The 57,671-nt window shown below is 71.8% G+C and carries 28 protein-coding genes and 1 pseudogene (1 of these 29 cut by a window edge); 19 read left to right on the forward strand and 10 right to left on the reverse strand.

Annotated features, from left to right (window positions below; genetic code table 11):
• Nucleotides 1-110: 110 nt before the first annotated feature.
• Nucleotides 111-1,781, forward strand: a complete 1,671-nt coding sequence (gene betA, locus ACWGDB_RS22455; protein WP_453824018.1) for a choline dehydrogenase — start codon at nt 111-113, stop codon at nt 1,779-1,781.
• Nucleotides 1,782-1,856: 75 nt separating this feature from the next.
• On the opposite strand, the gene purU is transcribed toward betA, so the two are convergent.
• Nucleotides 1,857-2,738: a formyltetrahydrofolate deformylase gene (purU, locus tag ACWGDB_RS22460; RefSeq protein ID WP_453824019.1), complete on the reverse strand. Its 882-nt coding sequence runs from the start codon at nt 2,736-2,738 to the stop codon at nt 1,857-1,859.
• A gap of 215 nt (nt 2,739-2,953) precedes the next feature.
• On the opposite strand from purU, the gene ACWGDB_RS22465 reads away from it, so the two are divergent.
• The 5 genes from ACWGDB_RS22465 (at nt 2,954) to ACWGDB_RS22485 (ending at nt 11,168) form a co-directional block, all read left to right on the forward strand.
• Complete coding sequence (locus ACWGDB_RS22465; RefSeq protein WP_453824020.1) at nt 2,954-4,423, forward strand: aldehyde dehydrogenase family protein; 1,470 nt, start codon at nt 2,954-2,956, stop codon at nt 4,421-4,423.
• Nucleotides 4,424-4,443: 20 nt separating this feature from the next.
• On the forward strand, nt 4,444-5,529 hold the full coding sequence (locus ACWGDB_RS22470; protein ID WP_453824021.1) for a quaternary amine ABC transporter ATP-binding protein: 1,086 nt from the start codon (nt 4,444-4,446) through the stop codon (nt 5,527-5,529).
• On the forward strand, nt 5,529-7,532 hold the full coding sequence (locus ACWGDB_RS22475) for an ABC transporter permease (RefSeq protein WP_453824022.1): 2,004 nt from the start codon (nt 5,529-5,531) through the stop codon (nt 7,530-7,532). The genes ACWGDB_RS22470 and ACWGDB_RS22475 overlap by 1 nt, the downstream gene beginning before the upstream one ends.
• 13 nt (nt 7,533-7,545) lie before the next feature.
• Nucleotides 7,546-8,517: an ABC transporter substrate-binding protein gene (locus tag ACWGDB_RS22480; RefSeq protein WP_453824023.1), complete on the forward strand. Its 972-nt coding sequence runs from the start codon at nt 7,546-7,548 to the stop codon at nt 8,515-8,517.
• 212 nt (nt 8,518-8,729) lie between these two features.
• A complete protein-coding gene (locus tag ACWGDB_RS22485; protein WP_453824024.1) occupies nt 8,730-11,168 on the forward strand; it encodes a GcvT family protein in 2,439 nt (812 codons plus the stop codon).
• Nucleotides 11,169-11,174: 6 nt separating this feature from the next.
• On the opposite strand, the gene ACWGDB_RS22490 is transcribed toward ACWGDB_RS22485, so the two are convergent.
• Entirely contained in the window at nt 11,175-11,972 is a 798-nt protein-coding gene (locus tag ACWGDB_RS22490; protein WP_453824025.1) for an IclR family transcriptional regulator, read from the reverse strand.
• A gap of 131 nt (nt 11,973-12,103) precedes the next feature.
• Here ACWGDB_RS22490 and ACWGDB_RS22495 point away from each other — a divergent pair, with 131 nt between their 5' ends.
• Together ACWGDB_RS22495 and ACWGDB_RS22500 are read left to right on the forward strand one after the other, a co-directional pair.
• Nucleotides 12,104-12,523, forward strand: a complete 420-nt coding sequence (locus tag ACWGDB_RS22495) for a YciI family protein (protein ID WP_427843413.1) — start codon at nt 12,104-12,106, stop codon at nt 12,521-12,523.
• 8 nt (nt 12,524-12,531) lie between these two features.
• Nucleotides 12,532-13,674, forward strand: a complete 1,143-nt coding sequence (locus ACWGDB_RS22500) for an RNA polymerase sigma factor (protein ID WP_453824046.1) — start codon at nt 12,532-12,534, stop codon at nt 13,672-13,674.
• A 24-nt stretch (nt 13,675-13,698) separates the two neighbouring features.
• Here ACWGDB_RS22500 and ACWGDB_RS22505 read toward each other — a convergent pair whose 3' ends face one another.
• Nucleotides 13,699-16,938 carry a BTAD domain-containing putative transcriptional regulator gene (locus ACWGDB_RS22505; protein WP_453824026.1) on the reverse strand — a complete coding sequence of 1,080 codons (3,240 nt, stop codon included), beginning with the start codon at nt 16,936-16,938 and terminating at the stop codon, nt 13,699-13,701.
• A 174-nt stretch (nt 16,939-17,112) separates the two neighbouring features.
• On the opposite strand from ACWGDB_RS22505, the gene ACWGDB_RS22510 reads away from it, so the two are divergent.
• From ACWGDB_RS22510 to ACWGDB_RS22525, 4 genes are read left to right on the forward strand one after another with little or no spacing between them, the layout of a single operon-like run.
• A complete protein-coding gene (locus tag ACWGDB_RS22510; RefSeq protein WP_453824027.1) occupies nt 17,113-17,781 on the forward strand; it encodes an NADPH-dependent FMN reductase in 669 nt (222 codons plus the stop codon).
• Nucleotides 17,730-18,503: a thioesterase II family protein gene (locus ACWGDB_RS22515; RefSeq protein WP_453824028.1), complete on the forward strand. Its 774-nt coding sequence runs from the start codon at nt 17,730-17,732 to the stop codon at nt 18,501-18,503. Before ACWGDB_RS22510 ends, ACWGDB_RS22515 begins: the two co-directional genes overlap by 52 nt.
• 33 nt (nt 18,504-18,536) lie before the next feature.
• On the forward strand, nt 18,537-20,921 hold the full coding sequence (locus ACWGDB_RS22520) for a BTAD domain-containing putative transcriptional regulator (RefSeq protein ID WP_453824029.1): 2,385 nt from the start codon (nt 18,537-18,539) through the stop codon (nt 20,919-20,921).
• Between the two features lie 60 nt (nt 20,922-20,981).
• Nucleotides 20,982-21,560: a hypothetical protein gene (locus ACWGDB_RS22525; protein WP_453824030.1), complete on the forward strand. Its 579-nt coding sequence runs from the start codon at nt 20,982-20,984 to the stop codon at nt 21,558-21,560.
• Here ACWGDB_RS22525 and ACWGDB_RS22530 read toward each other — a convergent pair.
• Nucleotides 21,513-23,816 carry a BTAD domain-containing putative transcriptional regulator gene (locus ACWGDB_RS22530; protein ID WP_453824031.1) on the reverse strand — a complete coding sequence of 768 codons (2,304 nt, stop codon included), beginning with the start codon at nt 23,814-23,816 and terminating at the stop codon, nt 21,513-21,515. The two genes, ACWGDB_RS22525 and ACWGDB_RS22530, sit on opposite strands and share 48 nt — an antisense overlap.
• Before the next feature lie 193 nt (nt 23,817-24,009).
• A complete protein-coding gene (locus tag ACWGDB_RS22535) occupies nt 24,010-25,608 on the reverse strand; it encodes an aspartate aminotransferase family protein (RefSeq protein WP_453824032.1) in 1,599 nt (532 codons plus the stop codon).
• 185 nt (nt 25,609-25,793) lie between these two features.
• Here ACWGDB_RS22535 and ACWGDB_RS22540 point away from each other — a divergent pair, with 185 nt between their 5' ends.
• Nucleotides 25,794-26,339 (forward strand): flavin reductase family protein, encoded by a 546-nt coding sequence (locus tag ACWGDB_RS22540; protein ID WP_453824033.1) that lies wholly within the window; start codon nt 25,794-25,796, stop codon nt 26,337-26,339.
• 99 nt (nt 26,340-26,438) lie between these two features.
• Here the strand turns inward: ACWGDB_RS22540 and ACWGDB_RS22545 are convergent, their stop codons facing one another.
• From ACWGDB_RS22545 to ACWGDB_RS22565, 5 genes are all read right to left on the reverse strand, one after another.
• Nucleotides 26,439-27,614, reverse strand: coding sequence for an acyl-CoA dehydrogenase family protein (locus ACWGDB_RS22545; RefSeq protein WP_453824034.1), 1,176 nt, complete (start codon nt 27,612-27,614; stop codon nt 26,439-26,441).
• 86 nt (nt 27,615-27,700) lie between these two features.
• A complete protein-coding gene (locus tag ACWGDB_RS22550) occupies nt 27,701-28,129 on the reverse strand; it encodes a YybH family protein (protein ID WP_453824035.1) in 429 nt (142 codons plus the stop codon).
• A gap of 47 nt (nt 28,130-28,176) precedes the next feature.
• Nucleotides 28,177-29,595 (reverse strand): flavin monoamine oxidase family protein, encoded by a 1,419-nt coding sequence (locus ACWGDB_RS22555; protein ID WP_453824036.1) that lies wholly within the window; start codon nt 29,593-29,595, stop codon nt 28,177-28,179.
• Nucleotides 29,596-29,703: 108 nt separating this feature from the next.
• Nucleotides 29,704-30,084, reverse strand: coding sequence for a YybH family protein (locus ACWGDB_RS22560; RefSeq protein WP_453824037.1), 381 nt, complete (start codon nt 30,082-30,084; stop codon nt 29,704-29,706).
• A gap of 268 nt (nt 30,085-30,352) precedes the next feature.
• The gene (locus ACWGDB_RS22565; RefSeq protein ID WP_453824038.1) at nt 30,353-30,940 is read right to left on the reverse strand and encodes a maleylpyruvate isomerase N-terminal domain-containing protein; all 588 of its coding nucleotides are present in this window, start codon (nt 30,938-30,940) and stop codon (nt 30,353-30,355) included.
• Nucleotides 30,941-31,187: 247 nt separating this feature from the next.
• Between ACWGDB_RS22565 and ACWGDB_RS22570 the strand changes: the two genes are divergently transcribed.
• From ACWGDB_RS22570 to ACWGDB_RS22595, 6 genes and pseudogenes are all read left to right on the forward strand, one after another.
• Nucleotides 31,188-32,363, forward strand: coding sequence for an acyl-CoA dehydrogenase family protein (locus ACWGDB_RS22570; protein ID WP_453824039.1), 1,176 nt, complete (start codon nt 31,188-31,190; stop codon nt 32,361-32,363).
• A gap of 106 nt (nt 32,364-32,469) precedes the next feature.
• Nucleotides 32,470-33,357 (forward strand): NAD(P)-dependent oxidoreductase, encoded by an 888-nt coding sequence (locus tag ACWGDB_RS22575; protein ID WP_453824040.1) that lies wholly within the window; start codon nt 32,470-32,472, stop codon nt 33,355-33,357.
• Between the two features lie 331 nt (nt 33,358-33,688).
• Entirely contained in the window at nt 33,689-35,110 is a 1,422-nt protein-coding gene (locus tag ACWGDB_RS22580) for a flavin monoamine oxidase family protein (protein WP_453824041.1), read from the forward strand.
• Between the two features lie 226 nt (nt 35,111-35,336).
• Nucleotides 35,337-49,232, forward strand: a complete 13,896-nt coding sequence (locus ACWGDB_RS22585; RefSeq protein ID WP_453824042.1) for an SDR family NAD(P)-dependent oxidoreductase — start codon at nt 35,337-35,339, stop codon at nt 49,230-49,232.
• Nucleotides 49,233-49,291: 59 nt separating this feature from the next.
• Nucleotides 49,292-52,627, forward strand: a pseudogene (locus tag ACWGDB_RS22590) (type I polyketide synthase); the annotation flags it as partial.
• Between the two features lie 68 nt (nt 52,628-52,695).
• Nucleotides 52,696-57,671 carry the 5' portion of a thioester reductase domain-containing protein gene (locus tag ACWGDB_RS22595; RefSeq protein ID WP_453824043.1) on the forward strand. The gene runs 1,738 nt beyond the window's last position, so 4,976 of the gene's 6,714 nt are visible here — the first part of the coding sequence; it begins with the start codon at nt 52,696-52,698; its stop codon lies beyond the right edge, outside the window.

Consider the following 57,671-nt stretch of genomic DNA (forward strand, 5'->3'; position numbering starts at 1 on the left):
CAGAGCCGTGATCAGCCCGAGAAAAGTTGCGCGGTTCGCAACCTGGTGCGTATCGCGAACCCACCGCTAGCATGCCTCGCGTATCAACGGCGCGAGCGAGACGAGGCACCATGGCTCCTGTGCACTTCGACTTCCTCATCGTCGGCGGCGGCTCGGCCGGCAGCGCACTGGCGAACCGGCTCTCCGCGGACCCGGCCAACCGGGTGCTGGTGCTGGAGGCGGGCCGCTCCGACTATCCGTGGGACGTCTTCATCCAGATGCCCGCGGCGCTGACCTACCCGATCGGCAACCGGTTCTACGACTGGAAGTACGAGTCCGAGCCCGAGCCCCACATGGGCGGCAGGCGCGTCTATCACGCCCGCGGCAAGGTGCTGGGCGGCTCCAGCAGCATCAACGGCATGATCTTCCAGCGCGGCAACCCCATGGACTACGAGCGCTGGGCGGCCGACCCGGGCATGGAGACCTGGGACTACGCGCACTGTCTGCCGTACTTCCGGCGGATGGAGAACTGTCTCGCGGCCGAACCGGACGACGAGTTCCGCGGCCACGACGGCCCTCTCGTGCTCGAACGCGGCCCGGCCACCAGTCCCCTGTTCGGCGCCTTCCTCAAGGCCACCGAGGAGGCGGGCTACGCCCCCACCGAGGACGTCAACGGATACCGGCAGGAGGGCTTCGCCAAGTTCGACCGCAACGTCCATCGCGGCCGCCGCATGTCCGCCTCGAAGGCGTACCTCAAGCCCGCCATGGACCGGCCGAACCTCACGGTCATGACCCGCACCCTCGTCACCCGGGTCCTGTTCGAGGGCAACCGTGCCGTCGGCGTCGAGTGCCGGCGCGGCCGGGGCCCGCTCAAGCAGGTCCGCGCCAAGGAGGTCATCCTCTGCGGCGGCGCGATCAACTCGCCGCAGCTGCTCCAGCTCTCCGGTGTCGGCAACGCCGAGGAGCTGCGTGCCCTCGGCGTCGACGTCGTCCGCGACCTCCCGGGCGTCGGCGAGAACATGCAGGACCATCTGGAGGTCTACGTCCAGTACGCCTGCAAGGAGCCCGTCTCCATGCAGCCGTACATGGCCAAGTGGCGCGCTCCGTTCATCGGGCTCCAGTGGCTCTTCCGCACGGGCCCGGCCGCCACCAACCACTTCGAGGCAGGCGGCTTCGCCCGCAGCAACGAGGACGTGGACTATCCCAACCTGATGTTCCACTTCCTGCCCGTCGCGGTCCGCTACGACGGCTCCTCGCCCTCCGGCGGCCACGGCTACCAGGTCCATGTGGGCCCGATGTACTCCGATGCCATCGGCTCCGTGAAGATCAAGAGCAAGGACCCGAACGAACACCCGGCGCTGCGCTTCAACTATCTCTCCACCGAGCAGGACCGCCGCGAATGGGTCGAGGCGATCCGCGTGGCCCGCAGAATCCTCGAACAGCCCGCACTCGCGCCCTACAACGACGGGGAGATCTCGCCGGGGCCGGGCGTCGCGACCGACGAGGAGATCCTCGCCTGGGTGGCCGAGGAGGGCGAGACGGCCCTGCATCCCTCCTGCACGTGCAAGATGGGCACCGACGCCATGTCCGTCGTCGACCCGACCAGCATGCGGGTGCACGGCCTGGAGGGCCTGCGCGTGGTGGACGCCTCCGTGATGCCGTACGTCACCAACGGCAACATCTACGCTCCGGTGATGATGATCGCCGAGAAGGCGGCCGACCTCATCCTCGGCAAAGAGCCGCTGGAGCCGTCCGCGGCCGCGTACTACCGCTACCCCGACACCCGGAAGCAGGCGAAGTAGGCGCACGGCTGAAGGGGCGTCGTATACGACGAGTGGGCCGGGGAGCCGGCCCACTCACCCATGTGGCCGAGTGGTTCAGCGGAAGACGACCGTGCGGTTGCCGTCCACCATGACGCGGCTCTCGCTGTGCCACTTCACGGCGTGTGCCAGCACCTGCGCCTCCACGTCCCGTCCCACGGTGACCAGCTCGCCGGGGTCGAGCGAGTGGTCCACCCGCACCACGTCCTGCTCGATGATCTGCCCCTCGTCGAGGTCCGGCGTCACATAGTGGGCGGTCGCGCCGACCAGCTTCACGCCGCGCTGGTACGCCTGGTCGTAGGGGCGTGCGCCCTTGAAGCTGGGCAGGAAGGAGTGGTGGATGTTGATGGCGCGGCCCTCGAGCTGCTTGCAGAGGTCGTCGGAGAGGATCTGCATGTAGCGGGCCAGCACCACCAGGTCGACGTCCAGCTCCCGCACCAGCTCCAGCAGCCGCGCCTCGGCGTCGGGCTTGGTCTCCTTGGTCACCGGGATGTGGTGGAAGGGGACGCCGTACGTCTGCGCGAGCCCCTCGAAGTCCCGGTGGTTGGAGACGATCGCGGGGATCTCGATGTTGAGCGCGCCGGTGCGCCTGCGGAACAGCAGGTCGTTCAGGCAGTGTCCGAACCTGGACACCATGATCAGCGTCCGGACCGGCGTGGCCGCCTCGCTCAGGGCCCAGGAGATGCGGTAGGCCAGGGCGACGGGACCGAACCGGTAACGCAGGCCTTCCAGGGTGGAGTTGGGATCGGAGACGTCGAAGTGGACCCGCATGAAGAAGCGGCCTTCGAGTCGGTCGTCGAACTGCTGACTTTCCAGGATGTTTCCGGAGTTCCTGACGAGAAAGCCGCTCACGGCGTGAACGAGACCGGCACTGTCGGGACAGGAGAGGGTGAGAACGTACTCGCGGCCGGATGGCGATCGGGGGAATTTGGGGGACACGTCGGCCTCCGTCGGTGCGCATTGCACAACATGGTGAGCGATGCGCAACATGGTCGGCTCGGTGCCGCTTCCGGTCAAGGGTGGCCGGGAACGTGATCGCATGGTCAAATCGTCATCGGCCAACCTCTTGACGTGCGTCTGGTCATTCGCAAGGGTGTTCCACCACAAGCAATCGGGTGCACGATGCGCAACGACTTCGTTGAAAGGTTCGGCGCGTGGCAGACCTGTACGTGGATGGCGAATGGCGTGAGCCGGTGGCCGGCGGGCAGCGGGAGATCCGATGCCCCGCCGACGGCACGCTCGTGGCGACCGTGTCGGAAGGGACACGCGCCGACACCGAGGCGGCGATCGCCGCGGCCCGCCGCGCCTTCGACGAGGGGACCTGGCCGGGCACTCCCGAGCGGGAGCGCGGCGCGCTGCTGCTGCGCACCGCCGACCTGATCGAGCGCGACGCCAAGGAGTTCGCCCGCGCCGAGTCCCTGGACACCGGAAAGCGGCTGGTGGAGAGCGAGTACGACATCGCCGATGTCGTCTCCTGTTTCCGCTACTACGGCGGCATCGGGGGCACCGGCGCCGGCCGTGTGATCGACTCCGGCCGCGACGACGCCGTAAGCCGCGTCGTGTACGAGCCGGTCGGTGTGTGCGGGTTGATCACTCCCTGGAACTATCCGTTGCTGCAGGCGAGTTGGAAGGTCGCCCCGGCGCTCCTCGCCGGCAACACGATCGTCCTCAAGCCCAGTGAGCTGACCCCCTCCACCTCCATCCTGCTGATGAAGGCTCTGGAGGAGGCCGGGCTCCCGGCCGGTGCCGCCCACCTGATCCTCGGCGCCGGGCCCGAGGCGGGCGCACCGCTCAGCGAGCACCCGGCCGTCGACATGGTCTCCTTCACCGGAGGCGTCGAGACCGGCAAACGCATCATGGCCACCGCCGCCGCGAGCGTGAAGAAAGTGGCGCTGGAACTCGGCGGCAAGAACCCCAACGTGGTCTTCGCCGACGCCGACTTCGAGACGGCCGTGGACTTCGCGCTCACGGCCGTCTTCCTGCACTCCGGGCAGGTCTGCTCGGCCGGCGCCCGGCTGATCGTCGAGGACTCCCTGCACGACCGCTTCGTCGACGAGGTCGTCCGCCGTGCCCGGCAGATCCGCCTCGGCGGCCCCTTCGACCCCGAGGCCGAGACCGGTGCGCTGATCTCCGCGCAACACCGGGCCAAGGTCGAGGCGTATGTCGCGGCCGGCCTCGCCGAGGGCGCCGTGCTGCGCTGCGGCGGCGCCCGGCCGGCCGACCCCGCCCTGGGAGACGGCCACTACTACCTGCCCACCGTGCTCGACGCGTGCCGACAGGACATGCGCGTGGTGCACGAGGAGTCCTTCGGACCCGTGCTCACGGTCGAGCGCTTCACCGACGAGGACGACGCCGTGCGCATCGCCAACGACACCGAGTACGGACTGGCCGGAGCCGTCTGGACGCAGGACGCGGGCAAGGCCCAGCGCGTCGCCCGGCGGCTGCGTCACGGCACGGTGTGGATCAACGACTACCACCCCTATGTGCCGCAGGCGGAATGGGGTGGGTTCGGGCATTCGGGCGTGGGCCGGGAGTTGGGACCGGCAGGCCTGAACGAGTACCGGGAGCCCAAGCACATCTGGCAGAACATCCAACCCCGGCCGCAACACTGGTTCCGCGGCTGAACGCCGAAAAGAGGTCGAACGTGACCACACAGACCGAGGTGCCGCAGCGGCGCGGCACGCCCGAGGACTCGGGCTCCACTCCGGTCATATCCGTGCGCAGGCTGTGGAAGGTGTTCGGGCCGAAGGCCGACCAGGTGCCGGACTCCGAGGAGTTGCGCGGCCTCACCCGCCGCGAGCTCATGGACCGCACCGGATGCACCGCCGCCGTACGGGACGTCCACTTCGACGTCTCGCCCGGCGAGGTGTTCGTCGTCATGGGTCTGTCCGGCTCCGGCAAGTCCACGCTGGTGCGATGTCTGACCCGGCTGATCGAACCCACCGCCGGCGAGATCGTCTTCGAGGGCGAGGACATCCGCAAGGCCGACGCGGGACGCCTGCGCGACCTGCGGCGCCGTAAGTTCTCCATGGTGTTCCAGCACTTCGGTCTGCTGCCCCACCGCCGCGTCGTCGACAACGTGGCGTTCGGGCTGGAGATCCGCGGCATGGGCAGGGCCGAACGGGCCAAACGGGCCATGGAGGTCGTCGAACTGGTCGGCCTCGCCGGCTACGAGAACTCCTACCCCGACCAGCTCTCCGGCGGCATGCAGCAGCGCGTCGGACTCGCCCGCGCGCTGGCCGGCGAGCCGGACGTGCTCTTCTTCGACGAGCCGTTCTCCGCGCTCGACCCGCTGATCCGGCGCGACATGCAGAACGAGGTCATCCGTCTGCACCACGAGGTCGGCAAGACCATGGTGTTCATCACCCACGACCTCTCCGAGGCCCTCAAGCTGGGCGACCGCATCCTGATCATGCGCGACGGCAAAATGGTCCAGTGCGGCACCGGCGACGAGCTGGTGGGCGCCCCCGCGGATGACTACGTACGCGAGTTCGTGAAGGACGTGCCGCGCGGCGACGTGCTGACCCTGCGCTGGATCATGCGCCCGGCGCAACCCGACGACGCCCTGGACGGACCGGAGTTGGGGCCGGACGTCGTGGTGCGCGAGGCCACCCGGGCCGTACTGGCCGCCGACAAGCCGGTCAAGGTCGTCGAGAACGGCAAGCTGCTCGGCATCGTCGGCGACGACGAGATCCTCGCGGTGGTCGCCGGGCGGGAAGGCGACGCGTGATGACCGTCGCCGTGGAGAAACCCGAGAAAACCGGGACCGTCGAGGAACCGGCCGCTCCCGCCCGGACCGAGCGCAGAATCAGCCGGCCCATGGTGGTCGCCGCGATCCTGGTCGTCTGGCTGGTGCTGTTCCTCGTGCTGCGCGGCAAGCAGACCCTGACCCTGGCGGCGGCCGACCTGACCGATCTGCACCGGTGGTTCAACGACGTCAACGACTCGGTCGGCGCGAACCGCAACTCCAACCCGCTCTTCCTGTACTTCTTCAACGAGATCCGGCTGGTCATCGACTCCCTGGTGACCTTCGTCCAGGAGCTGATCTCACAGCCCACCCCCGGCCGGCCCGTTCCGCAGATCGGCTGGCTGGGTGTCGTCGGCATCGCCGGCTACGTCTCCTGGGCCGTGGGCAACTGGCGGGTCGCGCTGCTGGCCGTGGCCGGCTTCACCTTCCTGGGCCTTCAGGGCCTGTGGCAGGAGAGCATGGACACCCTGGCGCTCACCGTCTCCGCGGTCTTCGTGGCGCTGCTGTTCGCGATCCCGCTGGGCGTGTGGGCGGGGCTGTCCGACCGGGTCAACCGGATCGTGACCCCCTTCCTGGACTTCATGCAGACGATGCCGACCTTCGTCTATCTGGCACCGCTGACGCTGTTCTTCCTCATCGGCCCGGCCTCCGCCACCATCGCCACGCTGATCTACGCGGCACCGCCCGCGATCCGGATCACCGCGCACGCCATCCGCTCCGTTCCGACGACCACGGTCGAGGCGGCCGACTCGATGGGCGCCACGCGACGGCAGACCCTGACCAAGGTGCTGCTGCCGATGTCCAAGCGGACCGTGGTGATGGGCGTCAACCAGACCATCATGGCGGCCCTGGCCATGGTCACCATCGCGGCCCTGATCGATGCGCCCGGCCTCGGCAAGACCGTCGTCCAGGCACTCCAGTCCCTCGACGTCGGCACGGCCTTCAACGCCGGCCTGGCCATCGTCGTCATGGCCATCGTGCTGGACCGGGTCACCACCGCGGCGAGCGGACGCGAGGAGGAGGCCCGGCGTTCGACGAACCGCTTCCAGGCCTGGCGGCGCCCGCTGCTGGGCGTGGGCGCGGCCGTCGCGGCCGTCCTGGTCCTCCTCTCGCACACCTATGTGTGGGCGGCGGAGTTCCCCGGCGAGGGCGGCGTCGGCAGCGCCATCTCCAGCGGGGCGGACAACGTGACCACCTGGGCGCAGGACAACCTGGGGGGCCTGACCAACGCCATCCGTGACGTCATCACGACCGGTCTGCTCAACCCGTTCCAGACGCTGCTCACGGACTCCCCGTGGTGGCTCGTCGGCGCGGCCCTGATCGCGCTCGGCGTCGTCGTCGGCGGCCTGCGTGCCGGCATCACCACCGCGGTCTGTGTGGGCCTGCTGGTCGGCACCGGGGTGTGGTCGGACAGCATGACCACGCTGGCGTCGACCGTAGTCGCCACGGTCCTCGTCATGCTGCTCGGCATCGGCTTCGGCGTGTGGATGGGCCGCAGCGCGCTGGTGGACCGGCTGATCCGTCCCACCCTGGACGCGGCCCAGGTCATGCCACCGTTCGTCTATCTCGTGCCGTTCCTCGCCCTGTTCGGCGCGACCCGCTTCACCGCGATCGTCGCCGCCGTCGTCTACGCGGCCCCCGTCGCCATGAAGATCATCGCCGACGGGGTGCGGAACGTGCCGGCGACCACCGTGGAGGCGGCCACCTCCGCCGGGTGCAACACCTGGCAGATCATCACCAAGGTCCAGCTGCCGATGGCACGCAGCGCCCTGACCCTCGCGACCAACCAGGGCCTGATCTATGTGCTGTCGATGGTCGTGGTGGGCGGCCTGGTGGGCGCGGGCGCCCTCGGCTACGACGTCGTGGCCGGCTTCTCGCAGGGCCAGCTGTACGGGAAGGGGCTCGCCGCGGGGCTCGCCATCGTCCTTCTCGGAGTCATGTTCGACCGGATCACTCAGGCAGCGGCGCGACGTGCCGGCGCATAAGGAGTCACTGATCATGGCAAGGCAAGCTACACACTGGAGATACGGCGTGGCCGGCATCGCCGTCCTCGGTCTCACCCTCACCGCCTGCAGCGGTGCGAAGGTCGGCGACGACAGCGCCGGCGGCTCGGACGGTTCCGGCAAGTGCGGCACCTTCAACCTCGCGATCAACCCGTGGGTGGGCTACGAGGCCAACGCGGCGGTCGTCGCGTACGTCGCGGAGCAGGACCTCGGCTGCAAGGTGGTCAAGAAGGACCTGAAGGAGGAGATCGCCTGGCAGGGCTTCGGGACGGGCGAGGTCGACGCCGTCATCGAGAACTGGGGCCACGACGACCTGAAGAAGAAGTACATCACCGACCAGAAGACCGCCGTCGACGCCGGCCTGACCGGCAACAAGGGCCTGATCGGCTGGTACGTGCCGCCGTGGCTGGCCAAGGAGCACCCGGACATCACCGACTGGAACAACCTCGACAAGTACGCGGCCGAGTTCAAGACGTCCGAGTCCGGCGGCAAGGGCCAACTCCTCGACGGCGACCCGTCGTTCGTCACCAACGACGAGGCCCTGGTGAAGAACCTGAAGCTGGACTACAAGGTGGTGTACGCGGGCAGCGAGGCCGCCCTCATCCAGGCCTTCCGCAAGGCGGAGAAGAACAAGGAATGGGTGATCGGCTACTTCTACGAGCCGCAGTGGTTCATGTCCGAGGTGCCGCTCGTCAAGGTCAAGCTGCCGGAGTACAAGACGGGCTGCGACGCCGACGCGGAGAAGATCGCCTGCGACTACCCCGTGTACGAGCTGGACAAGATCGTCAGCGCGAAGTTCGCCAAGTCGGGCAGTCCAGCCTATGACCTGGTCAAGAACTTCACCTGGACCAACGACGACCAGAACGCCGTGGCGAAGTACATCGCGGTCGACAAGATGACCCCCGAGGCCGCGGCCAAGAAGTGGGTCGAGGCCAACCGCGACAAGGTGGACGCCTGGGTCAAGTAGGCCCTTGGCGGGCCCTTCACGGATGCCCGGTGGGCGGTGCGAGCGGGATGCGCGCCGCCCACCGGGCATCGCCGTGTCCGGGGTGTTTCCCGAGGTCGCGGACCCCTTGACACCCACCTGCACGACGGGCACATTGAGTTGCGCAACCTGAACCAAGTTGCGTGAGCAGCAACTGGATCGGATCGACTGGTTAGCCAACCGGAGGTGCGGCGATGGCGGGTCCCCGAGTGGTCATCATCGGAGCGGGAGTCGTCGGTGCGGCGCTCGCGGACGAGATCTCCGCGCGAGGCTGGACCGAAGTGACCGTGGTCGACCAGGGCCCGCTCCCCGCCACCGGGGGCTCCAGCTCGCACGCCCCGGGCCTGGTCTTCCAGACCAACTCCTCCAAGACCATGACCGAGCTGGCCCGCTACACGGTCGAGAAGCTCTGCTCCCTCGACGTCGACGGCAAGCCCTGCTTCCTCCAGGTCGGCGGCCTGGAAGTGGCGACCACGCCCGAGCGGCTGACGGAACTGCGACGCCGCCACGGCTGGATCACCGCCTGGGGCATCGAGTCCCGGCTGCTCAGCGCCGAGGAGTGCGTCGAGCAGCACCCTCTGGTCAACCCGGACCGGGTTCTCGGCGGTCTCCTGGTCCCGACGGACGGCCTCGCCAAGGCCGTCCTCGCAGTCGAGGCGCAGATCCGCCGGGCCACCGAACGCGGCGTCCGCTTCCTCGCCCGTCACGAGGTCCTCGACGTCCGGCAGGCCGACGGCCGCGTCACCGGCGTCCACACCGATCAGGGCGAGATCCCCGCTGACATCGTGGTGTGCTGCGCCGGCATCTGGGGCCCGAGGATAGCCCGCATGGTCGGCATGAACCTGCCGCTGACCCCGCTCGCCCACCAGCTCGCCTGGACCGGCCCCGTCCCGGCCCTGGCCGGCCAGGCGGCGGAAGCGGTCCGCCCGATCCTGCGCCACCAGGACGCCGACCTCTACTACCGTGAACGCTTCGACGGCATCGGCATCGGCTACTACGGCCACCGCCCGATGCCGATCTCCGCCGACGACATCCTCTCCGTCGACGAGGCCGACGAGATGCCCTCGGTCCTGAAGTTCACACAGGAGGACTTCGAGGACGCCTGGACCGAGACACGGTCCCTGCTGCCCGCCACGAAGGACGCCAAGGTCGAGGAGGGCATCAACGGCCTGTTCTCCTTCACCACCGACAACTTCCCGCTCCTCGGCGAGTCCCCGGAAGTCAAGGGCTTCTGGGTCGCCGAGGCCGTCTGGGTCACCCACTCCGCGGGCGTCGGCCGGGCCATGGCCGAGTGGCTGGTCGACGGGTACTGCTCCTCCTTCGACCTGCACGAGTGCGACGTCAACCGCTTCGAGCCGCACCAGCTCTCCCCGGAGTACGTCCTGGCCCGCGACTGCCAGAACTTCGTCGAGGTCTACGACATCCTCCACCCCCTGCAGCCCTCCGGCGACCCGCGCCCGATCCGCACCAGCCCCTTCCACACCCGTCAGCGCGAGCACGGCGCCTTCTTCCTGGAGGCGAACGGCTGGGAGCGCCCGCACTGGTACGAGGCCAACGCGGCGCTGACCGAGGGCCGTTCAGTCCCCACCCCCAACGACTGGGCCGCGCAGTACTGGTCGCCCATCGTCGGTGCCGAGGCCCAAGTGACCCGCGAGACGGTCGCGTTGTACGACATGACGGCCCTCAAGCGGCTGGAGGTGACCGGCCCCGGTTCGGCGGCCTTCCTGGAGCGGCTGTGCACCGGCAAGGTCGCGAAGTCGGTCGGCTCCGTGACGTACACCCTCCTCCTGGACCACGACGGCGGCATCCGCAGTGACATCACCGTCGCCCGCCTGGCCCGCGACCGGTTCCAGGTCGGCGCCAACGGCAACCTCGACCTCGACTGGTTTACCCGCCACCTGCCCGCCGACGGCACGGTCCAGGTCCGCGACATCACCCCCGGGACCTGCTGCATCGGCCTGTGGGGCCCGCTCGCCCGCAAGGTCCTGCAGCCACTGACGGACGAGGACTTCTCGAACGACGGCCTGAAGTACTTCCGCGCCAAACGCGCCTACATCGGCAGCGTCCCGGTGACGGCGATGCGCCTGTCGTACGTCGGCGAACTCGGCTGGGAGCTCTACACCACCGCCGACCAGGGCCTGAAGCTGTGGGACACCCTGTGGCAGGCGGCCGAGCCGCTGGGCGGCATCATCGCGGGTCGCGGCGCCTTCAACAGCCTCCGGCTGGAGAAGGGTTACCGCTCCTTCGGCACCGACATGACCTACGAGCACGACCCGTACGAGGCCGGCGTCGGCTTCGCCGTCAAGCTCGACAAGGACGACTTCATCGGGAAGGCGGCCCTGGAGCGCCGCAAGGCGGAGGTACGACGGAAGCTGACCTGCCTCACCATCGACGACCCGCAGTCCGTCGTCATGGGCAAGGAGCCGGTGTACGACGGCGACCGCGCGGTCGGCTACGTCACCAGCGCGGCCTACGGCTACACGATCGGCAAGGGCATCGCCTACGCGTGGCTGCCGAGCGAGCTCACGGCTCCCGGTACGGCGTTGCACATCGGCTACTTCGACCAGCGGGTCGAGGCGGTCGTGGCCGAGGAGCCGTTGTTCGATCCGTCGATGTCCCGGCTCCGTGGCTGAAGGTGGTCAGTCCGGAGAGCCCATCCGGTGGCTTATTTCGTCCGCGCCCCTCATCAGCACCGGGGCGAGCTCGTGGATGCGCGCCTCGGTGAGGCGGTACGCGGGCCCGGAGGCGCTGAGGGCGGCGACGACGTCGCCCTCGCGGGACCGGATCGGGGCCGCGACGGCGTGCAGTCCGATCTCGAGTTCCTCCAGCGTCACCGCGTATCCGCGCTCCCGGGTCTCGGCCAGGTTCTTCTCCAGCTTGGTCTTCGCGGTGAGCGTGTGCGGGGTCATCTTCTGCATTCCGGACGCCGCCAGCACCGCGGCGCGCTCCTTCGCCGGCCGGTGGGCCAGCAGGATCTTGCCGCTCGACGTGGCGTGCACCGGGGTCAGCCTCCCGACCCAGTTGTGCGCACCGACCGCTCCCGGGCCCCGTACCTGATAGAGGTTGACGGCGTAATGCTCCTGCAGGACCGCGATGTTGACCGTCTCGCCGATCTCCTCGCTGAGCCGCTCGCACACCGGCCGGCCCTGCTGCGTGATGTCCAGGCGGCTCGTGACCGCGCCCGCCAGCCGCACGATCCCGAAGCTGAGCCGGTACTTGCCCCGCTCGGCCGTCTGCTCGACAAGACCGCGCGACTCCAGCGCACCGAGGAGGCGGAACGCGGTCGACTTGTGGACTTCGATCTCGGCGGCGACCTCGCTGACACCCGCCTCACCGCGCTGAGCGAGGATCTCCAGGACGCTGACAGCACGGTCGACGGACTGCACGCCACTCACCGCGGGACCTGCTGTTTCTCCATCTGCCGCGTGGTTGCTCATAGCGCAACTATACGGCGGCCCCCGAAAGCTGCCCCAGAAAAGTTGGCCGCGGATGTCGAGAACCCGCGACCTGCTCCGTCCCCGGGCTGAACGCGACCACAATGGGTCGCACCAGCACCGAGGAGAACACCATGGCCAAGTACCTGCTGCTCAAGCACTACCGCGGCGCTCCTGCGGCGGTCAACGACGTGCCGATGGCCCAGTGGACGCCCGAGGAGATCTCGGCGCACGTGCAGTACATGCAGGACTTCGCGGACCGGCTCGAGAAGTCCGGCGAGTTCGTCGACAGCCAGGCGCTCGCCCCCGAAGGGAGCTGGGTCCGGTTCGACGGTGAGGGGCGCCCGCCGGTCACCGACGGCCCGTTCGCCGAGACCAAGGACCTCATCGCCGGGTGGATGGTGATCGACGTCGACAGCCACGAGCGCGCCGTCGAACTGGCCGGGGAACTGTCCGCGGCCCCCGGCGCGGGCGGCAAGCCGATCCACGAGTGGCTGGAGGTGCGCCCGTTCCTGGGCGCGGCGCCCACCACCACGGAGTGCTCCTTCAAGTGACCTCATCGATCGACGAGGCCCTGCTCAGGAGCCTCACACCGAGCGTGCTCGCCATCCTCGTCCGCCGCGGAGCCGACTTCGCGGCGGCCGAGGACGCCGTACAGGACGCCCTGGTCGAGGCGTTCCGCCTCTGGCCGGCCGACCCTCCGCGCGATGCGAAGGGCTGGCTGGTCACCGTGGCCTGGCGCAAGTTCCTCGACGCGACCCGGTCGGACGCAGCCCGCCGCCGGCGTGAGGACCTCGTGGACGAGGAGCCGGCGCCCGGGCCCGCGCCCGCGGTCGACGACACGCTCCAGCTCTACTTCCTGTGCGCCCACCCCTCGCTCACGCCGTCGTCGGCGGTCGCGCTCACCCTGCGCGCCGTCGGCGGGCTGACCACGCGGCAGATCGCCCAGGCCTATCTGGTGCCCGAGGCGACCATGGCGCAGCGCATCAGCCGCGCCAAGCGCACCGTCTCCGGCGTGCGGTTCGACCAGCCCGGCGACGTCGCCACCGTGCTGCGCGTCCTCTACCTCGTCTTCAACGAGGGCTACTCCGGCGACATCGACCTCGCCGCCGAGGCCATCCGGCTCACCCGGCAGCTGGCGGCCGCGATCGACCACCCCGAAGTGGCGGGGCTGCTCGCCCTCATGCTGCTCCACCACGCCCGGCGCGCGTCGCGGACCGCGCCCGACGGCAGCCTGGTGCCGCTCGCCGAGCAGGACCGCGGCAGGTGGGACACCAAGTCGATCGCCGAAGGCGTCGACATCCTGCAGGCGGCGCTCGCCCGCGACCGGCTCGGCGAGTTCCAGGCCCAGGCCGCGATCGCGGCACTCCACGCCGACGCGCCCGTCGCCGAGGAGACCGACTGGGTGCAGATCGTCGAGTGGTACGACGAGCTCACGCGGCTGACCGACAGCCCGGTCGTCCGCCTCAACCGTGCGGTGGCCGTGGGCGAGGCCGACGGACCGCGCGCGGGCCTCGCGGCGCTCGCGGAGCTGGACGACTCGCTGCCCCGCCACACCGCGGTGGCGGCGTACCTCCACGAGCGCGACGGCGACCTGACGACGGCGGCACGGCTCTACGCCGAGGCGGCCCAGCAGGCCCCCAACCTCGCCGAACGCGACTACCTGACCCGCCAGGCCGCCCGCCTCAACACCCGCCGCCGCTGACGCCGGCGGCGGGCCGCCACCGGCTCACGGTGGCGGCGGGTGCATGGACTCCGCCGTGGCCTGGCTCTCGTGGTCCCGTTGGGCGCCGACGGTGAACTCGTGGGTGTACGCGGCCTCGTCGATCATGGCACGCAGCCGGCCGGAGATGCGCTCCACGTCGCCCTGCTCCGCAGGGGGGTGCGGGGCCCCGGCCCGCTCCCTGGTCGCCGCCGCCGTACCGAGCAGACGGATCGCCCGCTCCGTGGCCCCGGCCAGGGAGTGCGCACCCGCCAGGCCCTCGAGTGCCAGGGCGACCGAGCGGGGATCCTTGGTCGTCGCGGCGGCCGCGAGGCCGTCCCGGTGGTACGCGAGCGCCCGTCCGGCGTCGCCGCGCTGCTCGGCGATGAAGCCCAGCTCGGCCAGGACCAGCGCGAGGCCCGGTCCGTCGCCGCGCCGGCGGTTCCAGGCGAGCCAGGGCCGCAGCCACTCCTCGGCGGCGTCCAGCCGGCCCTGGCGCCGGGCGCTGAGCGCGAGGCCCAGCGCGGCGAACTGCTCGGCGGGCTGATTGCCCTGTTCGACCGCGAGCCGCAGGGCACGGGTGTGCAGGTCGTCGGCCTCGTCGTAGCGCTGGGTGAGCAGGGCGATCCTGCCGAGGCCCGACAGCTTCGTGGACATCTCCGGCCAGGTCTCCAGGGCCTGGGCGATCCGCAGGCTCTCCCGGTGCAGCCTGCCCGCCCGGTCGTAGTCGCCGTTGATCTCGGCGAGCCTGCCGAGCACGTCGGTCGTCTTCAACCGGCCCCACAGGTCGCCCAGCTCCGCGAAGTGGGCGCGCGCCTCCTCTGCGTTGCCGCGCAGCGACTCCAGGTCACCTCGGGCCAAGGCGAAGCAGGCACGTGTGGTCAGTGCGGCGGCGGTGCCCCACGCGTCGCGCAGGGTGCGGAAGCGGACCAGGACGCGCTCGACGCGCTGCTCGCCCGCGACCAACGCCCCCACCGTCCACTGCGCGTGCGCCAGGAACCACTGAGCCCTGGTCGACTCCGGGGTGGACGCGGGATCGTACGCGTCCAGGGCGTCGCACTCCCGGTCGTGCTCGCCGAGCAGCAGGCGGATGCCCGTGTACCAGAACTCCGCCTCCCCGCGCTCCGCGGGCGCGGCCTCGCCCGGTGTGTCCAGGGCCGTGGCCAGCGCCCTGCGGGCCTCACCCAGCCGACCCCGGACGTACCAGTACCAGGTCAGCGAGTTGACCAGGCGCAATGCCTCCTGCGCGGCCCCGGCCCGGGCGGCCTCGGCCAGCGCGCGCTGCACATTGCCCGCCTCCAGGTCGAGGTACTGGAACCAGCGGGACTGCTCCCGCTCGTGCAGATGCGGCCGGGCGCGCTCGGCCAGGCGGACGCAGTGGCGCAGGTGCCGGGCCGCGGTCTCGGCGTGCTCACCGGACTCCGCGAGCCTGTCACGCGCGTAGACCGCGACGGACTCCAGCAGCCGGTAGCGCGGACCCTGCGGTCCCTCGGTGCGCACCGCCAGTGAGCGTTCCACGAGCAGGCTCAGCGCATCGAGGACGTCGGCGGGGGACACGCCGCCCCCGGAGCACACGTCCTCGGCCGCCCGCAGGCCGGATCCCTCGCTGAACACCGACAGCCTGCGCAGCACGGTCTGCTCCCGGACGTCGAGCAGGCCCCAGCTCCAGTCGAGCGTGGCCTGAAGGGTCCGGTGCCGTGAAGGGGCGTCCCGATAACCGCTGTTGAGGACCTTGAAGCGGTCGTCGAGACGGTCGTGCAGCTCCCTGATGCCCAGCGATCGCACCCGGGTGGCGGCCAGTTCCAGGGCGAGCGGGATGCCGTCGAGACGCCGGCACACATCCGCGACGAGCGGGGCGGTGGTGGCGTCGAGCACGAACTCCGGGTCCGTGGCCCTGGTCCTGTCGACGAAGAGGCGTACGGCGCCCGCGCTCGTCAGCGCGTCGAGGTCCGGTCGGCCCTCCGGGGGGAGCGACAGCGGCGCCACCGGGTACACCGTCTCGTCCCGGGTGCGCAGCGGTTCCTGGCTGGTCGTCAGGATGTGCAGGTGCGGGGCCCGGCCCAGCAGCAGGCCGGCCAGCCGCGCGACGGCGTCCACGACGTGTTCGCAGTTGTCCAGCACGAGCAGCAGCCGCCGGCTGGCCAGCGCGCTCGCCAGGCGTTCCGTCGGGCCCTTGGCGTCGTCGTCCGAGGTGTTCTCGCGGATGCCCACCGTCGCCATGACCTGCTCGGCCAGTGACTCGGCGTCGGCGAACCGCTCCAGGCCCCCGGCGTCCGCGAGCTCCACCAGCCAGGTGCCCTCGCCGAACGCGCCGGCCAGGCTCTGTGCCGTGGCCTGGGCGAGACGGGTCTTGCCGACCCCGCCAGGGCCCGTCAGCGTCACCAGACGGCGCTGTAAGAGCAGCGTCCGGATCGCCTGGACATCCTGCTCGCGGCCCACCAGGGGCGAGGCCGAACCGGTCGGCCCAGGCCCGGCCGGCACCCCCGCGGCCGACTGCGCGGGCGGCTCCGGCCGGGCCAGAACGGGGTCGTGGCGCAGGATGGCCTGCCGCAGTGCCTCCAGGGACGGTCCCGGGGTCAGCCCCAGCTCCTCGTCGAGCCGGCGCCGCAGATCGTTGAAGCAGTCGAGCGCGTCGGAGGAGCGTCCCGCCTGATACAGCGCCCACATCAGCGCGCCCCGCAGCCCCTCGCGCAACGGATGCTGCTCCACCAGCTCCGTCAGCTCGCCCACCAGCAGGCTGTGTTCGCCCAACTCCAGGCGGACCCCGGCGTGTTCCTCCACCGCCGTGAGGCGCTCCTCCTCCAGGCTCGCCGCCGTCGGCCGAACGGACGGCTGGTCCGCGAACTCGGCGAAGGCGGGGCCGCGCCACAGCCCCAGCGCCTCGGTGTACAGCGCCGCCCGCGTCACCGGGTCCTCGCCCGACCTGGCCCGGGCGACCAGTTCGCGGAACCGCCCGGCGTCGAGCGCTCCGGCAGGGATGTCCAGCACGTATCCGGGTGGCCGGTGCGCGACCAGCTCACGGCCGCCCGCCTCCGCGTCCTCCAGCGCGCGCCGCAGCTGGGACACCTTGGCCTGGAGCGACGCCGTGGGCCGTGCCGTGAACGTCGAGCCGCCCCACAGGCCCTCGATGAGCCGGCCCGCCGGGACGACCTGCCCGTGGTGGGCGAGCAGATCGGCGAGGAGCATCCGCACCTTGACTTCGGGTACCCGCACGACACGTCTGCTGTCCGTGCGCACCTCCAGCGGCCCCAGCACCCCGAATTCCATGATCTCAGCGTAACCGGCTGCCGCCCGCCGCGACTTGCGACGAAAAGGGCTCGGCCACCTGCCCGAAGTGCCTGCGCGCAGCATTTCCGAAGCCGTCCGAAGCGAATCCGAAGGGGCATATGCCAGGGTTCCCCGAGGAATGCGGTTCAGCGGCGGTGCGGAAGGCGTGGGCAGGTGGCCGAGAATGAGCGACTGCGGCTGGCGATCATCATCGGCAGCATCAGGAAAGGACGGTTCGGGCACGTCGCGGCGGAATGGCTCGCCTCGCGGGCCCGGCTGCGGCACGACTTCGACGTGGACGTCATAGACCTCGCCACGGCCTGGCTGCCCGACGTGATGTCCGCCGACCCGGCGGCGCCCAAACCACAGGCCGTCAAGGACCTGGCGCCCTGGCTGGCGGCGGCCGACGCGTTCGTGGTGGTGACTCCCGAGCACAACCAGACGTTCCCGGCGTCCTTGAAGAACGCGATCGACTGGTACGACGAGGAATGGCACGCCAAACCCGTGGGATTCCTGTCCTACGGCGGCCCCTCCAGCGGCCTGTGCGCGGTGGCCGCCCTGCGCCAGGTCTTCGGCGAGGTGCACGCCGTGACGGTGCACGAGACCGTCAGCTTCCACAACTACTGGGAGCGGCTCGGGCCGGACGGTGCCCTCGCCGCCTGCGACGACTGGGACATGTCGGCCCGGCTGATGTTCGACCGCCTCAGCTGGTGGGCCGGTGTGCTGCACCGGGCCAGGGCCGAGCGCGGTTACCACGTACCCCGAATGAACGGACAGGAGCAAAGCGCGCCATGGACGGCCAGTGGTTCCGACGTTTCGGCGATCCCGAGCCCGACGCCCTGAGGCTGATCTGCTTCCCGCACGCGGGAGGTGCCGCCAGCGCGTACCAGCCGCTGTCGCGGCAGCTGAAACCCCATATCGAGGTCCGGGCCGTGCAGTACCCCGGACGGCAGGACCGGCGGCTCGAGCCACCGGTGACCGACATCAGGGAACTCGCCGCGGTCGTCGCCGGAAAGCTGGAGGACGACGACGCGGCACCGCCCTTCGCGTTCTTCGGCCACAGCATGGGGGCGCTGGTCGCGTACGAGACCGCCAGGCTCCTCGATGAGCGCGGGGCCCGACCACCCCGCAGGCTCTTCCTGTCCGCCCGCGCGGCGCCCGGACCGAAGCCGAGCCCGCACGACCTGCTGGCGGACGACGCCGCGATCCTGACCGCCGTACGCCGACTGGGGGGAACCGGGGCGGCGTTGTTCGACGATCCCGAGCTGGTGGCGATGGTGCTGCCCGCTCTGCGAGCCGACTATGCGGCCCTCGCCGGGTACTCCTGGACGCCCGGGGAGCCGCTGCGGACACCGGTGACCGTGCTGTGCGGCGACGCCGATCCGGTCGTCTCCGTGGCGGAGGCGGACGGCTGGCGGACGTACACCCGCGCCGAGACCGAGGTGCGGGTCCTTCCCGGCGGTCACTTCTATCTGGACCAGCGGCTCGGCGACGTCGCCGAGCTGGTGCTGCGCGCAGCCGGCTCGGCGAGTGCCGCTCGCGGCGGGCAACGGCGCCTGCCATGACTGAACATCGGTGTTCGACGTACGGGGGTAGGCGTGGAATTCAAGGTTCTCGGGCCGCTTGACGTGGTCAGCGGCGGACGGAGTCTGCCGCTGGGCGGCGTCAAGCAGAGAGCGGTGCTCGGGCTGCTGCTCCTCCACGCCAATCAGGTGGTCGCCACCAGCCAGCTCCTCGACGCCCTGTGGCCCGAGGACGCGCGGCCCGTCACGGCACGCAAGATGGTGCAGAACGCCGTGTGGGGGCTGCGTGCCCTGCTGGAGAGCGGCGACGCCGAGGGGCACGAGCCGCCGCAACTGCTCACCCGGGCGCCGGGCTACGTCCTGCGCGTCGACCCCGAACTGCTCGACGCGACCCGCTTCGAGCGTGCCGTCGCGGCGGGCCGGGCACGTCTGGACGCGGGTGCAGCGGGCGAGGCCGCCGAGCTGCTGGGGGAGGCCCTGGCGGAGTGGCGCGGCTCGGCCCTGTCGGATCTGGCCGAACAGGGCGTGGAGTGGACCGAGTTGACCGCGCTGCGGCAGCTGCGCCTGGACGCCATGGAGGACCGCTTCGAGTCGGAACTGGCGTGCGGCCGGCACCATGCCGTGCTCGGCGAACTCACCTCGCTGGCCGAGGCCGAGCCCCTGCGGGAACGGCTGTGCGGGCAGCTGATGCTCGCCCTGTACCGCTGCGGGCGGCAGGCGGAAGCGCTGAGCGTGTTCAGCAGGGTGCGGCTGGCCCTCGTGGAGGAGTACGGCCTGGAGCCGTCCGCCGCCCTGCAGACCCTCCAGCGGCGCATACTGCGTCACGACCAGGAGCTGGCCTCCCCCACCGAGGACCGCGCGGAACGGGACGCCGCCGAAGTGAGCGCCGCGCGGCGGCACTCGGTCGCACCGGCGGACCCCGCCCAGGTGCCCTCGAGGCTCGGCGCGGACGTCGGCGCCCTCGCCGTCGGCGTGTTGGGCGCCCCGGCACCGGAACCCGTGCACGCCGCCCGGCTCGCGACGCCCGACGACCAGCCGCGCGTGCCGTCGCCCCGCGCCGTCACGGACGCCGACCCCCCGACGCGGGTGGCGTCGTCCTCCGGCGGAGCGGCCAGGGGCGCGGTCGCCGAGCGCCGGGACGTGTGCGTGCTCGTGGTGTGCACCGAGTCCGCCGCCGGCGCGACGGCCATGGAGAGCGAGCAGCTGGACACCTCCCTGCACGACGCGGTCACCGCGCTCACCGAGAGCGTGGAGATCCGCTCCGGTACGGTCGTCGGCTCCATGGGCGGGCTGTGCGCCGCCCTGTTCGGGCTGCGCTCCGATCGCCCCGAGGCGTCCCTGAACGCGGTGCGCGCGGCCTTCGCGGCCCGTGAACGGCTGGCCTTGCGGGCGGGCATGGTGATGCGGGCCGTGGTGATCTCCGGCAAGGCGATCGTGCGGCACGATCCGCACGACCCGCGGGCCGCCGTCTCCGTGGTGGGCACCCTGCTCGACAAGGCGCACACCCTGCTCGCGGGCGTCCCGGAGGGCGAGCTGTACGTCAGCGAGGACGTGGCGGGCGACACCGACGCCTGGGTGAGCTACGACGAGACCACCCGCCCCGCCGACGGCACCGTAGGCATCCGCAGGGCCCGGGCCCTGCACTCGGGCGAACCCGTGGCGGCCGGCCCCGACACCCGTCGCAGGCCCGAACTCGCCCTGCTGGAGAACCTGCTGGAGTACTCCCGTCACCACGACGTGCCCTCCATGCTGACGGTGCTCGGCGACCACGGAGTCGGCAAGACACGCCTTCTCGCCGAGTTCGAGCGCGGCATCGCCGGCGACTTCGACGAGGTGCGGGTGCTGCGGCCGCGCCGGCCGAAGGGCGCCCGGGACGCCTCGGGTACGGCCGCCGCGCTGCTGGACGCGTGGGCACCCCCGCACGGGGCCCGGTCCGACCCGCCGGAGCAGCGGATCAGAGCCGTGGTCCGCTCCGCGGTCGACTCCGACGTGGACGCGGCGCGGCTGCTGCGTGTGCTGTGCCACCCACTCCACTCCGGTCTGCCCGGGCGCGGGACCGACGTACTCGCCGCGTGGGGCGAGGTGATCGAGCACGAGGCACGTCACCGCCCCCTGGTCCTGTGTCTGGACGACCTGCACCTCGCCGACGACGTGGTGCTCGACTGGGTGGAGACCCTGGGCGGTGCCGGCACCGGCGCCCTGCTCGTCGTCGCGTGCGGCCACTCCGACCTGCTGCGCCGTCGGCCCTTCTGGGGCAGCGGCTGCCAGCACGCCAGCCGGCTCACCCTGCCCCGCCTGCGCGAGCCGGCCGCCCCGCTGCCGCGGCGCACGCTGCCCGTCCCGGACCACCGCCCGCGGCGGCAGGAGGAGCGGGCGTGGACGTCCGGTCGGATCCACCCCGGGTTCCTGGGCAAGGGAGCCGAGCCGGTCGAGGTGCGGCCCGGGCGACGGGCCGTGTGATGACCGGGCCGAGGAGTCGCGAATGGGCGGCGTGTGTGCGGGACTTGATGTGCTGTCCGCATGGACATCGCATCCCCACAGACCCGCCGTCCCGCGCACGCGTCGCCCCGGCCGGTGCGTGCCTCCACCGCCGGCGACATGGACGCCCCGCTGGCCGTCTTCGTCGGCACCCGGTTCGCCGCGGCCCTGCACGAAGGGCTGAGCCGGGCCAGTCGCCCCCGCGGCGCCGGACCGGCGCGGCCGGCTGACTCCGCGCCCCCCGCCCGCCCGCCCGGCTGGGGCGCGGCGCAGCCGGACGCCCTGCTCGCCGAGCACGCCGAGGAGATACTGGCCCGCTTCGGCGCCGGGGTGCGGGCCGTACCGGGCGTCACCGCGGCGGAACGGACCCGGATCGCCGCATGGGCGCGGCGAGTGCTCGGCGTGGCCGCGGGCCCGGTGCGCGCGGGCGCCGGGGCTCGTTGGGAGGCTCTCGCGGGCTCCCTGCTCGTCGAATCGGCCGCGGACGCCCTGCCCGACGGGACTGCGGACGTCACGCGGGCCCTCGGCGCCCTCGCCCGTGCCATCCGCCTCACCGGCACGGGCGGTACGCGCTCAGGCGACCTCGGACTCCCGGAGCGGCGGAAGCAGGGACTCCAGTAGCCGATCCAGGCAGTCGCCCGTCTCCGGGCTCAGGCTGAGGGTCACCGTGCGCGGCCGTGCGGTGGCCCAGCCCGGACGCCGGTCCGGCAACCGGGAGTCCGCGCCGACGGCGACGAGCAGCGGCACGCCCACGTGGGTCTGCGTCATCCGCTCCACCATGTCCAGCAGCGCGTCGTCGGCGTGCTGGAGGTCGTCCCAGATCAGCACCAGCGGCTGCTCGCGCGCGGCCCGTGCCAGGAACGTCCCCCACGCCCGGAGCATCTCGGCGGACTCCTCCTCGGCCGCCGTCCGCGGTGGCGACAGCAGCCGGGCCAGGGGTGCGTACAGATGAGCAACGGTGGCCGGGTCGTCGCAGAGGCGATGCAGCGTTGCTCGCAGCCGCGCGGGCGCACGGGGATCGAGGCCGCCGGGCTCGATGCCGCAGTAGGCCGCCAGGATCTCCGCCGGCACCGACAACGCCGAGCCGGAGTGCCGCGGCGGCGGAACCGTGCCGGCCAGCACCCGCACGGGGCCGCCCTGGATCTCCTCCACCCGGCGCTGGAACTCCATCAGCAGGCGTGTGCGGGCCCGGCCGGACCCGTCGATGAGCGTGATCAGATGGGCCGCCGAGCGCTGCCGGGTGTGCTGCAGGGTGTGGTGCATCAGCGCCAGCTCGCTGACGTGGACACCGGCGCCGACCTGCTCCCACGACCGGTCCGTGACCGCGTCGTGCAGCGCGTGCAGTTCCCACGGGGCGACAGCCGATGCGCAGGCGCGCCGGAACGTTGCCGCCCGCTCGACCTGCCGGTGGGTCTCGTCGCAGACATGGATCTCGCCGGCCTGCACATGGGCCAGCATCGTCCTACAGGTGTCGACGAGCCGGCCGCCACCCCACGGCGGGGGCGGGTCGTCCGAGGGCCGGAGCGGCAGCAGGGCCTCGCCGGACGCCACGGCGGCGTGCACGGTGAGACCGCGCACGGCGGCCTGCGGCGGGGTGAGTGTGCCGGTGGGGACGCTGAGGCCGGCGCGGACGGCGGACGCGGTGCGGACCGCGCGCTCGGCGCTGTCGGCCGGGTCCGCCCCGTCGGCGAACACGGCGAGGACCTTCGAACCGAGGACTGCCGTGACCCGGCCGCCGTGCAGTTCGGTCTTCTCCCGGGCGAGCTGGGTCAGCGCGTCGAGCACCCGGTCCCGGTCCTCGGCCGGCACCTGGCCCAACTCCTCGCCGAGCCCGAAGCGGAACATGACCACGCTGGCGGTACGGGACTCGTGCCGGCCGGGGGAGGAGGCCTCGCCGGCGGGCACGGCCGACTGCACGGGCGCGGACGGCTCGGTGCGTTCCGTCAACTCCGCGCGTTCCGTCGGCTCCGTGTCCGCGGTCGGCTGCGTGGGCGCCAACGGTGCCGCAGGTGCGGGGGCCGCGGCGGGGGTGGGCGGGGATTCCGCGGGCCGGGGGACCGGGGCGAGGTGAGCCTTCTCCCGGCCGCCCACCGCGCGGGGCGTCTCCAGCGTCGGGTCCTGGGTGAGGATCGCCTGCTGGAGCCGGTGCAGTTCGCGCCCCGGCTCCAGTCCGAGCCCCTCCACCAGGGCCGTGCGCACGCGGCCGAACACCGCCAGCGCCTCGGCCTGCCGCCCGCACCGGTACAGGGCCACCATGAGCTGCCCCGAGGCACGTTCGCGCAGCGGCTCGGCGGCCACCAGGCTCTCCAGGTCGGGCAGCACCAGCTGGTGCCGGCCGCAGGCGAGGGCGGCCTCGAAATGGTCCTCCATGACATCGAGCCGCCGGTTCTGCAGGGCCGTCAGCTCCGGCCAGCAGATCCCCTCCTCCACCAGGTCGGACAGGACGGGCCCGCGCCACAGCGCCAGCGCCTCGCCGAGCGACCGACGGGCGGGTTCCACCTCGCCCGTCGCCAGGGCGGCCCGGCCCGTCACCACGCGTTGCTCGTAGTCGAGCAAATCGACGCGCCGCGCGGGCACGCGCAGCAGATAGCCGGGCGCACGGGTCAGCAGCTCGGGGCTGTGCTCCGTCCGCGGCGGCCGCGACAGGACGCCGCGCAGCTTCCAGACGGCGTTCTGCAGAATCTTGCGCGCGGTCATGGGCGCGCCGTCGTCGGCCCACAGGGCCGACAGCAACTGGCTGGTGGACACCACCTGGTTCGCCTGCAACAGCAGATACGCCAGTACCGCGCGCTGCCGGTGCCCGCCCAGATCCACCAGGCTGCCCGGTGGTCCGCCCGAACTCTCGACTTCCAATGGCCCCAGTAAGCGGAACTGCATGAACTCCCCCGTTTCTGCTCGCTCCGGCGTGCTGCGTTTCCCGGGTTCGGTGTGACGCCCGACGGGTCTCATCACGGTCCGTTTCCCGTACTGCATCCGGTCGATCGAGCCGGCCCGGTCACGGCCGGCCCGTCGTCGGAAATGCCCTGGGAGTCCGCCGGTGGGGGGAGACGACGGACCCACCAGGGGTGGATCAGTGACCGGCGGTGAGCTCGTCGCCGGCCTGCTTGCGCAACAGTGTGCACACGTCGTGCAGTCCGGAGTGCAACTGACCCAGTTCGGCGTCTGTGACATAAATCGAGGGTTCGAAACGCAACGTGCCGACCGCGCTGGCCGTCGGGAACGTCCGCACCCGGTGCCGGCGCAGCAGATGACCCGCCAGGAAATAGCCGAACAGGCCGCTCTGCGCGATCTGACGCAACTCGGGCGACGACGCCTCGGACTGGTCACGGAATTCCAGGCCCTGCATGAGCCCGTGTCCGCGCACGTCCGCCACCACGTCGGGGAATTCCGACCGCAGCGAGTCGAGTTTCTGGCGCAGAGCCGCACCGCGTTCCTCGGCCTGCCGGTAGGCCGCCCCGCCGTCCCTTTCCAGCAGTTCGAGGACCTTCAGCGCGATGTGGCAGGAGAAGCTGTCCTTTGCGAAGGTCGAGCTGTGTACGATCTCGAAATCCCGGCGATAGCGCTTCTCGCGCACCAGCATCACGGACGCCTTCGCGATGCCGCCACCGAGGGTCTTTGCAAGGGTGTAGTAGTCACCGCGCAGCCCGATTCGGGAACTGGCGAGCAGGGTGCCCGTGCGGCCCATTCCGCTCTGGATCTCGTCGACGACGACGGGGCAGTCGATCCGGGCGCAGAACTCCTGAATCTCGCGGGCGAAGTCGCGGGACAGAACGCGAATTCCCCCCTCGCCCTGGATGGGCTCGACGAGGAAGGCGCAGAACACCGGGAACTCGTGTTCCGTCACCGTGATCCTGCCGTTGCGTGTGCTCAGTCCCAGCAGGACCCGGCGCTCGCGCGCGTAGACGGCGTTCAGGTCCTCGGGGCTGTCGTGCGGGACGAACCGCGCCTGCGCGCCCAGGGACTTGAAGGGCAGCCGGTAACCCTCGTTGTGGGTCAGCTGCACACTGCCGGCGAGCTTGCCGTGGAACCCGCCCTCCAGGGCGAGGAACAGCGGTGGAGCCGCGGCGACTTCGTCATTGCGGCGCCTGATCGCCGTCTCCAGGAGGCGGACGGCATCGTTGTCGTCGGCGGCCAGGGCGACCCCGAGTCGTGCGGCCGCCTCGCCGTGGACCGTGGCGGACCCGTTCGCCGCAGCGGTGCGCGCCGCCTCGAGCTCGGCGTCGACCGAACCGAACAGTTCGGAAATGCGTAGGCCGCGGTCCAGTTCGGCGTGCTTGACGGCGGCTTCCACCGATTCCGCGCCACTGTTCCCGAAGATGGCGTAATAAGGCTCGTCATCGGAGAGTTCTCGCGCGATGATGCGGTTCAGTTCGGCGGCCAGCCGGTTGGCGTACGGATGGCGCGAGAACTGGGCGTGGATCGGGGTGCGTTCGGCGAGCAGCTCGCGGGCGTACGCCGTGATCTCGGGGTGGTGGTGGCCGAGCAGCACCGAGCCGTATCCGCCCGCGAAGTCCACGACCGGCGATTCGGTCCCGTCGGCGTCGCGTACGTACAGCGTGTTCGCCTCGGCACGCACGTATTCCACCGCCAGTCCCGCGGTGTCGAGTACCTGGCGCAGATAGGGCTCGGCGAGTTCGCGTTCCGCGGCTGCGGCGGAGGTCTCAGTCATGCCCTCAGGGTCCGATGGCCGGGTAAACATCCGGTCATTGAAAGGTCATCGGTCCGGTCCGGTCACAGGAGGCCCACCGGTTACCCGGTCATGAAGGAACCGCGAGGCGCCGCGGCTACGTTGATTTCGCCGCCGCCTTCCGTGCGGACGGCACAGACGTGTCCCGTGACCCATCGGAGAGTGGCATGAATTCCGCGTCCGCCGAACTCGATCACGCTGCCGTGCGTTCCGGTCACGAGCCGGTACGGCCGGACCGGCTGCGCGAGGTGATGTCCCGCTTCGCCACCGGCGTCACGGTCCTGACCGTGGGCGGAGAGCACCTGCACGCCATGACGGCGAACGCCTTCAGCTCGGTCTCCCTCGACCCCCCGTCGGTGCTGTGCAGCGTCGGCCACAGCGCGGTCATGCACGGTGCCCTCACCGGGGCCGGACGGTTCGCCGTGAACATACTCGGCGCCCACCAGGAGTCCCTCGCCCGGCACTTCGCCGACAAGAGCCGCACGCTGGGTGCCGCCCAGTTCGAGCGCGGGGACTGGCGCGCCGGCGAGCACACGGGGGCGCCGCTGCTCGACGACTCGGTGGCGTGGCTCGAGTGCGAGCTGACCGAGTCGCACGTGTTCGGTGACCACACCATCTTCATCGGCACCGTGCTGGCGGCGGGTGCGGGCACGGCGGGTGACGAGCTGCTGTTCGTCAACGGCCGCTTCGGTAAGCCCGTCACCGCCTCCTGACCACCGCCGGCGGAGGTCACGACTGGGCGGCACCACCCACCGGGGTGATGCCGCCCAGTCGCGTGTGGTGGGCCTCCCGCCGTCGCGGGAGGCCGGCTGTCACAGGAAGTAGGTACCCGGATCCATGCCGAGCAGGACGCGCCCCTGGACCTCCAGGTTGGCGTCGCGCTGGACCAGGGCGTGCAGTGAGAAGCCCTGGATGTCACGGTGGAAGCGCTGCAGGGCGACCTCGCGCCGGATGACCGAGCCGCCGCTCGCCGCGTACAACAACTCGACGGCCTCCTTGGCGAGCTGTGCCGCATACGCGGTCCGGCCGCGGATCACGGCCTTCTCCTCGTCGGTGGGCTGCTCGCCCACGTCGGCCCGGGTCTGCAGGACCTCCAGCCACAGGTCCGCCAGGGCCTCGGCGGCGTCGATCTTGTTGGCGGCGGTGGCGACCTGGATCTGGGTGAGCGGGTGCAGCTTCTGGTCGGTCCAGTCCGTGTAGGTGATCCCGCGGCCGGGCAGCCGCTGGAGGAACAGCTCGTAGGCACCCCGAGCGATGCCGGTGAACGCGGCCGCGACGCCGGACAGGACGTACCCGAGCAGACCGTAGTTGCGGCCGGTGGCGCCCGTGTTCGCGCGGTCGCCGGTCGCGCTGACCATGGCCTCCTCCAGGGAGACCACCCGGTGGGCGGGCACGAACACGTCCGCGGCGCTGGTCGTGCAGCTGCCGGTGGCGGCGCCCGAGCTGACGTGCCAGTCGTCGGTGACCTTCAGCTCGGAGACCGGGACCAGGGCGACGAGTTCCTCATGGGTCCCGTCGGGACGCTCCACCATCGCCGCCAGCAGGTCCCAGTCGGCGCCCCGGACACCGGAGTTGTAGCCCCAGGTGCCGTTGAGGCGGTAACCGCCGTCGACGGGGGTGAGCGTGCCGGTGGGGGCGAAGACGATGGAGACGCGGGCGTTGCCGCCGGCGAAGACCTCCTTCTGCGCCCTGTCGGGGTAGAGGGAGGCGCACCAGGTGCTGGTGAGCCACACCATGGTCAGCCAGCCGGTGGACGGGCAGCCGCGCGCGACTTCGGCGATGACCTTGAACTGGTCGGCCGCGCCGAAGTCCAGCCCGCCGTGGGCGCGGGGCACCGCGGTGCGGAACACCCCCGCCTTGTCCAGCAGTTCGATGTTCTCGTCGGGGATCCATCGTCGCTCCTCCGCGGACGCGCCGTTCGCGCGCAGGGTGGGGACGACATCGCGTACGGCGTCCAGCACGGACGCCAGGTCATGCTGTTCGGTCACTGGTTCTCCTCGGGCCTTGTGAGGGTCATCTGGGTTTTCCGGCACGGCGGAGCCCCCCTGGTGCACCAGGGGGGCTCCCGGGCGTACTAGTCGGCGACGAGACCGCTCGCGGCCACCGGACGGTCGATGGCCATCAGCCAGCGGCCGTCCTCGACGCGGCGCAGCACATCGGTGCAGATGCCCTCCAGCCGGACCGGCTCACCGTCCGGGCCGGTGGAGTCGATGGAGTACTCGACACCGATCAGCGCCACGTCGCCGGCCACGTAGGAGTGGGTGACCTTCGCCTTGAGGGTCGGCTTCGCGGCCAGGAAGTCCTTGAAGAACTTCAGCCGGGCGGCGCCCGTCAGGGGCTCGCCGGAGAAGTTCGATATCGAGTCGTCGAGGTAGAGACGGTTGAACAGCTCGCCGTCACCCGAGTTGAACACCTGGATGAAGATCTCGTTCTGGATGTCCGTGTCGGAAGTGAGGTCGGGCCGTTCCGGGTCGAAGGGGACGGTGAAGGAGGTGGCTGACATGGCTGTGCGGTTCCCTTCCGGGGGGTGGGTGGGTGATGCGTCGGCGGTCATTCCTCGCCCGCCGCCTGCCGGGCGGCACGCAGACCGGACTCGATGGCGCCGTCGATGTAGCCGCTCCAGCCGTTGGCTATGTCGCCGCTGGCGAAGGAGAGCCGCCCGCTGGTGAAGGTGACGTCCGGGTAGAGCGTGGTGAGCTGGCGCGGCTTGCGGAACGCCCAGCCGCCGCGCGCCCAGGGGTCACGGCCCCAGTCGTGCGCCTTGAGGCCGATGATGTCCAGGTTCACGCCGAGCTGCTGCACGGCCTTCTTCACCTGGGTGACATTGGTCGGATCGAGCCCCGGGTCGGTGCTGAAGGCGACGTAGAGCATGCCCTCGCTCGTCTCCTTGAACGGCAGCAGCATGGGGATCGCCGAGCCGCCCTCGGCGCCCTGGCCGTAGACCCGGCCGGCTCCCTTGCGGGCGTGGATCCACAGCTTCACCGCGTTGGAGACGGCGATGCCCTGGGTCGTGGCCGTGGTGAGGGCCGCGGGCAGGGACGGGGTGAACTTGACCGTCTTCAGGGCGTTGACCGGCATCGCGACGACGACCGCCTTGGCGCTGTAACGCGTGCCTGAGGTGGTGGTGACGTACGCGACCGATCCGGTGTCGTTCACCGAGGCGACCGGTGAGCTGAGCTTGATCGTCGGCTTGGCCTCGTTGACCATCGCCTGGAGCAGCGCCTTGGTGCCCTTGGCGATGCGCCAGCGCATGGTGTCGTTCCAGCCCTGGTTGGTGTGGCCGGCCAGGGCCCACCAGTGGGCGAACATCGTGAAGGCGCCCGCCGTGCTGGCGCCGCCGGAGTAGACCGCCGTCTGCCCGTTGACGAGGAGTTCCTCCTCGGGGGTGAGGGCGAGCTGCTTCAGGCGGTCGCGCAGCGACAGCTTGTCCAGACTCTGCAGCAGGTCGGCCCGGTGCAGCGGCTGGAACGGCTTCTCGAAGTACGTCCGCGAGCCGTCAAACATGCGCTCGAAGAGGGTGCCCATCCGGCCGAACCCGTCCTCGGGCGTGAACTGCCGCGGACCGTTCGGTGTCGGCAGCCATGTGGTCGAGATCGGCTCGTCCTCCTCCAACGCCAGGGAGTAGCGCGTGAGTTCGGCGCCGAGGTAGGGCTGGGTCGGCTCGACCCAGGTCCCGCCGCGCTCGATCAGCCGGCCGCCGTAGGTGTCCGTCCAGGTGCGGCCGCCGAGGCGGTCGCGGGCCTCCAGGACGAGCACCCGCTTGCCGCGGGCGCGCAGCTCGCGGGCGGCGGTGATGCCCGCGAACCCCGCGCCGATGACGACGACGTCCCAGTCCGCCGCCTCGGCGACCCGGGTGGCGGCCGAGGCGACCGGGGCGACGGCGGGTACGGCGACGGCCGCCGCCCCGGCCGCCTTGAGCAGGGTGCGGCGCGTCGGCCGCTGCCGGCTGGTGGGTCCGGTGCTGTGCATGGTGCTGTGTGTCCCCCGTGTACTAGGTGCGGGCCCGCCGTGCGGAACCGACATCTCACTCATGAGCCAAGGTGCTTTCGGGTCTGCGTGCCGCGACGCGCTCGGCGGTCAGCTCGCCTGGCCGTACGGGTCGTCGATGGCGTAGCGCCACACCCCGTCCGCACCCCGGGTCAGCACGTCCACGCCGACGCCCGCCAGGTGCTCCGTCGTGCCGTCCTCGCCAGGAATGTCGATCGTCCAGTCGACGATCATCAGCGCGGTCTCGCCGGTCACGAACACCTGCCGGGCCTTCGCGGCCATTCGCGGGCGGGCTTCCAGGAATTCCCGCTGGTACTTCCGGCGCTCGTCACCGCTGAGCGGCTTGCCCGGTTCCCAGACGGCGACGGCATCTGCGGTGTAGAACTTCTCGACCGTCTCGAAGTCGCCGGCATTGACGGCCTCGACGTAGCGGGCGGTGTGGTTTTCCAGTTCCGCGACGAGCTCGGACATGGCGGAAATCGACCTGCCTTCTTGGCTGGAGAACGTTTGGGAGGAACGTTCGGGAGAAAGGAACGTCCAGTGGGTGCATGCACGGTCGGTGCGGGCGCTCGTGCATTTCCGTGGCCGACACTATTCGGGCAGGTTCAACGTTCGAGCCACGCTGCGGTAATGCCGTGGTCTCACGGCGGTCGGTGCGGACCCGGCACCATGCAAAAGTGCCGCCGGGCGACTGATTGCGAGTGGGCCCGCGGGGCATGGGGCGCTCAGTGGGGAGGGGCTAGGCCTGGCGCACCCGGCCGTCCCAGCGCCAGGCGCCGCGCCGCGGCAGGCTCGGCAGCCCGGTGCGTCCCGTGCACCACAGCAGCGTCTCGGCGGGGGAATGGCCGGCCGGCGCGTCGGGGAAGAGCCGCTCGACCACGGGCGCCGCCAAGGCGTCCGAGGGCGTGTACTCCACACCTACCGCCTGCGCGATGTCCCGCCCGTGGACCACGAGTTCGAGCACGCCCATCGCGGCGAAACCGGCCGCGTCGGAGTGCCCGTACGGGTGCCAGGCGCGGACGTCCGGCCCGGTGTCGCGGACGGTGCCGGCGAGCAGCGCGCCGGCGATCCGGATGCCTTCGAGCGCGGCAGGGACGGGGGCGTGCCCGTCGATCGACGAGAACAGCGTGATGTAGCGGTCGGTGGGGCGGGCGATCAGCAGACCCGCGTAACCCACGACCCCGAGCGCGATGTGCGAAAGGGTTTCACGACAGCTCCAGTCCAGATCACCCGCCTTTCCGCGCCAGTCCTGATCGGCGCCCTTTTCGAGTGCCGAGGTGGTGTCCTCGGCCGCCGTCCGTACGAGTTCGGGCCATGAAAGAGTCATGTGGGGATGTTCCCATACGAGAGGCCGCGCGCACCGTCCGCTCATTTTCCGGTCTGCGTACGGTAATTGCCCGGTAATTGCGCGGCAGTTCCGGCTGGTTTCCCGGAGATGTAGGAGTGATGACCGGGCGATGAGCGTGCTCTTACTGAGTACTCCGGACCGTTCAGTAAGGTTTTGAACTGCCCGGAGAGCGCTGGGTTCTCGCGCCTCCCGACCGGCAGTAGGAATCACTATCGAGGAGCCGGAAATGGCTACGAACGACGACCTGGCAGCCGTACTGGAAGCCGTGGACAGCATTGTCCCGACCCTCCGTGAGAACGGGCGCGCCGCCGAGGACCGCGGCTGGCTGCTGGACGAGAGCATCGAACTCCTGGAGAAGGCCGGGGTGTTCCGCATGGCCGTGCCGCGCCGGTTCGGCGGGCTCGACCTGCCGCTGGCCGACCAGGCGCGGGTCATCACCGAGATCGGCCGTGGCTGCCCGGCCGCCGCCTGGGTGACGATGGTGTGGGTGACGAGCACCTGGACGGCGACGCTCTACCCCGACCGGGCCCAGGAGGAGGTCTTCGCGGCCGGCTCCGTCAAGATCTCCAGCGCGTTCGCGCCGACCGGCGTCGCTGTCCCCACCGAGGGCGGTTACATCCTCAACGGCACCTGGAAGTTCAACACCGGCTGCAAGGGCGCCGACTGGGACTTCACCGCCGCGATGGTGCGCAACCCGGACGGCACCGAGGGCGAGATCATGGCCCTCGTCCCCATGGACCAGCTCAGGATCGTCGACGACTGGGACGTCTCCGCGGGCGCCGCCACCGGCAGCGCCACCGCGGTCGCCGAGGACGTCTTCGTGCCCGCCCACCACGCCGTGTCCTTCGAGGAGGTCATGGTCAGCGCGACCGGCGACCGCTCCAACACCGGTGCCACCGGGCGCAACTACGGCCTGCTCAGCTTCGTCATGGCGGAGTGCGCCGCGGTGTTCATCGGCATCGCTCGGGGTGCCTACGAGCTGTTCCTCGAGCGGCTGCCCGGCCGCGGAATCACCTACACGGACTGGACCGACCAGAAGCTGCACCCGCTCACCCAGATCCAGGTCGCCACCGCCGCCAACAAGATCGACGCCGCCGAGGCCCTGGCGACCCGCTGGCTCACCCTGCTCCAGGAGCGCGCCGACGCCGGCGAGCAGCCCACCGACGCCGAGAAGGCGATCGTGCGCGGCCAGACCGGCTTCGCCGCCCAACTGGCCAAGGAAGCCGTGCAGATCCTGTTCGACGCGGGCGGTGGCTCGGTCATCCGGCGCGACGTCCACCTCCAGCGCTTCCACCGCGACATCCAGGGCTTCTCCCTGCACGCGCTCGCCAACGCCGACGTCAACCTCGAACTCCAGGGCCGCGTCCTGGTCGGCCTGGAGCCCGGCACCGTCTTCCTCTGAGTCGACGCACCTTCCCCGGGGCTCCGCCCCCGGACCGTTTTCCCACCGGCACGCCCCGCGGGCCGGACCGTTCAGCAACACCACTTCGTACTGGAGGAATTGATTCATGGGTGACAACCACACCTCGGTGTCGGTGCTCGGCCTCGGCCTGATGGGGCAGGCCCTGGCCGCCGCCTTCCTGAAGGCGGGTCACGCCACCACCGTGTGGAACCGTTCGGCGGACAAGGCCGACGGCCTCGTCGCGGACGGCGCGGTGCTCGCCGCGAAGCCCGCCGACGCCGTCGCCGCGAGCGACCTCGTGGTCGTGTGTGTGTCGACGTACGACGTGGTGCACGACGTCATCGGCTCGCTGGGCGACGCCCTGCACGGCAAGACCGTGGTCAACCTGACCACGGGCTCCTCCGAGCAGGCCCGCCAGACCGCCGAGTGGGCGGAGAAGAACGGCGCCAAGTACCTCGACGGCGCCATCATGATCACCCCGCCTGGCATCGGCGCCGAGACCTCGGTCCTCTTCTACGCCGGCGACCAGGCCGTCTTCGACGCCCACGAGCCCGTGCTGAAGCTCCTCGGCGGCGGCACCACCTACCTCGGCACCGACCACGGCAAGCCCGCCCTGTTCGACGTGTCGCTGCTGGGCCTGATGTGGGGTGCCCTCAACAGCTTCCTGCACGGCGTCGCCATCGTGGAGACCGGAGGCGTCAAGGCGCAGGAGTTCCTGCCGTGGGCGCACATGTGGCTCGACGCCATCAAGATGTTCACGGCCGACTACGCCGCGCAGATCGACGCCGGCGACGAGAAGTTCCCGGCCAACGACGCCACCCTGGAGACGCACCTGGGTGCCCTCAAGCACCTCGTCGAGGAGAGCGAGGCGCTCGGCGTCGACACCGAACTGCCCAAGTACTCCGAGGCGCTGATGGAGGGCATCATCGCCCAGGGCCACGCCAAGAACAGCTACGCCAGTGTCGTGAAGGCGTACCGCCGCCCGCAGCAGTGACCGGGTCCGGCAGGCGCTTCACCCCCTGACGAAGGGGCCGGTTCTGAATCCCCCGTCGGAGCCGGCCCCTTCCACATGTCCGAACACGGCGGCGCGGAACGCGGTCCGGTGGACTGGGTCGTCACCTCGCCGGTCGTTCCGGCCGCTGAATCCACGCGACGCTTCCACGCGATGGTTCCGCCCGTCGAATCCGCGAGTCGATTTCCTGCGCCCTTTCCCTGCACCGTTTCCCTGCACCGATTCCCTGCACCGATTCCGTGCGCTGTTTCCCTGCGCCGGTCCCGTGCGCTTTCCGTCCTGCAATTCCCGCTCTTCGCGAAAGGTGTGTTCCATGACCGAGAACGGCGACAGCACGACCCCTCGCGCCCACGGACGCGTCACCAGAAGAACGCTCCTGAAGGCGGCCGGCGCCACCGCGCTCACCGCCGGCGTCGCCACCGCGACGGCACCCTCCGCCGCGGCCGACGGCAATGCCTACGACGCCATCGTCGTCGGCGCCGGATACGCGGGCGGCACCGTCGCCCGCGAGCTGGGCGCCCGCGGCATGAAGGTCCTCGTCCTGGAGGCGCGCGGCCGGATCGGCGGCCGCATCGAGCCCGGCACGCTTGCCGGGCAGCACATCGAACTGGGCGGCGGCTGGTTCGGCCCCGGCCAGGACCTCGTGGCCCGCGAACTGCGGCGATACTCGCTGACCACCACCGAGGACGTGCACGCCACCCGCATGGTCATGCCCGGCCCGGACGGTTACGTCAGCCACACCCCGCAGGAGGCAGGCGCCCGGCTGAACAGCCTTTTCGCCGACTTCTACGCCGGCTCCGAGCAGTACTTCGAGCGGCCCTACGAGCCACTGCACCGCAAGGACCTGCTGGCGTCCGTGGACCGCCTCTCGCTCGCCGACCGCATCGCCCAGCTCCAGCTGAGTGGGGTCGACCACGACTGGGTGAGCGGCGCCACCTCCGTGTTCGCCGGCGGCAACCGCACCGGCTCCCTCACCGGACTCGCCCAGTGGTACCAGCTCGCGGGCGGCACCTACGACCGGTTCCTGTCGGTGATGAGCCAGGTGCCCCAGGGCGGCATGATCGCCGTCCTGGAACGGATGCTGCGCGAGTCCGGGGCGACCATCAGCCTCAACTCCCCGGTCACCGCGATCCGCGAGCGCGGCGGACTCACCCAGGTGCAGGTCCGCGGCGGCCGCGTCCACCAGGCGCCGGTCGTCGTGCTCGCCACGCCCGTCAACACGTGGTCCACGCTCTCCTTCGAGCCCGGCCTGCCCAAGGTGTACGCCGACGCCGCCCGCGAGGGCCTCGGCGTCCCGCACGCCACCAAGCTGTGGCTGCGGGTACGGGGCACCTCCGAGGCGGTCTCCGCCCAGGCACCGGAGGGCGCCCCCATCCTGCTGCTGATCCCGCAGAAGGAGCTGCCCGACGGCCGCATCTTCGTCGCCTTCACCGGACCCTCCCTCGACGTGTCCGACCGGCAGGCGGTGCACGCCGCCGTCCGCGGGCTGCTGCCGGAGGCCCGGGTGGTCGAGTACCGGGCGAAGGAATGGCACAAGGACCCGTACGCGCGAGGCGGCTGGGGCCTGCGCCGGCCGGGGCAGCTCCTGCGTCAGCTGCCGGACATCCAGCAGCCGTTCGGCCGCATCGTGTTCGCGGGCGGTGACATAGCGAGCGGCTGGAACGGCGCCTTCGTCGAAGGCGCCCTGGAGTCCGGCTTCCGTGCCGCGGAACAGGCCGCCGCCCTCGCGGGCTGACCGACGGCAGCGCCATGACCGGGCGGTGGGAAACGGGGAGTGCGGTTCCCGTCCATCGCCCGGTCATGGCGCCTTCTCTTTTTCCGGCTCGCTTTATCCCCGAGGAATTACCGGAGCGAGGTCGAACACTGAGAAGGGGGAGAGACCACCCTGCCTACGATCGGGCCGAACAATCCCCCACTCAGCAGTCTTGCGGTAATTCGGCAGGAAAGGGCAGTCGAGCGCGATGACGAATCAGCACCAGTCCGAATCGATGAGGACGCGCCGTGCACAGAGCGAGGCAATCGCGGTCGTCGGCCTTTCCTGCCGCCTGCCCGGAGCCGCCGGTCCCGAGGCCTTCTGGGACCTGCTCAGCACCGGCACCTCCGCCATCACCCCGGTACCCCGGGACCGCTGGACGTCCGCGACCGGTGAGGCCGCGCCCAACGGCACCGAACCCGGCCTGCGCCACGGCGGCTTCCTGGAAGACGTCGACAGCTTCGACGCCGGTTTCTTCGGCATAGCCCCGCGTGAGGCGCGTGTCATGGACCCGCAGCAGCGCCTCGTGCTCGAACTGGCCTGGGAGGCACTGGAGAACGCCGGCATCGTCCCGGCCACCCTGCGCGGCAGCCGCACCGCCGTCTTCGTCGGCACCCTGCGCGACGACTATGCCGCGCTGCTCTACCAGCACGGTGCCCGGTCCGTCACCCAGCACACCATGACCGGCGTCAACCGCGGTGTGATCGCCAACCGGGTCTCCTACCACCTCGGCCTGCGCGGCCCCAGCCTCACCGTCGACTCGGCCCAGTCCTCCTCGCTCGTCGCCGTGCACCTGGCCTGCGAGTCCCTGCGCGGCGGCGAGTCCGACGCCGCCATCGTCGCCGGCGTCAACCTCAACATCCTCGCCGAGGCCGCGGTGGCCGGGGAGCGCTTCGGAGGACTCTCTCCCGACGGCACCACGTACACCTTCGACGCCCGCGCCAACGGCTTCGTCCGCGGCGAGGGCGGCGGCGCCGTCGTCCTCAAGCCGCTGCCTCGCGCCCTCGCGGACGGCGACGACGTCCTCGGCGTGATCCACGCCAGCGCCGTCAACAACGACGGCTCGACGCCCGGACTGACCGTGCCCGGCCAGGAGACCCAGGAACGGGTCCTGCGCGAGGCCTACGACCGGAGCGGCCTCGACCTCGACGCGGTCCAGTACGTCGAACTGCACGGCACCGGCACCCCGGTCGGCGATCCGATCGAGGCCGCGGCGTTGGGTGCAGTGCTCGGAGCGTCCCGTGCCGACGCCGCCCCGCTGCGCGTCGGGTCCGCGAAGACCAACGTGGGCCACCTCGAGGGCGCCGCGGGCATCGTCGGCCTCATCAAGACCCTGCTGGCACTGCACCACCGACGCCTGCCCGCCAGCCTCAACTTCGCCACCCCCAACCCGGACATCCCACTGGCCGACCTCGGCCTGCAGATCCAGTACGAGACCGGCGACTGGCCCGCCCCCGACCGGCCGCTGATCGCCGGCGTCTCGTCGTTCGGCATGGGCGGCACCAACGCACATGTGGTGGTGGGGGAGGGACCGGTGCGCCCGGTGGCGCCGGGGTCCGCTGCCGCTGAGGCGAAGGGCGTCCTGCTGCGTACGGCCCCCGGGCAGTCCGGCGCACCCGAGACGGAGGACTTCCTACCGTCCTCGGTCGAAGCGCAGTCCGCGGGGGACGTCCCCCCTGCCCCGGCCAACCCGAATCCCTCCGCCCCCGAAGTCGACGGCACCCTCCTGCCCTGGGTCGTCTCCGGTCGTGGTGGTGCGGCTCTCGCCGCCCAGGCCGACCGGCTGCGTGCCGCCGTGACCGCCGTACCCGAGCCGCGTCCCGAGGACATCGGCCGGTCCCTGGCCGTCACCCGCACCGTCTTCGACCACCGTGCCGTCCTCCTCGCCGAGGATCACGCCGGGATGGTCGCCGGCCTGACCGCCCTGGTCGAGGGCCGGGCCGCCGCACAGGTCGTCACGGGTGCCGTCCGCCCCGGTACAACGGCCTTCCTGTTCACCGGCCAGGGCGCTCAGCGCGCCGGGATGGGACGGGAAATGCGCGCCGCCTTCCCGGTGTTCCGTGCCGCCTTCGACGAGGTGTGCCAGGCCTTCGACCCGCTCCTCGACCGCCCCCTCGCCGAAGTGGTCGACTCCGGGACCGGCCTGGACGACACCGCGTGGACCCAGCCCGCGCTGTTCGCCGTCGAGGTCGCCCTGTACCGCCTCGTCACGTCCTGGGGCGTCACCCCCGATCATGTGGCCGGGCACTCCATCGGCGAGATCGCCGCCGCCCACGTCGCCGGCGTGCTGTCGCTCGACGACGCCGCCCTGCTCGTTGCCGCCCGGGGCCGGCTGATGCAGGAACTGCCGACCGGCGGCGCCATGATCGCCGTACAGGCCACCGAGGACGAGGTGACGCCCCTGCTCGCCGCGCAGACGGGGCCGGTGGCGGTCGCCGCCGTCAACGGGCCGCGCTCCGTGGTGCTTTCCGGCGCGCACGACAGCGTCACCGCCGTCGCGGAGCACCTCGCCGCGCAGGGCCGCAGGACCCACCGCCTCACGGTCAGCCATGCCTTCCACTCCCCGCTCATGGATCCGATGCTGGAGGCGTTCCGGACCGTCGTGGAGGAGTTGACGTTCCACGAGCCGCGGATCCCCGCCGTGTCCACGGTGACCGGCACCGCCGTCGAGCCGGGCCGGTGGACCTCGGCCGACTACTGGGTCGAGCAGGTGCGCCGCCCGGTGCGCTTCCTCGACGCCGTACGCACCCTGGAGAACCTGAACGCCGCCACCCTCCTGGAGCTCGGCCCCGACGGCGTCCTGACCGCGGCGGCCGCCGCGAGCGTCGGCGACACCGAGGCCACCGCCCCCCTCGCCACGCTCCGCGCGGGGCGTGCCGAGGTCCGCTCCCTCTTCGCGGGCGTCGCCGCCGCGTTCGTCCGCGGCACACCCGTCGACTGGGCTGCCGTACACGCCGACAGCCCCGGCCGCCGCGTCCCGCTGCCCACCTACGCCTTCCAGCGCGAGCGCCACTGGATCGACGGCCCGGCCGCCGCCGTGGCCGATGGCGCCGCGCGCATCGACGGCGTGACCGCGGCCCGACCGGCAGCGGAGGACACCGCGCCCACGCCCGCCCCGGTCCCCGACGCCACCGCCCTCGTGCTGGAGCAGGTCGCCGCCGTCCTGGAGCACACCGACGTCCAACGCGTCGACCCGCACGCCGCGTTCAAGGACCTCGGCTTCGACTCCCTGATGACGGTCGAGCTGCGCGACGCGCTCGCCACCGTCACCGGCCTGAAGCTGCCCAGCGGCCTGCTGTTCGACCACCCCACCCCGGCCGCCCTCATCGCCCACCTCACCACCCTGCTCGCCGGCCCGGTGACCGACGCCCTAGCCGAGGACCAACCCGGCGCGGGCTTCGACCTGGCGCACGAACCCATCGCCATCGTCGGCATGGCCTGCCGCTACCCGGGCGGCGTCACCTCTCCCGAGGAGCTGTGGAGCCTGGTCGCCGACGGCCGCGACGCCATATCCGGCTTCCCCGCCGACCGCGGCTGGGACGCCGACCTGTACGACGCCGATCCCACGCACGGCGGACACAGCACGGTCCGCGAAGGCGGCTTCCTGCACGAAGCGGCCCTGTTCGACAACGAGTTCTTCGGGATCTCGCCCCGCGAGGCCCTCGCCATGGACCCGCAGCAGCGCCTCCTCCTGGAGACCGCATGGGAGGCCGTCGAGCGCGCCGGCCTCGACGCCGCCACCCTCAAGGGCAGCCGTACCGGCGTGTTCGTGGGCGCCACCACCCTCGACTACGGGCCCCGGATGCACGAGGCCCCCGACACCGTCGAGGGGCATCTCCTCACCGGCACCACACCGAGCGTCATGTCCGGGCGCATCGCCTACCAACTCGGGCTGCTGGGCCCGGCGGTCACCGTCGACACGGCCTGCTCGTCGTCGCTGGTCGCCCTGCACATGGCCGTACGTTCGCTGCGCACCGGGGAGACGAACCTCGCCGTCGCGGGCGGCGCGACCGTCATGTCGTCGCCCGGCATGTTCGTGGAGTTCTCCCGCCAGCGCGGCCTGGCCGGCGACGGGCGCTCCAAGTCCTTCGCCGCGTCCGCCGACGGGACTTCCTGGGCGGAGGGGGTCGGCCTCCTCGTCGTGGAGCGCCTGTCGGACGCCCGTCGGAACGGCCATCGCGTCCTCGCCGTCATCAGGGGCAGCGCGATCAACCAGGACGGCACCGGCAACGGCCTGACCGCCCCGGTCGGCCCCTCCCAGCAGCGCGTCATCCGCGACGCCTTGTCCGACGCCCGTCTCACCCCTGCTGATGTGGATGCGGTGGAGGCGCACGGTACGGGAACCCGGTTGGGTGATCCGATCGAGGCGCAGGCGTTGCTGGCGACGTATGGCCAGGACCGTGAACGTCCTCTGCTGCTCGGCTCGTTGAAGTCGAACATCGGGCACGCGCAGGCGGCTGCGGGTGTCGGTGGCGTGATCAAGATGGTGCAGGCCATGCGGCACGGTGTGCTGCCGAAGACCCTGCACGCCGAAGAGCCGTCGCCGTTCGTGGAGTGGGACGCGGGTTCGGTGGAGTTGCTGACCGAGGCGCGTGAGTGGGTGGCGCGGGAGGGTGTGCCGCGTCGTGCGGGTGTGTCCTCGTTCGGGATCAGCGGGACCAACGCGCATGTGGTGGTTGAGGAGTTCGTGGCGTCGGAGGAGGCTGCTGTTGAGCGGCCGGGGCTGTCCGGGCCCGTTCCGTTCGTGCTGTCCGCGCACGATGAGCCGGCGCTGCGCGCCCAGGCCCAGCGCCTGCACGACTTCGTCGTCGAGAGCGGCGCGCACCCCGCCGACACCGGCGCGCACCCCGCCGACACCGGCGCGTCCCTCGCCGTCACCCGCACCGCCCTGTCTCAGCGTGCCGTGATCACCGCCACGGACACCGGCACGCTCCTCACCGGACTCGCCGCCCTGGCCCGGGGCGAGGAGACAGCGCAGGTCGTCACCGGCAGGGCCGCCGGCGCGGGCCGCACCGCCTTCCTGTTCACCGGGCAGGGTGCCCAGCGGGCCGGCATGGGCCGCGAACTGTACGCCGCCAACCCGGTGTTCGCGGCGGCCCTCGACGAGGTGTGCGCGGCTCTCGACGAGCACCTCGAACTGCCGCTGCGCACGGTGATGTTCGCCGACGCGGACAGTGAGCCCGGCACGCTGCTGCACCGCACCGCCTACACCCAGCCCGCCCTGTTCGCCGTCGAGGTCGCCCTGTTCCGGCTCCTCGCCCACCACGGCACGACACCGGACCTGCTCGCGGGGCACTCCATCGGTGAACTCGCCGCGGCCCATGTCGCGGGCGTGCTGTCCCTCGCCGACGCGGCCAGGCTGGTCGCTGCCCGGGGCCGGCTCATGGAGGCGGCACGGGCGGGCGGCGCGATGATCGCCGTCGAGGCCACCGAGGCCGAACTCGCCGCCGACCTGGAGAAGAGGGCGGGCCGAGTCGCCCTGGCCGCCGTCAACGCTCCCGACTCCGTCGTGATCTCGGGCGACGAGGACGCCGCCGAGCAGCTGGCGGGAGAGTGGCGCGACCGGGGCCGCCGCACCCGTCGGCTCCAGGTCAGCCACGCCTTCCACTCGCCGCACATGGACGACGTCCTGGACGAGTTCCGTGCCGTCGCCGAGAGCCTCACCTTCCACGCACCGCGAATCCCAATCGTCTCCACGGTCACAGGCGAACTCGCCGGCCCGGACGAGCTGACCTCGCCCGAGTACTGGGCGCAGCAGATTCGCCGGCCCGTGCGGTTCGTCGACGCCGCCCGCACCCTCCACCGGCACGGCGCCACCGTGTTCGTCGAGACCGGCCCCGACGCCGTCCTCGCCCCGCTGACCCGCGCCGCCCTCGCCGACGCGGACGCGGTCGTCGTCCCGCTGCTGCGGTCCGCCCGCGCCGAGGGCGAGACCTTCCTCGCCGGGATCGCCGCGGCCTGGGCGGGCGGCGCGCCGCTCGCGGCCGAGACCTTCCACACCGGCGCCCGCCTCGTGGACCTGCCGACGTACGCCTTCCAGCGGGAGCGCTACTGGCTCACGCCCGGACGGCCGCTCGACGCACGCGGACTGGGCCTCGACCCGGCCGGTCACCCGCTGCTGCACGCCTCGGTGGAACTGGCCGGAAGCGACGGGCTGGTCCTCACCGGCCGCCTCGCCGTCACCGACCAGCCCTGGCTCGCCGACCACGCCATCGCCGGCACCGTCCTCGTGCCCGCCACCGCGTTCCTGGAGCTGGCCCTGGCCGCGGCGAGCCGCTTCGGCATCGACCAGATCGACGAACTGACCCTGGAAGCCCCGCTGCAGTTGCCGGAGCACGGCGCCGTACGCGTCCAGGTCGCCGTCGGCGCACCGGACGCCACCGGCAGCCGGCCCGTGGAGATCCACGCCGGCCCCGACAGCGGCTCCGAGCACGGCACGGACGCCGAGCGCGTGTGGACACGACACGCCTCCGGCACCCTCGGCGGCACCCCACCGACCGGACCCGACCTGCGGGAGTGGCCCCCCACCGGCGCCGACGAGGTCGCGCTGGACGACGCGTACGAACGCCTCACCGCACTCGGCTACGCCTACGGTCCGGCCTTCCAGGGCCTGACGCGTCTGTGGCGCACGGCCGACGCGCTGTACGCCGAGGTCGCCCTGCCCGACGCGCACAAGGACGGCGCCGACCGGTTCGGCCTGCACCCCGCCCTCTTCGACGCGCTCCTGCACCCGGTCGTACTGCACGCCGCGGAGGACGACACCACGGCGGACACCATCAGGCTGCCGTTCGCCTGGTCCGGCGCGTCCCTGCACGCCGGCGGCGCCGACACGCTCCGGGTGCGGATCGAGCCCGGCGGATCCGGCAGCTACGCGCTGCACGCGGCGGACGCCGTCGGCGCGCCCGTCATCAGCGTGGAGTCCCTCGCACTGCGCCCGGTCGCCAAGGAGCGGCTCCGCTCCGAACCGCGGCCCCACGACGCCCTGTACGCCGTGGAATGGACGCCGGTCACGGCCCCCGAGGCCGACGCACCGCGCGTCGTGGAGGCGTCCGACCTCTCGCAGGTGGACGACACGGCCGACGTGGTGCTCGTGCGCGCCCTCGCCGGTGACGGACACGACGACGTGGCGGCCGCCGCCCATCACCTCGCGGACGTCTTCCTGCGCCTCGTGCAGGACTTCCTCGCGGACGAGCGCCTGGCCGGGGCCCGCCTCGCGGTGCTCACGCGGGGTGCCGTGGCCGCCGCGCCCGGCGACCTCGTCCCGGAGCCGGCGCAGGCCCCGCTGTGGGGTCTGCTGCGCACCGTTCAGTCGGAACACCCCGACCGTGTGGTCCTGATCGACGCCGACGCGGACGTATCCGCCGACGACCGGCTCCTGGCCGCCGCCCTCACATCCGGTGAGGTGCAGGTGGCGGTGCGTTCGGGTGGGTTGGTGGTGCCCAGGTTGCGGCGCGCTGCGTCCAGTGAGGGTGGTGCCGTGTCGTGGGGCTCCGGCTCCCGCCCGGTGCTGGTGACGGGTGGCACCGGTGGGCTGGGCGCCGTGGTGGCCCGGCATCTCGTGATGGAGCACGGTGTGCGGTCGCTGGTGCTGGTGAGCCGACGCGGCGAATCGGCGCCCGGTGCGGGCGAGTTGAGGTCCGAGATGGAGGCATGGGGCGCTGCGGTGACGCTGGCGGCGTGCGATGTGTCCGATCGGGCGGCGTTGGCCGCACTGCTGGGCGACGTCGGCGAGTTGTCAGGCGTGGTGCATACGGCGGGTGTCCTGGACGACGTGACGGTGGAAGGTCTGACGGCCGATCGGCTGCACAGCGTGATGCGTCCGAAGGTGGATGCGGCGTGGCATCTGCATGAGCTGACCCGGGAGATGAGGCTCGGCGCGTTCGTTCTGTACTCGTCCGTATCGGGCCTGCTGGGAACGGCGGGCCAGGCGAACTACGCGGCGGGCAACGCGTTCCTCGACGCACTGGCGGCCCACCGCCGGGCTGCGGGGCTCCCCGCCACCTCCCTCGCCTGGGGCCTGTGGGACGGCACCCACGGCATGGGCGGCACTCTCGGCGACGCCGACCTCGCCCGCTGGACGCGCCAGGGCATCAGGACCCTCACCCCCGAGCAGGCCCTGGCCCTCTTCGACGCGGCCCTGACCGGCGACGACGCGCTGCGCGTCCCCGTGGTCCTCGAACCGCGGGCCCTGCGCGCTCAATCCTCGCCCCTCCTGCGCGACCTGGCCCCGGCCCGCTCGCGGCGCACGGCGGCCCGCGCGGCCGACGCGGGCGGCGAGGGCACCACATGGGCGCAGCGGATCGCCGCCCTGCCGCAGGAAAGGCGCCGCGAGACCGTTCTCGACCTGGTCCGCGGCATCGTGGCCGGCGTCCTCGGCCACAACGATCCGCACCGCCTCGACCCCAGGCGCGCCTTCAAGGAGAGCGGCTTCGACTCCCTGGCCGGCGTCGAACTGCGCAACCGCCTGAACACCGCCACCGGACTGCGGCTGTCCGCCACCGTCGTCTTCGATCGCCCGACGCCCGACGCCGTCGTCGACCACCTGCTCACCCGGATCGCGGACACCGCCGCCCCGGCACCGGCCCGCACCGCACGGCCCACCACCGACCATGACGACCCCATCGCAATCGTCGGCATGGCGTGCCGCTTCCCCGGCGGTGTCGCCTCGCCGGACGACCTCTGGCGGCTGGTCTCCGAGGGCGGGGACGCGATCAGCGCGTTCCCCGGCAACCGGGGTTGGGACCTGGACGGCCTCTACGACCCGGACCCCGCCCACACGGGCACCTCCTACGTCCGGCACGGCGGATTCCTGCACGACGCCGACCGGTTCGACCCCGCCTTCTTCGGCATCCCGCCGCGCGAGGCCACCGCCATGGATCCGCAGCACCGACTGCTGCTGGAGACGGCCTGGGAGGCGTTCGAACATGCCGGCATCGACCCCGCCGCTCTGCACGGCTCCGACACCGGCGTGTTCACCGGCGCCATGTACGACGACTACGCGTCCCGCCTCGCGGCCAGCCCGGAGGAGTACGAGGGCTTCCTGCTGGCGGGCAACCTGTCCAGCGTGGTGTCGGGCCGGCTCTCCTACACCTACGGCTTCGAGGGCCCGGCGGTCACCGTCGACACGGCCTGCTCGTCCTCACTGGTCGCCCTGCACCTGGCGGCGAACGCCCTGCGCAACGGCGAGTGCTCGCTCGCCCTCGCCGGCGGCGTCACCGTCATGGCCAGTCCGCACGTCTTCGTCGAGTTCTCCCGCCAGCGCGGCCTGTCTCCCGACGGCCGCTGCAAGTCCTTCGCGGCGGCGGCGGATGGTGTGGCCTGGTCGGAGGGCGTGGGCCTGCTGGCGGTCGAGCGTCTGTCGGACGCGGTGCGCAACGGCCACCAGGTGCTGGCGGTCGTACGCGGCAGCGCGGTGAACCAGGACGGTGCTTCGAATGGTCTGACGGCGCCGAACGGTCCGTCCCAGGAGCGGGTGATCCGGCAGGCGCTTGCTTCGGCGGGTCTGTCCGCCGCTGATGTGGATGCGGTGGAGGCGCACGGTACGGGGACCCGGTTGGGTGATCCGATTGAGGCGCAGGCGTTGTTGGCGACGTATGGCCAGGGTCGTGAGCGTCCGTTGCTGCTGGGGTCGTTGAAGTCGAATATCGGGCATGCGCAGGCGGCTGCGGGTGTCGGTGGTGTGATCAAGATGGTGCAGGCGATGCGGCATGGTGTGCTGCCGCGGACGTTGCATGTGGATGAGCCGTCGCCGTTCGTGGAGTGGGACGCGGGTTCGGTGGAGTTGCTGACCGAGGCGCGTGAGTGGGTGGCGCGGGAGGGTGTGCCGCGTCGTGCGGGTGTGTCCTCGTTCGGGATCAGCGGGACCAACGCGCATGTGGTGGTTGAGGAGTTCGTGGCGTCGGAGGAGGCTGCTGCAGAGCGGCCGGGGCTGTCCGGGCCCGTTCCGTTCGTGCTGTCCGCGCACGATGAGCCGGCGCTGCGCGCCCAGGCCCAGCACCTGCACGACCACCTCGACAGCCGCCCCGAGGAGTCCCTCGCCGACCTCGGCTGGTCCCTCGGCACCCGGCGCGCCCGCCACAGCCGCGGAGCCGTGGTGGTCGCCGAGCACCGCGCCGAACTGCTCGACGGACTCGCCGCGCTGAGCCGCGGCGAGACCACCCCGACGGCGCAGCACGCACCCGCACCCCCGCGTGGCAAGACCGCCTTCCTGCTCACCGGGCAGGGCGCCCAGCGCCTCGGCATGGGCCGCGAACTGTACGCCGCCTCCCCGGTGTTCGCCGCCGCGCTCGACGAGGTGTGCGCCCACCTGGACCCCGAGCTCCTGCGCCCGCTGAAGTCGGTGCTCTTCGCCGCCGAGGACAGCGCGGACGCCGCACTGCTCGACCAGACGGCGTTCACCCAGGCCGCGCTGTTCGCCCTGGAGACCGCGCTGTTCCGGCTCGCCGAACACCACGGCCTCACCCCGGACTTCCTGCTCGGCCACTCGATCGGCGAGGTCACCGCCGCCCACCTCGCGGGCGTCCTCGACCTGCCCGACGCCTGCGTCCTCGTCGCCGAACGCGGCAGGCTGATGCAGGCCGCGCGCGAGGGCGGTGCCATGGCGGCCGTCGAGGCCGGGGAGGACGAGGTACGCGCCGCGCTCGCGCCGTACGGCGACCGGGTGGCGGTGGCCGGCGTCAACGGGCCGCGCGCCACGGTGATCTCCGGCGACGGCGATGTCGTGGACGAGCTCGCCGCCCGGTTCAAGAAGCACGGCGCCCGGGTCAAGCGCCTCCCCGTCAGCCACGCCTTCCACTCACCGCACATGGACGAGGTACTGGACGAGTTCCGTGCCATCGCCGCGGACCTCACCTTCCACGAACCGCGCATCCCCGTCGTCTCCAACGTCACCGGTGAGCTCGCCACGGCCGCGGAGCTCGCCTCGCCCGACTACTGGGCCCGCCACATCCGCGAAGCCGTCCGCTTCCTGGACGGCGTACGCCTCCTGGAGGCCAGGGGCGTCACCGAGTGGCTGGAACTCGGACCCGACGGCGTGCTGAGCGCCCTGGCCGCCGAGTCCCTGGAGGCCGCTTCCGGGGTCGTGGCCCCGGTCCTGCGCAGGGGCCGTTCCGAGACGGAGGTGTTCGCCGCCGCCCTCGGACTGCTGGCCGCACGCGGCACCGACGTGCGCTGGGAATCCGTCTTCCCCGGCGCGCGCGGGACCGACCTCCCGCTCTACGCGTTCCAGCGGCAGCGCTACTGGCTCGACGCGCCCACCACGGTCACGGACGCGGCCGGCTTCGGCCTCGTACCCGCCGACCACCCGCTGCTCGGCGCCGCCGTCCCGCTGGCCGACCGTGACGAACACGTCCTCACCGGCCGTCTGGCCCGCGGCACGCACCCCTGGCTGACGGAGCACACCGTCGCCGGCACCGTGCTCGTGCCCGGCACCGGACTGCTCGAACTCGCCCTGCGGGCAGGCGAACAGCTCGGCGCCACCACGGTCGAGGAACTCACCCTGGCCGCACCGCTGATGCTGCCCGAGCGCGGCGGCGTACACCTCCAGGTGTCCGTCGGCGCCGAGGACACCGACGCGACACGCCCGCTGCGCATCCACACCCGCCCGCACGGCGACGCCGGCCACGACGGGACCTGGACCCTGCACGCCTACGGCACTCTGCGCGCCGGCACGGACACGGCTGAGGAGGCGCTCGCCGTCTGGCCGCCCGCCGGAGCCCGCGAGATCGACCTCACCGGTGCCTACGAGCGTCTGGCCGAGCGGGGTTACGCCTACGGGCCCGCGTTCCGTAACCTGCGCCGGCTGTGGACAGTCGGGGACGACCTCTGCGCCGAGGTCGCCCTCGGTGACGAACAGCGCACCGAGGCGCGCCGGTTCACCCTCCATCCCGCACTGCTCGACGCCGCGCTGCACCCGCTGCTGCCCGGAGTCGTCAGTGACGAAGGCGAACCGCTGCTCCCGTTCACCTGGGCCGGAGTGAGCGCGACCGCCGCGGGCGCGTCCGTGCTGAGGGTCCGGCTCGCCGGTGCCGCGGCCCCCGAGACCGCGAACGGCGGTTCCACGACGGTCGCGCTCACGGTGGCCGACGGCTCGGGCGCACCGGTCGCCACCGTGGCGGAGCTGACCTTGCGCCCGCTGTCCGCCGAGTCGCTGCGCGCCGCGGACACCGGCACCGCCGACGGCCTGCTCCGGGTCGAGTGGAGCAGGCCGGCCGCGACGGACGTCACGGCCGACCTCTCGACCTGGGCGGTCGTGGGCCAGGCACAGGACCTTCTCCTCCCTGCCGACACGGTCCGCTCCTACGCCGACCTCGGCGAGGTGGCACGGGCCGTCGACGCGGGCGCGACCGTGCCCGGGGTCCTCCTCGCATCCCACATCTCCGCGCCCAGCGGCGACTCGCTGCCGGAAACCGCGCGGGAGGCGGCACAGCGGGCCCTCGTCCAGGTGCAGGAGTGGCTGCGGGACGAACGGTTCGCGGACACCCGTCTCGTGGTCATCACCCGGGGCGCCGTGGCCACCGCGGCCGAAGAGGACGTCACCGACCTGGCGCACGCACCGCTGTGGGGCCTGCTGCGCTCGGCGCAGTCCGAGAACCCGGGCCGCATCCAGCTCCTGGACCTCGACGAACCGGACTCCGACTCGGCTCCGGCCGTGCTCACCACCGCTGTCGCCTCAGGTGAGGTGCAGGTGGCGGTGCGTTCGGGTGGATTGGTGGTTCCGCGACTGCGGCGTGCCGTCCCGGGTGAGGGTGGTGCGGTGTCGTGGGGTGCCGGTCCGGTGCTCGTGACGGGTGGCACCGGTGGGCTGGGCGCTGTCGCGGCCCGGCACCTCGTCGTCGTGCACGGTGTGCGGTCGCTGGTGCTGGTGAGCCGGCGAGGTGAGCTGGCGGCCGGCGCGGGGGAACTGAGGTCGGAGCTGGAGGCCTTGGGTGCTTCGGTGACGGTGGCCGCGTGTGATGTGTCGGACCGGTCCGCTCTGGCTGCGCTGCTGGCCGAGGTGGGTGAGCTGTCGGGTGTGGTGCATACGGCGGGTGTGCTGGACGACGTGACGGTGGAGGGGTTGTCGGCCGACCGACTGCATTCTGTGTTGCGTCCGAAGGTGGATGCGGCGTGGCACCTGCATGAGCTGACCCGGGAGATGAGGCTCGGCGCGTTCGTTCTGTACTCGTCCGTATCGGGCCTGCTGGGGACGGCGGGCCAGGCGAACTACGCGGCGGGCAACGCTTTCCTGGACGCACTGGCGGCCCACCGCCGAGCCGCGGGACTCCCGGCGACCTCCCTCGCCTGGGGCCTCTGGGAGGAGACCAGCACCATCACCGGCCACCTGGCCGAAGCGGACCTGCGCCGCCTGGCCCGGTCCGGGCTGCTGCCGCTGGCCACCGACGACGCGATGGCCCTCTTCGACGCCGCCCCGGCCACCGGAGAGAGCACCCTCGCCGTCACCCGGCTCGACACCCGGGCGATCCGCGCCCTGGGCGACCAGGTACCGCCTCTCCTCTCCGGACTCGTCCGCGCCAACAGGACCCGTCGCGCCGCCGCCACGGACACCGTCCCCGCCGGCCGGACCGAGGGCCAGGGGCTCACCGAGCGACTCGCCGTCCTGTCCGCGACCGACCGTGAACGGGCCCTGGTGGATCTCGTACGGGGCCGGGTGGCCGCCGTACTCGGACACGCCGACCACACCGCGATCGACGCCGACCGACCCGTCCAGGAACTCGGCTTCGACTCCCTGACCGCCGTCGAACTGCGCAACCAGCTCGGCACCGAGACGGGACTGCGGCTGCCGACCACCCTGGTCTTCGACCAGCCCACGCCGAGGGCGCTCGCCACGTACCTGGGCGACCGGCTCACCGTCGAGGAGACCTCACCGGACGAGCCGGTGCTCGCGGAACTGGCCCGGCTCGAAGCCGCCATCGAGATGGCCGCAGCCGACGCGTCCGCCCACGGCCGGATCACCGCCCGCCTCCGGGAACTCCTCGACGCCGCCGACAGCGCGGCCGGGACGTCGGACCAGGACTTGAGCGACGACTTGGGCGACGACCCGGACGAGGACCTGGACTCGGCCACGGACGAGGAACTGTTCGCCCTCGTCGACGAACTGAACTGACCACCAACGCCCACAACGGCACCGATCACCACACGACACACGGGAGTTGACACACCATGGCGGGCGAGGACAAGCTCCGCGACTACCTCAAGAAGGCCGTCGCCGATGCCCGTGAGGCACGCCGGCAGCTGCGGGACGTCGAGGACCGACGGCGCGAGCCGATCGCGATCGTCGGCATGGCCTGCCGCTACCCCGGCGGCGTGTCCTCGCCCGAGGACCTGTGGCGCCTGGTGGCAGACGGCACCGACGCCGTCGGCGGCTTCCCCGGAAACCGGGGCTGGGACGTGGACGGCCTCTACGACCCGGACCCCGACCGCACAGGCACCTCGTACGCCCGCGAAGGCGGATTCCTGCACGACGCCGACCAGTTCGACCCGGCCTTCTTCGGGATGTCGCCGCGCGAGGCCATGGCGATCGACCCGCAGCAGCGGCTGCTGCTGGAGACGGCCTGGGAGGCGTTCGAACACGCCGGCATCGACTCCACCGCGCTGCGCGGCTCGGACACCGGCGTGTTCACGGGCCAGATGTACAACGACTACGGCTCACGCCCCCACCTGCCCCCGGAGGACTTCGAGGGCTACCTGTACAGCGGCAGCGCCGGCAGCATCGCCGTCGGCCGGCTCTCCTACACCTACGGCTTCGAGGGCCCGGCGGTCTCCGTCGACACGGCCTGCTCGTCCTCGCTGGTCGCCCTGCACCTCGCGGTGAACGCGCTGCGCAACGGCGAGTGCTCGCTCGCCCTCGCCGGCGGCGTCACGGTGATGTCGACACCGGTGGCCTTCCTGGAGTTCTCCCGGCTGCGAGGCCTGTCGCCGGACGGGCGGTGCAAGTCGTTCGGCGCCGGGGCCGATGGTGTGGCCTGGTCCGAGGGAGTCGGCGTACTCGTCGTCGAGCGTCTGTCGGACGCGGTGCGCCATGGACATCGGGTGCTGGCGGTGGTGCGGGGCAGCGCGGTGAACCAGGACGGTGCTTCGAATGGTCTGACGGCGCCGAACGGTCCGTCGCAGGAGCGGGTGATCCGGCAGGCGCTTGCTTCGGCCGGACTGTCCGCCGTTGACGTGGATGCGGTGGAGGCACATGGCACGGGAACCCGGTTGGGTGATCCGATCGAGGCGCAGGCGTTGCTGGCTACGTACGGCCAGGACCGTGAACGTCCTCTGCTGCTCGGCTCGTTGAAGTCGAACATCGGGCACGCGCAGGCGGCTGCGGGTGTCGGTGGCGTGATCAAGATGGTGCAGGCCATGCGGCACGGTGTGCTGCCGAAGACCCTGCACGCCGAAGAGCCCTCGCCGTTCGTGGAGTGGGACACCGGTGCGGTCGAGTTGCTCACCGAGGCACGCGATTGGACCGCGCGCGACGGCGAACCGCGCCGTGCGGGCGTCTCCTCCTTCGGATTCGGCGGCACCAACGCCCACGTGATCATCGAGGAGGCCCCGGCTTCCCCGCCCGCCGACACCAACGGCGAGCGCACTTTGCCCGCAGTGCCATGGATCCTGTCCGCGCGCACTCCCCAGGCACTCACCGCTCAGGCCGAGCGACTCCACGCCTTCGCCTCGACCCCCGGCGCCCCCGACCCGCTCGACATCGCCTACTCCCTGGCCACCACGCGCGCCGCGCTGCCGCACCGCACAGCGGTCGTGGCCGCCGGCTCCACCGAACTCCTCAACGGGCTGAGCCACTTGACCCCGATCAACCCCTCTGGTGGTGGTCTGGCTGTGGTGTTTTCGGGTCAGGGTGCTCAGCGGGTGGGGATGGGTCGTGGTTTGTATGAGGCGTTTCCGGTGTTTGCGGGGGCGTTGGATGAGGTGTGTGGGGTGTTGGATCCGTTGTTGGGTGGGTCGTTGAGGGGGGTGTTGTTCGGGGCGGATGCGTCGGTGTTGGGGGAGACGGGGTGGACGCAGCCGGCGTTGTTTGCGTTTGAGGTGGCGTTGTTCCGGTTGGTGGAGTCGTGGGGTGTGCGGCCTGATTTTGTGGCGGGTCATTCGGTGGGGGAGTTGGTGGCGGCTCATGTGGCGGGGGTGATGGGTCTGAGTGAGGCGGGTCGGTTGGTGGTGGCTCGTGCTCGGTTGATGCAGGGGTTGCCGGTGGGGGGTGTGATGGTCGCGGTGGAGGCCTCTGAGGAGGAGGTCCGGACCGCGATCGGTGGTTGTGGTCGTGGTGATGTGGTGGGTGTGGCGGCGGTGAATGGTCCGTCGGCGGTGGTGGTGTCGGGTGCTGGGGATGCGGTGGAGGAGGTTCTGGTCGGGTTGTCGGGTCGGCGTGTGCGTCGGTTGGAGGTGTCGCATGCGTTTCATTCGCCGTTGATGGAGCCGATGTTGGAGGAGTTCCGTTCGGTGGCGAAGGAGGTGCGGTACGACGCGGCCCGGTTGGGTGTGGTGTCGACGGTGACGGGGCGGTTGGCGGTGGGTGAGGATCTGCGGTCGGCGGATTACTGGGTGACCCAGGTCCGGGAAGCGGTCCGTTACGCCGACGCCGTCACCACCCTGGAGTCCGAGGGCGTCACCACACTCCTGGAACTCGGCCCCGGTGGTGTTCTCGCCGCCCTCGCCGCCCAGGCTGTCCGTGACCCCGACGCCCTGACCGCCACGGTCGCCACCCGCGCGGGACGCCCCGAGCCCGAGACCCTGGTCGAAGCGCTCGGCACGCTGCACGCGCGGGGTGTGTCCGTCGACTGGGAGGCGTTCTTCGACGGCACCGGAGCCCGCCGGGTCCCATTGCCCACCTACGCCTTCCAGCACCAGCGGTACTGGCTCGACGAAGTCGCCGTCGACAGGGCTCGCACGGGACCCGCCGTGCCGGCCACGCCCGAAGTCCAGGAGGAGGCACCCCGGGTCGTGCCTCTGGCCGAGCGGCTCGCACCGCTGAGCGAGGCACAGCGAGAGCAATATCTCCTGGCCCTCGTCACGGAACTGGTCGCCAAGGTGCTCAAGCACCCCGACACGTCGGCCGTCGTGCCGCACCGCCCCTTCCAGGAGCTCGGTTTCGACTCCCTGACCGGCGTCGAGCTGCGCAACCGGCTGGGCACCGAGACGGGTCTCCCGCTGCCCGCCACCGTCGTCTTCGACCATCCGACCCCCGCCGCGCTCGCTTCCTACGTCCAGACGCAGGCGGGCGCACCGGGCCCGGGCTCCGGTGGCGCGCCGGCCCGTACCGCGAATGAGGAACTGGACCGGCTGGAGGCATCCGTGGACGCTCTGGCGGTGGCCGGCTCGCACCCCGACGAGAACCGCGTGGCGCTGTCCGAGCGCTTGCGGACGCTGGCCGACCGCCTCGCGGGACCGGCCGACGCACCGTTCCCGTCCGCCGCCGAGGCCGCTGTTGCGGATCTCAAGGACGCGTCCGCGGACGAGATCTTCGACTTCATCGACACACAGCTCGGCCGGGCCGCGGACTGACGCCGAGCGTCCCGCCGCCCCGCCCCGCACCACCCACCCTTCAGGTACCGAGGAGAGACTGATTCCGCATGTCCGCTGACATGTCCCGCGCGCAGGAGCAGGCCCAGACCAAGGAACAGAAGCTCGTCGACTACCTGAAGTGGGTCACCGCCGACCTGCAGAAGGCGCGCGAGCGCATCGAGACGCTCGAGTCGGCCGCCACCGAACCGGTCGCGATCGTGGGCATGGCCTGCCGCTTCCCGGGCGGCGTCGCGTCACCGGACGACCTGTGGCACCTCGCCGCAGAAGGCCGCGACGCCATCAGCCCGTTCCCCACGGACCGCGGCTGGGACCTCGACGCCCTGTACAGCCCGGACCGCGACGAGCCCGGCACGTCGTACACCCGGGATGCCGGATTCCTCGACGGAGCCGCCCTGTTCGACGCCGACTTCTTCGGCATCTCGCCCCGCGAGGCCCGCGCCATGGACCCCCAGCAGCGCGTCCTCCTGGAGACGGCGTGGGAGGCGTTCGAGGACGCCGGGATCGACCCCGCCACGCTGCGCGGCAGCCGTACGGCCGTCTTCGCCGGCGTGATCGAGCAGAGCTATCTCGGACTCGAAGGCCCGGCCGAGCTGGAGGGCCACCTCATGACCGGAAAGCTCAGCAGTGTCGCTTCCGGCCGTATCGCCTACACCTTCGGACTCGAAGGCCCGGCTGTCTCGATCGACACCGCCTGCTCCTCGTCGCTGGTCGCCCTTCACCTCGCGGTGGAGTCGGTCCGTCGTGGGGAGTCCACCCTCGCGCTGGCCGGGGGTGCGACGATCACCGCGACCCCGGGTGGATTCGTCGACTTCTCACGCCAGGGCGGACTCGCCCCCGACGGGCGGATCAAGTCGTTCGCGGCCGCCGCCGACGGCACCTCCTGGTCGGAGGGCGTGGGTCTGCTGGTCGTGGAGCGGTTGTCGGACGCGGTGCGCAACGGGCATCGGGTGCTGGCGGTCGTACGCGGCAGCGCCGTGAACCAGGACGGTGCCTCCAATGGTCTGACGGCGCCCAACGGCCCGTCGCAGGAGCGCGTCATTCGCCAGGCCCTCGAGAACGCCCGTCTCGCCCCCTCCGACGTGGATGCGGTGGAGGCGCACGGTACGGGGACGAGGCTGGGTGATCCGATCGAGGCGCAGGCGTTGCTGGCGACTTACGGCCGAGACCGTGAGCGGCCGTTGTGGCTCGGCTCCCTGAAGTCGAACATCGGCCACACCGTCGCCGCGGCGGGCGTGGGCGGCGTGATCAAGATGGTGCAGGCCATGCGGCACGGAGTGCTGCCCAGGACCCTGCACGTCGACCGGCCCACACCCATGGTCGACTGGAGCTCCGGCGCGGTCGAGTTGCTGACCGAGGCCCGCGAGTGGCCCGCCCGGGCATCGGCACCGCGCCGTGCCGCCGTCTCGGCGTTCGGCGTGAGCGGCACCAATGCCCACGTCATCCTGGAGGAGGCACCGGCAGCGGAGGCCGCTGCTCCGGCGCCGGCGGGCCGGACGCTCCCGGCCGTGCCCTGGCTCCTGTCCGCCCCGGACGACGACGCCCTGCGCGCCCAGGCCCAGCGGCTGCACCAGCATGTCGCCGCCCACCCCGAGCAGTCCGCCAGCGACCTCGCCTACTCCCTCGCGACCACGCGAACCCTGCACGACCGCCGCGTCGTCCTGACCGGATCCGGCCGCGACGAACTGGCCGACGCCCTCCAGCACCTCGCCGCCGAATCGGGCGCGCCGCCCGCGAGCGTCGGGGCCCTTTCCCGCCCCGGTGGTCTGGCTGTGGTGTTTTCGGGTCAGGGTGCTCAGCGGGTGGGGATGGGTCGTGGTTTGTATGAGGCGTTTCCGGTGTTTGCGGGGGCGTTGGATGAGGTGTGTGGGGTGTTGGATCCGTTGTTGGGTGGGTCGTTGAGGGGGGTGTTGTTCGGGGCGGATGCGTCGGTGTTGGGGGAGACGGGGTGGACGCAGCCGGCGTTGTTTGCGTTTGAGGTGGCGTTGTTCCGGTTGGTGGAGTCGTGGGGTGTGCGGCCTGATTTTGTGGCGGGTCATTCGGTGGGGGAGTTGGTGGCGGCTCATGTGGCGGGGGTGGTGGGTCTGGGTGAGGCGGGTCGGTTGGTGGTGGCTCGTGCTCGGTTGATGCAGGGGTTGCCGGTGGGGGGTGTGATGGTCGCGGTGGAGGCCTCTGAGGGGGAGGTCCGGACCGCGATCGGTGGTTGTGGTCGTGGTGATGTGGTGGGTGTGGCGGCGGTGAATGGGCCGTCGGCGGTGGTGGTGTCGGGTGCTGGGGATGCGGTGGAGGAGGTTCTGGTCGGGTTGTCGGGTCGGCGTGTGCGTCGGTTGGAGGTGTCGCATGCGTTTCATTCGCCGTTGATGGAGCCGATGTTGGAGGAGTTCCGTTCGGTGGCGAAGGAGGTGCGGTACGACGCGGCCCGGTTGGGTGTGGTGTCGACGGTGACGGGGCGGTTGGCGGTGGGTGAGGATCTGCGGTCGGCGGATTACTGGGTGACCCAGGTCCGGGAAGCGGTCCGTTACGCCGACGCCGTCGACACCCTGTACGACCAAGGTGTGCGCACTGTCGTCGAGATTGGCCCCGGCGGCGTCCTCACCGCCCTCGCCCGGACCGTCCTCGCCGACCGGGACGACGCCGCCGTACATGCTCTCCAACGCCCCGACAGGGACGAACCGTCCGCGCTGGTCGACGGCATCGGAACCCTGCACGCGCGCGGTGTGTCCGTCGACTGGGAGGCGTTCTTCGACGGCACCGGAGCCCGCCGGGTCCCGCTGCCCGCCTACGCCTTCCGCCACCAGCGGTACTGGGCCGACGTGCTCGCTGCCGGCAGCCGTGACGCCGGTGGCTTCGGACTGGACAGCACCGACCATCCCCTCATCGGCGCCGCGCTGTTCCCCGGTGACCGCGACGAAGCGCTGTTCACGGCCCGTCTGTCAGCCCGCACGAACCAGCTCCTCGCCGCGCACACCGTCGCCGGGGAGACCGTCGTACCGAACACGGTCCTCGCCGAACTGGCCGTCCGGGCCGGAGACGAGACGGGCTGCACCGCCGTGGACGGACTCGTCGTCGACACGCCGCTGGTGCTGCCCCGTGACGGGGCCCTGCACCTCCAGGTCCGCGTCGGCGAACCGGACACCGACGGCCGACGCGTCCTCACCGTCCACGCCAGGCCGGACGACGCCGACGCGTCCTGGACGCGCCACGCGCACGGACTGCTGACCGAGAACCCGCTCGTCGCCCCGGCGGACACCGAGCCGGACACTCCTTGGCCGCCGAGCGACGCCGAGCCGCTCACGGGCGGGGAGTCGCTCGGCGGTGTCGGGACACACACAGGCGTCGAGCCTACGACCGCCGGCGAGCCGCTCACCGGCGACGAACCGGCCGTCCCCGCCATCGAGCCGCCCGCCGGCGCCCAACCGGCCACCGCCGCAGAACCGCGCACCGGCGGCGCATCGGCCGGCACCGGCGCCCCAGACGCCCCGTCCGCCCTGTACGACCGCTTCACCGCCGCCGGTGTGCACTACGGGCCCGCATACCGAGGCCTCACCCGAATGTGGCGGCGTGGCGGTGAGCTGTTCGCCGAGGTTGCCCTGGCCTCCGACGCCGACACCCGCGCCGAGGAATTCGGTCTCCACCCGGCGCTGCTGGAGGCGGCCCTGCAACCGCTGTACGCCACGGGACTGCCCGGCCTGCCGCACGCCGCGACCCACTGGCGCGGCCTGCGCCTGTACGCCACCGGCGCGGACACCCTGCGCGTCCACCTCGCCCCGCTCCCCGGCACCGACGACACCTACGCGGTACGCCTCACCGACCCGGCCGGACAGCCCGTCGCGGTGGCCGACGCCGTAACCGTCGGCCCCGTCCGTGCCGAAGCGCTGCGGGCCGCCCGCTCCCGGCACCGCGACGCACTCCACCACGTCGAGTGGATTCCCCGGCCCCTGCCCGCCGCGTCCCTGAACTGGCTGACCCTCGGCTCCGCCGAGCATCCGGACGTACAGGCCGGGGTCGCCGCCGCCACGGCTGCCGGTGAGCGCGTCGGGGCCGTACGCCTCGACCTGACCGCACCGGCAGGGTCGGCCGCGGAGGAGGCCGTAAGGGACACCGTGGGCCGGGCACTGTCCTGGGCCCGCGAGTGGCTCGCCCAGGAGACCCTGGCCGCGGCTCCGCTGGTCGTCGTGACCCGTGGCGCCGTGGCCGTCACCGGCGACGAGGACGTCACCGACCCCGCCGCCGCGGCCGCGTGGGGACTGCTGCGCTCAGCGCAGTCGGAGACACCGGGACGGATCGTCCTGGTGGACGTGGACGTGGACACCGCCCAGGCCTCCGCCCCGGACGCGCTCTCCGCCGTGGTCGCTTCCGGCGAACCGCAGGCCGCGATCCGTGGGACCGCCCCGGGCGGCGCGCTCCGGATCCACGTACCGCGCCTGCTGCGCACCCCGCTCCCGGAGCCCGCAACCGCCGGCCCCCGCGCGGTGTGGGACCCCGACGGCACCGTCCTGGTCACCGGCGGTACGGGATCGCTCGGCGCCCACTTCGCCCGTCACCTGGTCACGGACCACGGCGTCCGCCACCTGCTGCTGCTCAGCAGGCGAGGCGCGGACGCCCCCGGCGCCACGGACCTGTGCTCCGAACTGCAGGCCCTGGGCGCGTCCGTGACCGTGGCCGCCTGCGACGTGGCCGACCGCACCGCCCTCGCGCGCGTCCTGGCGTCGGTGCCGGCAGAGCACCCGCTGCGCGGCGTCGTCCACACCGCCGGTGTCCTCGACGACGGCGTCATCGGCTCGCAGACGCCGCAGCGGCTCGACGCCGTGCTGCGACCCAAGGCCGACGCGGCCTGGGCCCTGCACGAGCTGACCGGGGACGCCGACCTGACGGCGTTCGTGCTCTTCTCGTCCGTGGCCGCCGCCGTCGGCGGACCCGGCCAGTCCACCTACGCCGCGGCCAACGCCCACCTTGACGCCCTCGCCCAGCACCGCGCGGCCTCGGGGCTGCCCGCAACGTCCATCGCCTGGGGCCTGTGGGAGCA

Source organism: Streptomyces sp. NPDC055013 (assembly GCF_053608645.1).

Excerpts from the sequence above, each read along its gene's own strand:
- betA (WP_453824018.1), top strand. The coding sequence starts at position 111 with ATGGCTCCTGTGCACTTCGACTTCCTCATCGTCGGCGGCGGCTCGGCC.
- ACWGDB_RS22475 (WP_453824022.1), top strand. The coding sequence starts at position 5,529 with ATGACCGTCGCCGTGGAGAAACCCGAGAAAACCGGGACCGTCGAGGAA.
- ACWGDB_RS22480 (WP_453824023.1), top strand. The coding sequence starts at position 7,546 with ATGGCAAGGCAAGCTACACACTGGAGATACGGCGTGGCCGGCATCGCC.
- ACWGDB_RS22485 (WP_453824024.1), top strand. The coding sequence starts at position 8,730 with ATGGCGGGTCCCCGAGTGGTCATCATCGGAGCGGGAGTCGTCGGTGCG.
- ACWGDB_RS22490 (WP_453824025.1), bottom strand. The coding sequence starts at position 11,972 with ATGAGCAACCACGCGGCAGATGGAGAAACAGCAGGTCCCGCGGTGAGT.
- ACWGDB_RS22495 (WP_427843413.1), top strand. The coding sequence starts at position 12,104 with ATGGCCAAGTACCTGCTGCTCAAGCACTACCGCGGCGCTCCTGCGGCG.
- ACWGDB_RS22505 (WP_453824026.1), bottom strand. The coding sequence starts at position 16,938 with ATGGAATTCGGGGTGCTGGGGCCGCTGGAGGTGCGCACGGACAGCAGA.
- ACWGDB_RS22515 (WP_453824028.1), top strand. The coding sequence starts at position 17,730 with ATGGACGGCCAGTGGTTCCGACGTTTCGGCGATCCCGAGCCCGACGCC.
- ACWGDB_RS22525 (WP_453824030.1), top strand. The coding sequence starts at position 20,982 with ATGGACATCGCATCCCCACAGACCCGCCGTCCCGCGCACGCGTCGCCC.
- ACWGDB_RS22530 (WP_453824031.1), bottom strand. The coding sequence starts at position 23,816 with ATGCAGTTCCGCTTACTGGGGCCATTGGAAGTCGAGAGTTCGGGCGGA.
- ACWGDB_RS22535 (WP_453824032.1), bottom strand. The coding sequence starts at position 25,608 with ATGACTGAGACCTCCGCCGCAGCCGCGGAACGCGAACTCGCCGAGCCC.
- ACWGDB_RS22540 (WP_453824033.1), top strand. The coding sequence starts at position 25,794 with ATGAATTCCGCGTCCGCCGAACTCGATCACGCTGCCGTGCGTTCCGGT.
- ACWGDB_RS22550 (WP_453824035.1), bottom strand. The coding sequence starts at position 28,129 with ATGTCAGCCACCTCCTTCACCGTCCCCTTCGACCCGGAACGGCCCGAC.
- ACWGDB_RS22555 (WP_453824036.1), bottom strand. The coding sequence starts at position 29,595 with ATGCACAGCACCGGACCCACCAGCCGGCAGCGGCCGACGCGCCGCACC.
- ACWGDB_RS22560 (WP_453824037.1), bottom strand. The coding sequence starts at position 30,084 with ATGTCCGAGCTCGTCGCGGAACTGGAAAACCACACCGCCCGCTACGTC.
- ACWGDB_RS22565 (WP_453824038.1), bottom strand. The coding sequence starts at position 30,940 with ATGACTCTTTCATGGCCCGAACTCGTACGGACGGCGGCCGAGGACACC.
- ACWGDB_RS22570 (WP_453824039.1), top strand. The coding sequence starts at position 31,188 with ATGGCTACGAACGACGACCTGGCAGCCGTACTGGAAGCCGTGGACAGC.
- ACWGDB_RS22575 (WP_453824040.1), top strand. The coding sequence starts at position 32,470 with ATGGGTGACAACCACACCTCGGTGTCGGTGCTCGGCCTCGGCCTGATG.
- ACWGDB_RS22580 (WP_453824041.1), top strand. The coding sequence starts at position 33,689 with ATGACCGAGAACGGCGACAGCACGACCCCTCGCGCCCACGGACGCGTC.
- ACWGDB_RS22585 (WP_453824042.1), top strand. The coding sequence starts at position 35,337 with ATGACGAATCAGCACCAGTCCGAATCGATGAGGACGCGCCGTGCACAG.